A 51,752-nucleotide genomic window follows, 5' to 3' on the forward strand; every position below is an offset into this window, starting at 1 on the left:
AAAAACAGCAAAGCGTCCTAGGGAACTGCTCACCTGCACTTCCACAAGGGAGGAGGCCGCCCCTCCCAGCTGGAAGAGACGGCCTAACTCGCTCGTTTATGCATTGCAGTCGACCTAGTCAGTACGTGTTGCCTTTGGGGATCTCCTTGGCAATGGGACTGAAAGAGGAAGGTCGAAGCGTCTGGCTTGTGGCAACCCTGGGGCCATTTGGACCAGGTGTGAAGCGGGACTCCTACGGGGCACCTAGACGGACGGTGCAGAGGAGTGTCGACTGATCAGACGCACATCAGTGTCGTCACAGACGAGGCGCTCACGTTTGGGTTGAAAAGTTGGAGCAGGGGCCAGAAAAGTCAGGCTGCTTCTGCAATTTGCTCAGGTGGAGTATCGGCCGTCATGGGCTCCTCCGATCTCGATGCACCTACTTTCGGCAGCCGTGGAGCCCCCGGCAATCAGCTGTCGTGCGCATTGCCTTCTGGGGCAAAAAAGTCGATTGTGGAACCGACGTGCCTTGTGCTGGGACCAATGCGATGCGCAAGTTGTGTTCGGACGGCCAGACCTGACCCAAGGCTTGTGTTGAGATCCTGACAAGATTTGTGTGTTTTTGATCCCGCGACAGAAAAAGGATCCCAAGGTCAGTTGACCCAACAAGGAGGGTCACATGTACGAAGCTTTCAAAAAGCCTGTCGATTGCACCCTGAATACCTGCATGAAGTGGGGCGCAGACGGAACCCTGTCTCCCCATGACCAAGACGGCTTAATGAGGCATCTGTGCTCTACCGATCCGGCCTTGGCTGATAGCGAGGCTTGCAAGCTCTACAAAAACGACAGCTGAACGCACAAGCCATTTGCGCTCTTCTCCCCCTGCTCTTGGCGGGGGGTTTCTTTTTGCCTGTGGTTCAACGCTGAGGTTCCCGTCTTTCCGTGACGCACTGGAATGGCGGCAAACCTTGGCTTACGTCGGCTGCACGCATCAAGAAAGGTGCTCCCGTGAATCCCACCAAACTCCCCATCAATGCAGTGATTCTGCAGAGGAATGGATCAGGCCAGGCTCAAACCACCTACTCCAGCGCAGAACAGCACCAGGTCAAGCAGCACCCAAATAACACTGTTTAAAGGCACGAATGCCCCTGCCGAGCATTGATCTCAACGTCGCCTCGACAATCGCCAGGAGATTGAAGCAAGCCAAATCACCAACACCAGCAGAGCCAGCATCGAAACAACCAAGAGGAAAAAGTGACAATTGGATTGGGCAGATAACCAAAGCTTCTACCCAAGAACCCGATCAAACAGCAACCAGAGCGGGGGTCGAACAGGAGCGAACCCAACCCAGTTTTCGCTCCACCTCCTGAATCATTTGGCCGGCAAGATCCTTACCCGTCGCCGTTTCAATCCCCTCGAGGCCAGGGCTGGAATTCACCTCCAACAGCAAGGGCCCCCGCTCTGAGCGGATGATGTCCACCCCGGCCACATCAAGGCCGAGAGCACGCGTTGCTGCAACAGCCAGCTTGCGCTCTTCAGGCCGGATGCGCACCGCCTGAGCGGAACCGCCCTGGTGAATGTTGGAGCGGAAGTCGCCCACAGCAGCCGTTCGCTCAATGGCCGACACCACCTTGTTACCAATCACGAAACAACGCAGGTCCTTGCCGCCAGCTTCCTTGATGAATTCCTGAACCAGCAGGTTGGCGTTCAGGCTCTTCATGGCATTGATCACACTCTCTGCAGCCTTCTGGGTTTCGGCCAAAACCACGCCACGTCCCTGAGCCCCCTCCAGAAGCTTGAGGATCAACGGTGCACCGCCCACCATCTTGATCAGATCTTTGGTGTCGAGCGGAGAACTGGCAAAACCGGTGACCGGCATGCTCAGCCCATGACGCACAAACAGCTGTGACGCCAGAAGCTTGTCGCGGGATCGTTTGATCGGCTCAGCGGCATTGAGAACACGAATACCCATCGACTCAAACTGACGCGTGATCGCGCATCCGTAGAAGGTGACGCTCGGACGGATGCGAGGAATCACCGCATCGATTCGCTCGAGCACATTGCCGCCCCGGTAATGCATCTCGGGGTTTTGCGGATCGAGCCGCATGTAGCACTGCTTGACGTTGAGAAATTCCATCCGGTGACCGCGCTCCTCACCCGCCTCAAGCAATCGGCGGTTGCTGTAGAGCTCTGGATCAGAAGCCAACAGTGCAATGCGGAGCCCCGTGCGTTCGGTGCGCAAGGCCGCATACATCGCTTCCAGCTGGGCCGGTTCAACATCACCCAGCTGATGGCTCCCCTCAGGATCCACAAGCACGCGACCCACCATCGCCTCACGCCCAAGCAGCATCCGGTAACCCATCGCATCCCGGTTGGTGAGGGTGAGTTCAATCGGCCAACGCTGCTCGCCGAGTACCAACTCTTCCCGAATCACATAGCGGTTTTCCGAGATGCCGCTGGTGTTGCGCACGCTGCGTTGCTCCAGCACCGGCGCCTCATGGCGCACCACCACACTGCGGTCGTTCTGGAGCGGATGCACCTCAAAACTGATCCACAGCTCACCATCCCTCTGGAAGGGGACGATGTTGAAGGCATGCAACGAAGACGTCGCCGCGCCGGAATCGACGCGTGCCTTAATCGCCGGCAATCCAAGCCCTGGCAGGGAGCACCACTCCTCACTGCCGACGATGAGTTTGTTGGTCAAGGCCGCTGTGGGTCCTTATCGAGAGAGCGCGAAATCCTAGATCAGCTGAAGACACCTCAAGTCAACCCACCAGCACCATCGGTCCATCCCTCAGATGAGGGAGTGTTCAAGGCTGCGCCCTCCCTCAAAGGAGGGAGCCAGAACGAACAACCTCACCTACGTTTCCATCAACAACCAGACCGCCTGCAAAAGGAAGGGGTCGAATTCAGCGGCGATTGGAGGGCTTGGAGTGACTATGTTTCGACGACAAATGCAACAGGTTGGATGCCTTGTCTTGCTCTTCCACCTTGGTGAGCTTTTTCACCAGAGTCCAGGTGTCTTGCGCAGACATTTCCCCATCTTTCTCCCATTTGATGCTCGACAATTCAGCAGGAGACATCAAGAGAACACGTGGCTTTTCAACTTAAGGAACGTGATATCGATGTGGCCGTTGCCACCAAGTGATGTCACTTAAGACAATCGGAAGTTAGTTTGCCTTGATACAACGTCCTTCAAAGAGACAATAAAAAAGCCTCAGCCGCATGGGCTGAAGCCAGGTGATGGGGATAAATGAAACATACCGGCCCTGCACCCACAATCAAGAGCTGAGGACACCACATCTGGTGGCTGGCGCGGCCTTGCCGAGGCAATGAACACCAATGAGCTCCAGCTGCCAAACCGAAAAGGTCAGTGCGAACCGAACCAGGAGCAACAGGTGCCAAGACGGATCGTCAACAACGCCAGAACGCCAACCGCTGCAGCCACAAACGACACTCCCATCAGCTGCTGACGGCGCTTCTCACTTCTGGCCCCGACCGATTGGCTGCCGTTCAACAGAAAAATCCAGACGCGCCAACTTAAGCGTTTTCAGTAACTTGCGCTACCAAGACAGGCGTTCTGCCGGCGATGCTGCGGCGGCTGCGTGCGCGCCCTGAGATGACGGTGACGGCGACAGGGCCTTTCATACAGATCGGCGCTGTTTTTCCACGAGCGCGGGTAGGGCCAGCTGCGTTTGACCGCAGGCGAATTGGTTGTTCTGCAACACCACCAGGCGTGGAGCCACAGGGCGGTCATGCCACAGATCAAACCAGTCATGGCTGCATGATGAAACCCATCGGGGCGGCGTCAAGCGCAGGCCAGCAACCTAAGCAACGCTGAGTCATCCCCCCGCAGCTCTGCGTGAATGAGTGATACGGCCTGTTGCCAAGTTGCCTTGGGCCGATGCAGAACGGGTGCATCGGATCAGCAGCCATGGCAAAGCGTCGCTTTCTCGAAAAGCAACCGCTCACCGAAGCGGAAGGACTGACCGCCCTGATCATGATGGGGGTGGGTCTCACCCTGGGTGGCATCAGCGTGACCATCCTGATGGCGCTGAATGCCTCAGCCGCAGGGTCTTGGCAGGAACTCTGGCTTTCAGGTCAACTGAATTTCTGAGCTCAGGACAGCCAAGGCCAACGGATCCCGAACGCCTCCAGGGGATCCATCACGAGCTTGTTGAGGGCCCGGCCCAACAGCACCTGAGGTTCTTCCGGACGGATCGGCCGCACCGGATGTTCTGGGCGGGTCTCAGCATTCGCCCCTCTCACCACCCCACTGCGCATCAAGGCGTTGGCCGCCTCAAGACCGCAGACGTAGGCCCGTTCCTGGCACAGGCCCTTGGCACCGTGCTCGCGTTCGCCCATCCGCACCCAGTCGCCAGCGCAGACAACAGTCGGAAGTGCCGTCTGCAGCGGTGGCCGCTGGCTGAAACTGCCGGGGGAGAACAACGACACCGAGCTCGGGTAACGCCGCACCTCAAACTCCAGCACCTGGGCAAGCCGGAAGGCCGGCACCGCCTGGGGCAACAGCTCCCTCAGCAGGGTGTCGACGATCTCCTGATCACTCAAGGCTGCGATTGCCGTGGCGTTGTAGAAGTCGCTGGCCACCACGGATCCCTGGGGCTCGCTGCCGCCCCAGAGCGCATCAAGATCCGCGTCCTGCAGCTGGTCGAGCATGAAAAATGTGGCGCCCGCACCCTGTAAAGCGTCGAAGCGCGAGAAGACATTGGCGGGATCGGCGACCGCAATGGTGCGATCCAGCCACAACCGCACCGACACCACATCAATCGCCCCCAAACCGCCAGCAGCCGCCAGCTCCGGCAGCACATCACTGCAACGCGGCGACTCCGCCATCAGGGCATGCATGCCCTTGGCACCCACCGCCAGCACAACCGCATCAACGTCATCAACAACGCTGGAGCGGCCTGTTGCTTTGCAGCAGACCTCCACCGAGCGAATCGCTTCGCCTGGCTGATCAAGATTCAGGCGCGTGGCCAACGTGCCTCCCAGAACAGTGAGCAGACCAGAAGCGAGCAAGCGTTCCGCCAGGGGAGCGATCAGCTGCTCGGCGATGCTGCCAGTGCGAATCCAGCGCACATCAAAGGAATCCTGATGCGCCAGGGCGTAGTAATAGAGCAGCTCCATGGTGACGGCTGCCGACAATTCCTCCGGTGGCTTGAACAGACCCACCAAAAGAATCGGACGCAAGAATTCGTCGATCATCCGCTCCGTGATTCCCAGTTGGCGGAACAGGGTCAACGCATCGATGGCGTCGTAGCGCCGGAAGGTCTCCTCGTTGCGGTTCAGATCAAGCATCGCCACCAAAAGGCCGGCAATGCTCAGGCGATCGGCAACAGGCAGGCGCTTGAAGTTCTTGATCGTTGCCATGGCCTGCCCCAGGGGGCTGGGCAACTGCAACCCGTCACCGAACACCGGGGCCGTGGCCTCCAGACCTGCGGGAGACCAGAAGGCGCTGGTGGTGAATTGAGTGAACACATCAGTGAGCCCAAGCTCATCGGTCAGCGCATTGATGTTGGGGTAATCCCTCCAAAAGCCCCGGGTGCCCGATTCGAAGGGTTTGCCGCTGGCGGTGCGCATCTGTGTCCTCCCCGTGGGATCCGGCATCCCGTCAACCAGGGTGACGCGAACACCGGCTTCACAGAGGGCTTTGGCTGCACCCCAGCCAGCCCAGCCAGCACCGATCACCACCACATGGGAGGCATCACCGTTAGCGGCCTTGGAAAGCTCAGGCATCGACCAAACAGAGACGCTGGGAGAGGCCTCACATCATGCAGCCATGGCACAAAAAAGGTCGCCATCGCCATAGAGAAGAGGGAATGAATAGCGTCGATCGGACACGAAACCGTTTTATGGCTTCAGATTCAGCCGTCCGCTGGCCTGTTTTTCTGCCATTGGTGCTGTTCTTTGGTGGCATCGGTGCCGCAGCAGCGATGACCCAGTTGCTGGGATCGTTCTGAGATTCAGGGCGCGATCAGACCAGATTCAAAGCCTCAAGCACTTGAGCTCGAATCCCGCCGAGACGAAACCAAGCTTGAACGGCATCGGCTTTGCAGGTGTAAGGCCGCCAGTCATCTTCATCAATCCGCCGTTGAATGTGGCGCATCACCCGTTCAGCGACGACACGATCGCTGGATGCCTGCAGAACGATCTGCCGGTCCTTTAGCTCAAACGTGTCACTCATTCTTTGGGGGCTTGATCAGCTCACCGGTCTGCAACGACACCACTGCGAAGCTGCCCACAAAAACCACCGCCACCAGTGCGAGGAAGGCCGCTGTGAGATTGCTGATCTCAAGCTGCCCGAGCATGAAGGCAAACAAGGTCGTCATCAAAAGCAGCAAAGGCTTTTGAAGTTAAACGGACTCGTCGTTGTTCAGATTGCCAAGAACCACTCCTGCCATCGACAAACCAATTGCAAGCATCACCACGGCTTCGATCATGCGGCTGTGGTGGAGATGCTCGGCGTCTTGAGCAGAACCGCCGCAGCGGTTGCCGTAACCGTCGCCTGTCCAGAGGAAGCGGATTGCGCCTGGGGCTGCCAGGTGGATGCTGCTGAGCAACGGGTGGGATTCTTCAACCAAGAACTTCGACCCATCAACCTTCAATCAGCTGAAGTAAGCATTGCGGCTGAAGCTCAGAAGATCTGTCTGATTGGCGACCGACGCCAAAAGTGAGCTGTTTCTTGATCAAGCACTAATGGCGTCAGGAGTTGCTGCCGACAAGCGATCACGAATCTGAACAGCAGCCTGGCAATAGGCCGCCCATCCCCCCATGCGCCTCGGATCGGCACGGCCACGGTCATCGACGGCATTCAACACACAAACACCCTCCACTTCTGCTTTTTCAAACGCCGCCAACAAGGGGATTTCCGCCTGCATCACATCCACATCAAAACCCTCCAAAATTTGGCGTGCTTCCTGCGCAAGCCGTTGTTTTCGGCTGTCCACCTTCACCAACAATGCGGCATGCATGGTGTCCATCTGCCTGAGGATTGAGGAGAGTTCAACAGTGAGCTCAACCGATCTCGCCTGCGGCGTAGTGGGCAGCAAAACAAGATCTGCTCCGGCCGAAAGATTCTTGAGTTCATCTTCGTGGCTGCTGGCCTGCCCGTCGGTGATGATCACTTGGGCATGGCGGGTGGCCTTTGCTGCAGCCTCCACAGGCACAACCTCAAATGGAAGCATCCCCCGGGCTGCGTAGGCGGTTGCCGAGCGGTTGCGATCCGCATCAACAACACACACCGACAGGGCCTGCTGGGCCCAGACACAAGCCAAATGAATGCTGGTGCAGGTTTTTGCCACACCACCCTTCTGGCCAAAGACAGTCAAAAACATGGCTGAGGTTCAGATGCGCGGAATGATCGCGTCGTTGGGGAAGAACTCTTCAAACACACAGATGCGGTCGGCCCAACGGGCCTCCACTTCCAAATGCATCAGGCGATTGCGCACCCACATCAAGGTGTCCACATCAATCGGTTTATGGAACTTGTGCTGCTGTGCCTTCACCCAATCATCCTTGCTCTGAGAGCTGTTCATGACCGCGAAAACTGACCTGCCCACACCGTACGGATGGCGTCCTTCGGCGCCATGAGCTTCACACTGAGTAAGCATCAAGGATCACTCAATCGCAGCCGAACTGTTCAGCAGAACAACGAATTTATGGAAGCTTTGAGTCCAAGCCAGAGCGATAAGGGCCTGAACCTCATGATCGGTAGCCGATCCATCATTCCGACCATTCAAGCGGCGACAGAATCGATTCAATTCACCTTCAGCCGTGATGACCCAGAAAGCACCTCAACTCAAGCCACGCCCGGTGCACACACCACCCAAACGCGCTTGAAGCACTTAAAGGGCCTGAATCAACCCATCGGAGCTGAACAGATCTCCTGTTCTGTAACAGCACGAACGACACGTGAATTGACTCCACCCCTATAAAAGATCTGTAGCAACTGCTACGCAATCACGTTCACCTCGTCTTCGGCGAGGCGCAGTTCGACTCAGGCCATGGAACGGGGACCTGAGCTTGCTTCGAGGAACCCATCATGACCCTGACCTATCGCGGCCAGAAGTACAACCAGAACAACGCTGCTGCTTCTAACGCTCAGCGTCCGGTTCTTGTTTATCGCGGTCAGAAAGTCGCCCGCTGACAAGCACGACGACCTCTTACAAGCCCCGCCTCGGCGGGGCTTTTTTATGGCTCATTTGCCTTCAGGATCGGGCTGTTTTGCCTTCCAACGTTCAAACCAAACGGCGACGGCGAGGGACACACCCACAGCAAAGCCAGCACCAATCAGCACCACACCAACTTCCACCGGCATCAACACCACCTGTTACTGCCCCAGATCATCGGACAAGAGCGTTACTGAACCAACGACTGATACGCCTCATTGACGCGTCGAAACGCCTCAGCAGAACCACCGAGATCGGGATGGTGCTGCTTCACCAGTCTTCGATGCGCCTGCTTGATCTCCGCGAGGGACGCGTTGGCCTCCAAGCCCAACACCCTTAAAGCGGCACGGCGTGGATCACGGGCGTGGCCATCGTCCTGACGATCCGTTTGACGTTGGTCCGTTCGGGTGCGGCGACCCTGCCGCCTGGAACCTGATTGGTCCTGACGCTGACGCAACTGCTCCACCACACGCTGTGGATCCTCATCCAGCCATTCACTGGCGCGAACCCCAAACAAGGCAAACGCCGCCAGAACGGCCGTTGTTTGCTTGTTCGGCTTGGCTCCCACCGCCGCCATGAGATCGGTTCCCAGCCCCCGAACCAACCGATCCAACCGCTGTTCCAGGGTTAAGTGGGCAGGAAAACCACTGCGGTTGAGCTGCTCAATCAACAGCTCCAATCCGCGCTGACGCAGTGCCGTCCATCCCGGCTGCCGAGCGAGGGCCTGTCCCCAAGCCCGCACCTGTTGGCTGCTGATGCGCGGTGGAGCTTGTGCCGATGGCTCAGTCCAGGGGCGATGGGATCTGGGCTCCGTACGAATGCGTTGGCGTTGCTGACGTTGCAGTCGCTCCAACTCACGGTTGAGCCGCAACACCTCGCGACGCAAGGCGTCGTTCTCCGCCAGCAACGCCTCAACATTGCTGGTGACCCGTTGTTCAGGGCGTCCGCCTGACCACTGACGCGGATCAAAGCCCAAAGCGTGTCTCCCGCCTCACCATGGCAACAACTCACCATTGGCATGCCAGAAGCTGCCGCTGGTGGCCATGGTCAAGCCATCGATCCGGGCCAACAGCCCCTTCACCGACTGCTCGGGGGGGATCCCGCTGGGATTGAAGCGAATCATGCGAGTTCGCACCAATCCGGGATGCAAGATCGCCACGGCGATGCCCCGCGGTTCCAGATCAATCGCCAACGACTTTCCGGCCATGTTGAGCGCCACCTTCGACATCCGATAGCCATAGGAGCCTCCCGAACTGTTGTCGTCGATGGACCCCATGCGGCTGGTCATCAGCACCAACTTGGCTCCGTTGGGCATCTGATCCACCAACGCCCTGGCCAGCAGCAAAGGAGCAAGGGCGTTCACCTCAAACTGGCGGCGAATCCCGGAGGGATCCAAATCCATCAGGCCCATCGACTGCAAAATCCCGGCATTGAGGATGACGCCATCGAGGTGCAAACCATCCAGTCGCTGCACCAGGTCATCAATGGCTTGGCTGTCGCTCAACTCAAGGCCGGCTTCCACCCGCACCCCTAGGCACTCCAGTTCATCACTGGTTTGACGGCAAACGGCCACCACGTCATCGCCACGGGCCTTGAGCTGCCTGCAGTATTCCAAGCCGATCCCACGGTTTGCGCCGGTGACCAGAAACGTCGCCATCGGGAGGTTTCAGCAACCGCCATCCTGCCGGCTCTTGCGTCGATCCCCTGACGCGATCACGCCGGAAAATCCCCTTCGACGCCGTACTGGTGCAAACACTGTTTCACCGTGAGCACGGAGACCGTGCTGCCGGTCTCTGCATCCACCAGCAGATAAGGGCAGCCTCGGAGCACGCAGCGTCGCCGTGCGTCGATGTAGGCATCAAAAGCGTTGGCATGGGAACACTCCTCCACCCAACCTTCACTGCTGAGATACCGCGTGAGGATCATGCCCACAGGCCCCTGGGCCACCGGTTATGGCTCAGGACATTTCACATCCAAGAAAGAGCCTTGAAGTCTTCGGGATCGCAACGGCTCGGGAAACGCCGAAGCAAGCCAGATCAATGGGGTTCAGCTGATCCCTGCACAACGGTGACCACCTGGTTCCAGGTGGCATGCACCACGCGATAGGTCTTCAACGTGGCGCGCGATTTGGTGCGGGCATTCACAAAGGCTTTGAACTCCGTTTTGAAGCAGATCTCCTGGATCCACTGCCCTCCTGTATCAAGCCTCTCGATGCAATACATCAGAGATCTAGCGGTTAAAAACATCACAACCGCAAAACATTTGCTGAGCACAAAATCGAAAGGTGCTGTTCGGGATCAATCAAAAAAAGCCCCCGCGCTTGGCGGAGGCTCGGGTGGTGTGAGGAGTCGACGATTTTGCAACTGCCGACCCTCATTTCATAGCTCGATTTCAGATCAGCAGCGGCCCCGGCCACAAAGCTTTATCCACTACAGATAAAGAACACTGGCGCGACAACGCCGGAGCGCATCACGCACAGCCTCCAGCCTCGTTTCGTCCGGCCGATGCAGTCCGGCAGGCACCACCATCTCGTCGTTCGCATCCAGATGAACCCGTGCCGAGAACCAGGTGCCAGGTCCTGGCACAGACGCACGGCAGATCGGATCCTGGTTTGCATCCAAACGTCGCTCGATCAACCAACCCTCCACCCGATCCAAGGGCTGAAACGACGTGGAGGCAGAGGCGACGGACGCCATCAGGTTGAGCAGCAACAAACGCAGGGCCTGGATCACAAGGCTGGGGCAAGCGAAGCGCACCCATCGTCACAGAGAACACCGGTTCAACCGCGCCGTTGCGTTAGGAGGGCTGCGTCGCGGAGCCGTCGATGCCGTTATTTCGCTGTGAAGGGTGTTCCATGCGCATCGAGCGCTCGATGGCGGCGTACTGGCGCAACAAGGGGAAATTGCTGTGCTCATCGTGTCTCGACCGTCAGGAGATGCCTCTGAAAACGGCCGAGGGCGGCCGAAAGCAAGGTTCTTCCGAATTCCGTGCCAACAGCAACAAAAGCTGACGCCAGCTGTGTGAATGATGCTCAGGTCGTTCCCTCCCCCCGATCCATGGGTTTCCTCGCCGTCGCCGGATGCGTGCTCCTGGCCTCCGCCATGTCTGCTGCACTCACCACCAAGCCTTCCAAAGCCTGAGCGTTCAAAACGCAAGCAAAAGCTGAACAAAAACCGGGCCAGGCCCGGTTTTTTTTTATGGCGCTGAGCTGGTAGCCATGGATCTTTTCTCCTGCAAAAGAGATTTAGAACTGCAAATCAGATGTGCATGGCGCCCCCTCACGGCTGTAGATCCTTGATCCACTGAGCAAATCCCATGGAGAGCATCAGTCGCATCTGTGCCACCTCAAAGGGCACAACCATTGATGCCATCGGCCAGGGCCGCTATCGCGTCTGCAATCGACATGCGGTGTGCTCTGACGTTGAAGGTCTCTGGCAGGCCTATGAAATTCTGCGGCGGCAGGAACAATCCTTAAGTTGATCGTTGCGGCCAAGAATAAGTATCAACACTTACAGCGCTTGAGTGTTCAGCACGTAACACTTGGTGAACCCCGGTGAGGGGTAATGCGTCGACTCCGGGAGGGCCTAGGGAACCCTCCTTTTTTATGCAGTTTTTCAGAAACCCAGCGTTCCTGCACTGTCCTCCCCGAACTCCAGGTAAAGGCAGCGGGCATCCTCAGCCCGGCCGCAATCAATCAGGTGTTGAACCCGTTCGCGCCACCACTGCGACACACCAGAACTCAACTCTTTGCTGGGCAGACCTCCGAAGGATTCACTCACAGCAATCATTCGTGCTGAGCAAACGCTAAGCAGCCCGATTAACAACGCGAATTGGCCTGTTACGTGCTGTTAGCAGCTGTTGTTACCCAACAGTCATCTTCTGCCAAATCAGCAACACCGATCATTTGTAGCGGTTCACACTCCGCAGAGCATCAAAGCCGCAAACAGTGAAATTGCGGATGAAACCTAGGGTTCCGATCGATTTCACCTCGACATAGGCACAGGGCTCGTGGCTGCCGGCGAAGGTCATCGGCACGCCTGTCTCCAGAAGCGTCATCACATAGGCCTCCGGCTTGCCCGTCTGGTTGGCCAACTCAGACGAAAGCTCCTGCAACAACGCCGATCCGTCTTTCAGTGCTTGAAGCGACGTGCGCACATTGATCAGAGGCATCGGCTCAAGAATGCTGGGAGAAGCTTGGCACTCTCGGGCCAGGAGCGCCAAGACCTGGATGTTGATCCAATTGAAATATTTCCACAAACAAAGAACATCAACCTGAACAATTCGAAGAAAGAAAGGCTCATAAATTTCGCACAAAAGTGATCAGATCAATGATCCTTCTTCACTTCTTTGGCCTTGGAGACGTTCTGCGTCGCTTTGAACTCGAGCAGATCACAGGTCTCACAATCATGGGATTCAGGCCACTGAGCCTGGATGAATTGATGCACTGGTCGCAAAACATGGCCGACCAGCACCACTGGGATGGGGAGGCAATTCGTCACGACGTGATGAGCACCTGGCTCGATCAAGCCGAAGACATCACCCGCTGGAGGCATCGGCTGGATCAAGCCCCTGCTGAGGTTGAACTGTTGGCTGGCATTGGCGATCAGCACACCTGGCGTGATCATTGGGAAGGCTTGCTGCGCCAAACACCGCGTGCCGGCTGGTCATAACAAGCGGAGTGCAATGACAGGCTGTCCCCCGATCAGCGGACGAGAAGCAGACATCGCCGCTGTGATGCTGACCCCGCGTCACGTGTGGGCCAACAGCGCGATCGATCTTGAACAACTGCGTTCCGGATTTGCCTGTGCTCTTCACATGCACCAACCAACGGTGCCGGCGGGGGCGAACAACAGCTTGATCTCCCATCTTCAGTACATGCTCGATCACCCCAACGAGGGTGACAACCACAACGCAGAGCCATTCGCCCACTGCTATCGGCGTCTTGCCGACCTGCTGCCTGAACTGATCAACGAAGGCTCCAACCCAAGAATCATGCTCGACTATTCGGGCAATCTGCTCTGGGGAATCGAGCAGATGGGGCGCGGCGACATTGGCGATGCACTCCACTACCTCGCCTGTGACCCTTTGATGCAGGGACACGTGGAGTGGCTTGGAACCTTCTGGAGCCATGCCGTGGCTCCATCCACACCCATCCCAGACCTGAAACTGCAAATCAGCGCCTGGCAACAGCAGTTCGCGGCCTGTTTTGGCAGCGCTGCCCTGGAGCGAGTGAAGGGGTTCTCACCGCCGGAGATGGCTTTACCCAACCATCCCGACACCCTGTTCGAATTCATCAAAGCCCTCAAAGAAGCTGGATATCAGTGGCTTCTGGTGCAGGAACACAGCGTTGAACGCATGGACGGCAGTCCACTGCCGCGCAGCCAATGCTTCATTCCCAATCAACTTCTCGCCAGGAACAGTCGAGGCGAGGAGATCAGCATGACGGCACTGATTAAAACCCAGGGGTCTGACACCAAGCTTGTGGGCCAGATGCAGCCTTATTACGAGGCATTGGGTTGCGAACGGCAACGTCTTGGTGACGTTGCGCTGCCATCTCTGGTGAGCCAGATCGCCGACGGAGAAAACGGTGGGGTGATGATGAATGAATTCCCAGAGGCGTTCCGGCAGGCCAATCGCCACATCCGTGACAACCCCAACGGCACCGTGGCCATCAACGGCAGTGAATACCTTGAGGCCCTGGAGCGCAAGGGAGTGAATCGCCACCACTTCCCCACCATCCAGGCGGTACAACAACACCGCCTTTGGCAAGAGCTTGATAACAACGCCTCAGCCGAAGCGATGGAAGAGACCATCAGCAAACTGAGGGCTGACGACACCAGCTTCAGCATGGAGGGTGCGTCCTGGACCAACGACCTGAGCTGGGTTGAGGGTTACGCCAATGTGCTGGCCCCGATGAATCAACTCAGCGCTCAGTTTCATGCGCTGTTCGACCGCTCAGTCGCCGCTGACCCCACCACCACCGGGACCCGGGCTTATCAGGAAGCGTTGCTGCATGTGCTGCTGCTGGAAACCAGTTGTTTTCGCTACTGGGGTCAAGGAACCTGGACCGACTATGCCCAGGAGATCCATCGCCGGGGAGAGGAGCTGTTGAATCAGAGAACGGCAACGGCTCCAACCAGCTGAGAGACGCTTTACAGAGCGTTACATTCGTGTAACGTGATGAGAGCTGGACGCACCTGATGGGTGATTACACAACCGCAATCATCGCCATGGTGGGCATTGGCATCGTGTTGACGGCTGCTGTGGTGTTTGCCCTGATGCGTCCCAGTGACATGCCACCCATCGACGAGAACCGCAATTGAGCATGGGAATCGTTACCGAACTGATGATCGCTGCCACGGAGATCGGAATTGCCCTGCTGGTGGCTGTTTCCCTGCCCGTCGCTGAATCCCAGAACTGATTTCGAGTCAGCCGATACCTTTTAGGCGAAATTCCATATAAATCGAAGCGGCATCGCCCTCTCGATCGAGCTCCTGCAGGTCGCTACATCGCGCTTGCATCCAGTACACCGTTTCCCTCCAAACTTCCAGGTGATAACGGCGCTCGAGATTTTGTCCAGAACCGTCCAAAGCTCTACCTGCATCACCAACAAAATCTAAGCAATGCAGAACGGCATCGCCTTCGATGTCAACATTTAGCGACCAGCGCTTGCTTCACATCACGATGGCAAGAACAAGGGTCAATGTTCTTTCATACAGACCAAGTACGGAACAGCACACAGCAGGGATAAAACGTACCTGTTGTTACGACAACGCAGGATCGAGTCAATACTTTGAGCTGATCCTGCCGACGTCACCATGGAGCCCATCGCTCTGACACTTGGCCAACAATTCGACATTGAACAGCGCAGTCGCGATATCAATTCAATGACTGACGTGAAACAGCTTCAGGAGATCAGCAAAGATCTGCTTCTGGCTTGGCAGCAGGAGATTGCCCGCTCACGGGCAGCAGCCAGCCCACACAAGAAATAACGCTTCGTTACAGTTGGTTGACCTGCTTGGAAGTCATGAACCTGAGCTTGCCTCAGCAGTTCGAAGCTGAAGCGATCAAGCGGTCCATCAACGAAACCGACGATCTTGACCAGTTGAAAGCTCTGGCACGGGAACTCGCAGATCTCTATGTGCGTCAGAGAGCTGCAACGGCCTGGGTGATCGCCGAGAAATAAGCATCACACTTTGCTGTCGTTTCGCCAGCGTCGTTCCAAGCGCTGACGTGCTTCGTCAACGGTTTGCCCACGGGAAAGAGCTGTTTTGTCGCGATAGGGGCGCGTGATCGACCAAAACTTGAGGGCAGACGCCAGCGCCACCACCAACCATGCGAGCACAATCCAACCCGGATTCGTCATCGTTGCCCAGCAATGCGCTCCATGATGGCGAACGGGACGCGAGTCTTGCCTGCATGTCCCCTCAGCAGCGCAACCGTGGATCCTGAGGTGCGCCAGTTCGTGATCAGCCAGTTGGTGGTGATCGCCTTACCAGTTGGAACCCTGTTCGGCATGTGGCTTCGGATGCTGAACTGGGGCGGTCGTTCCCGCAGAGACCAGTGACCTTCCTTGCCGGCCTACTGGCCCCCGTGTTGATGCTCTTCCATCTTTCTGGCCCCGTCCCTGCGGATCTCGGCGTGAGCAACGGGGCGTTGCGCGACTGCCCGACAACAGCTCACTGTTCCAGCGAAACCTGGGCGAGCTCCGACCCGATGGCGGACTTCAGCAAGCTGAGTGGGTTGGTGCAGGAGTCGCCGCGGACGGTTGTGATTGATCAAACCGATACCTACCTGCATGCCGAGGCCAGCAGCGCTTTCTTTGGCTTTGTGGATGACCTGGAGCTGTTCGCTGATCGCGACAACAACCGGATCCAGGCACGGTCCGAGTCGCGTCTCGGCGACTCGGATCTTGGTGTGAACGCCGCACGATTGGCGGCGCTGCGGTCGGGGCTGGAGAGCTGAAGGCCGCTTAAACCTTGGCGCGACGCAGTTTGCTCAGATCGATGATCATTTCCTTGATGCCAACCACGAATCCGATGGCGGCCAAGGCCACGATGCTCAAGATGATCACCGTGTCGAGCAGCGAACGTGGATCGATCCAATCAGGCATGGCATGAACCGTGGGCTGATCTCGTATTAGCCAGAGCCGGATAAAATCCCAGCACGTAGCGCGAACGTTCAACACAAATCGTCAGACATGCACGACATCATTTGCCCTCACTGCAATACCGCCTTCAAGGTGGATGAGGCCGGGTATGCCGACATCCTCAAACAGGTGAGGGATCGTGAATTTGAACAGCAACTGAACAAGCGACTGGCCCTCGCCGAACAGGACAAACGCAATGCCATCGAGTTGGCCGTTGCCAAAAAAGACAGGGAAATGCAAACGCTTGAGGCCCAACTCAAGCAAAGTGCAATCCATCAGGAACTGGCGATTAAAGATGCCGTGAACAAAGCGGAGAAGCAGCGTGATCGCATTGCCGCTGAGCTCCAGCAAATTCGTGAGCAGCAGGCCACAGAACTACGCCTGGCTGAAACCAAATTCGCCAAAGAAATGCAGGCGATGACGCTGCAAAAAGACAGTGAAGTGAGGGATTTGCAGGCGAAGCTCCAGGCTGGAGCCATGCAGCGCCAGCTGGCCGTGAATGAAGCGGTCAGTTCCGTGGAGAAGCAACGCGATGCACTTCAAAGCGGCTTGAAGGAAGCGGAACTGAAGCATCAACTGGAATCTCAATCACTGAAAGATCGCTACGAAGCCCAGCTCAGTGATCGGGATCAGGCCATTGAACGCTTGCGCGACATGAAGGCGCGGCTTTCCACCAAAATGGTGGGAGAAACCCTCGAGCAACACTGCGAAACCGAATTCAACAGGATTCGTGCAGCGGCTTTCCCCAAGGCCTATTTCGAAAAAGACAACGACGCGCGCAGTGGAAGCAAGGGTGACTACATCTTCCGCGACCAGGACGACCACAACAACGAAATCATCTCGATCATGTTTGAGATGAAAAATGAGGCTGATACAACGGCCACCAAAAAGAAAAACGAAGACTTTCTCAAAGAGCTAGATAAAGACAGAAACGAAAAAAATTGCGAGTATGCGGTGCTCGTCTCCCTGCTGGAGCCTGAAAATGAGCTTTACAATTCAGGCATTGTTGATGTGTCTCATCGCTTCCCGAAGACCTACATCATTCGCCCACAATTCTTTATTCCATTCATTACATTGCTCCGCAATGCAGCCATGAAGTCTCTGGAATACAAAGCTGAACTGGCTCTGGTGAAGGCACAGAACATTGATGTCACCAATTTCGAGAACGACCTCGAAACCTTCAAAACAGCCTTCTCACGCAACTACGACCTCGCCTCCAGACGCTTCCAAACGGCAATCGATGAAATCGATAAGTCGATCGATCACCTCCAAAAAACCAAGGATGCCCTGATGGGTGCTGATCGAAACCTGAGGCTTGCCAATGACAAGGCACAGGATGTGACCGTTAAAAAGTTGACCCGACGCAATCCAACGATGGCAGCCAAGTTTGCTGACTTGAACAACGCTCCTGATCAGAAATCGGCCTGAGCCATGCCCTCCAGTCCACGCAACCGAATTGGCGAGGTTTACGGCAAACTCACCGTGGTGCGCGCATCCGAACGGCGAACCAAAGCAGGAAACGCTTTTTGGTGGTGCCGCTGCAGCTGCGGGGCCGAGCGGGAAGTTCCCAGCGACAAGTTGTCGCTGAACACGGCTCGCCGCAAGCCCACCGTGAATGCCTGTGAAACCTGTTCCCGCGAACTTCAAATTGAAGGGGTTTATCGCAAAAACGATCGGGAGGAAAAACAACGCCGCCAAGCAGCGCTGGAAGCGAGATCACAGCTGAAGGGTCAAGTGCCTGATCGCTGGCTTTCCCTGCCGCTCACCGATGCTCACGCACGAGAACTGGGACAAAAACTCTTTTTCCGCGGCACAACTTGCCTGCGTGGACACCTCGCGCCCTACCGCATCAACGGCGGTTGTCAGGCTTGCTCCGGTCAGACCCCATCCGCGGCAAATTCGCCATCAACCAAGCCCAAAGGGTCATAACAGCGGCACCAAAGGCCATCATCGCCAGGAGCTTGGCTTCCATTCAGAGGAAATCGAAATCGTCTTCCGAATCACCGGAAAATGCATTCATCACGAGGGCAGCAAAGGGCACAAATACGGCTGCCATCACAAGTATTTCCACAGGCTTAAGAGCGGCTGTCTGAACTTAAAGGGTTTGACTTTACAAAAAGTCATCAGCACTACCGTCCCGCTGGAGTGAGTTCAAATACTCATTTCTGATCCAGGCATAGGCATTTCACTCCGTTGTCAGCCCAGACGACCGAATCAGACTGAACTGAGTCGGACAACGACGATGCCAAAGGTGCTGAAGGCGGCCTCACAGACGATTCGCAATCTGCTCAAGCCGGCAACTCAACACAGCTTCTCCGAAGACCGGCTGCGCAACGACCGGCAGAGCTACATCGCGATGACGCGGGCACTGGTCGATGCCCAGCTCAAATGGCGTGATGCGGAGCTCAGCTCACGCCTCTGGAAAGACGTGGCCGACCGTGGCATGGATCGCGGCCGCCTGCTTCACCTTATCTACAGCGTTGACGCTCATCACGATGATGTAGCGCTGCAGAACGCCGATACGGCCTATCTGCAGCTGGTTGATCCCAGCGATCCCTGAGGCGGAACAGCTTTAGAGCTCAAACAGAGTGCCCAGCAGCATGGCGGGATGGGTTGACTCCCCTGCCGTGCTGCGTTCGAGCTGAACGGCCATCACGCAGTGGGCCATAAATCGAACGGCCGAAAGAACAGCCAGACCAATGCACAGGGGGCAGTGCGTGAGGGTCAAGACAGGGGCCTGCCGGAGTGATGGACCCATCCCAAAGCAGAAGCCGGGACGCGCCACGATCTCTTCAACAAGCGTCATGCAAGAGACCCATCCCACCCCGGGCAGGTGGTGGGGGATGGGGTAGAGGGCGGCTGGTAAAGTTGTTGTTTATTGCTCTCTTTCGGGGAACGGATGAGTCAGGTCACAGTCGGCGAAAACGAAGGTATTGAATCCGCGTTGCGTCGCTTCAAGCGCTCCGTCGCCAAAGCCGGCATCTTTTCTGATCTGCGTCGGATCCGTCACCACGAGACCCCCGTTGAGAAATACAAGCGCAAGCTGAAGCAGCGTTCACGCAACCGTCGTCGCTGAGCTCGCACGACACGTCAGCTGCAAACGGGCCCTCGGGCCCGTTTTTTTGTGCCCATCCGTCGCCCTCTTCACGGTGAGCTCTGGTTTTCGCCAGACTTCATAAATGCTTAAGAAGACCAAGACCAGCCAATGGTGTTGATCAATCCTTTTTGCCCGATCAGTGCGGCAAAAATCGCTGGCTTGAAGACCACCGTGGTCTTGCTGTTGGTGTTGTTGATGAAGTCGAAATTGCTGCGAATCAAGATGTCCCTCCTGGGATCTGTTCTTGGATTCGCCATGTTGGTGAGCTTCTTACTCACCACAGGTCTCCTCACTGTGATCACTGGCGGAGCCGTTGCTTACGCCGCCATGCAAAACCGGAGCAACTGAGCCATGCGCAATCGTCTTCCTTTTTTGAGCGGACTTGCATTGGCAACCCTCGGAGTTTCAGGTCTTGCCGGCGGTGGTTTGCTTTGGAATTTTCAGGGCCGCACTCTGGGGCTTGGCAGCACGGTTACGGCATTGGTTCTGCTGGGAATCAGCTTTGTTCTGCTTCGGCCAGAACCACGACTTTCACCCGTTGAAGTCCCTGAAGCCAGCCAGCCGCTCAAATTCAAGGCACCACAAGCATCCTTCCTCGGCCTGATGCTGGCAATCCTCGGCACCTTCGGCATGGCAGGTTCCGGGTTGCTGTGGAATTTTCAGGGTTTGGCCTTTGGACTCACCGGCACCCTCACGGCCGCCGTTGCTCTTTTGCTGAGTCTGGTTTTTCTGTGGCCCCTCGGCACCTTCAAGGCCAAAACATCTCTCAAGACCGAGCCGGTGGAGACCATCGAAGCTGTTTCGGAGAGCGCATCTCCCGCACAAACAACAGCAGAGGCCATTGCCGAATTGCTGGCAGCCGAACAGCAGCAGCGCCCAGAGCTGACGTTGGTGAATTTCGCTCCGTTGAACCTGCTGCCGGGACAAAGAGTGCCCACAAAGTCTCGTCGCGCAGGCAGTTCACTTGGTCGTTATCGCTCAATGGCGAGCGACCTGTTCAAGAGCTGAAGTCTCTCCAGAGATTGCGAATCTGTCGGTGCCAGGGGGTGATGTTGAGATCAGGGCGCTGAACATTTGATCTGGGTTCATCAACATTGAATCCAGCCTCTTCCATCTCCCGTCTCAGCCGACGGGTGATTGGGATGAGCGCGATTGAAAGCACCAAGGCTGCGAGAAGCAGAAAGGGGAGCAACGACACCAGCCAAATGGTGGCAATCACGGTGATTGCACCTGCCATGACCGTCTTCAGCCATCGCGGCAGGGTTCTGCTCTGTTGACCTGGAAGTTGCTTCATGGCTCAGGACAGTCCGTTCGCTCTTGAGAAAATCCGCTGGAGTTCACATTGAAATGCTGTGGCAGTGAGGGGTTCCCCCAAGCGCCTGCGTTGGTTGCGCCGGAGCACAGCTCCAATCCAACAAACCTGCAGAACAATCAACAGCGAAGCAATGATCAGAACCGGAGATTCAAGATCATTCCACTGCATCTGAGTTCAGTAACTGGATTGGGGCAGGGTGAAGCCCGACTGCATATGACCAACATCAAGCATCACGTAGGTGAGCCAAATCAGCACTGCTGCAACACCAGCCCCTGCTGCAACCTTTGCCAGAGAACGGCCAATCATCTCGAGCAGGCTGACCTCTTTCATCGCGTTGATCCAACTTCGATGATTCTGACGCGTCTTTCGCCCATACCGTCGCCAGCCATAAAAAAGCCCCGCGATGGCGGGGCTTTTGAATCTGATCACGCTGGTGTTCAGCGGCTGGCCACGGCTTCTTCCAGAACAGCGGCTTCGCCAGCGGCGAAATCCGTGTCTTCCGCAGCGGAATACTGCATGTCGGGCTCAAGGCGGCGGGCGATGAGCTCGTCAATGGAAAAGACACCTGGGCCACAGGCGAGAACGGCCACGGCAGCCGCGAAATAAAGGCCAAGAAGCTCCAGCAGATAGATGTTGAAGCCCGCTGTGACGATGGCGTGATAAATGGCGACGGAGATGGTCCCGGCGACTGCCAAGGCTCCCATCCGCGTCAGCAAGCCAGTAATCAACAGCCAGCTGCCGATCACCTCCGAGAACGCTGCGACGTAGGAGAGAAGGATCGGGAAGGGCAGATGCAGAGGGCGCACGAATGCATCTGCAAAATTCTCGATATTGGCGAGCTTTTCGTAACCGTGGTGAATCAGCAGCGCGCCGGTGAACACCCGAAGCAAGAGCAGACCTAGATCGCCAGCAATGGGGCGGGTCAGAATGGCGCGAATCACCACAGAACACGTCGACTACACACAACTTAAATAAGTTGCGCGCAGCAACGCGGCTTCGCGCCAGGGCGGAGCAAGGAATGGGTACTTCTACTCAGTCGTCGTAGACCAGGCACTCGGGCTCATCGGGGTTCTGCTCGCAGAACAGCTCAAGGGGTGAGGGGTCATGGGGATCATCAGGAAATTCCTTCTTGTGATCCAACAGCCACTGCAGCTCCTCCGTGAGATGACGCACCTTGCCTTCGTTGTGCTCAGACAGGGCCTTAAGGAACTCCTCCTGGTCCTTCTGAATGTGCTCGTCAATCGTTTTCATGACTGAAAATGTCATCTGGCTGACATTCGGTTGTTAGCGAAGACCACCCCGATCGATCAGTCGGTAGATCTACCTTTGTGGCCGAAACCACACAACAGATCCGCTCCGGGCCCCATCACGTCCTGTGACACGACAGTGGCCATTGGACGATGGCCGCAGGAAAGTCGGGTTGACTGATGTTGAGTGGATGCAATTTTCCGAACGCAGCGTTCTGACGGGGCTGCTTGTCTTCGCCGTAGGCGTTGTGGTGGGAATCGGAATTGGCTCAGCCAGTACTGTTGCTGCCCTGACCCAAGGCGCACCTGACGTTCTGCAGAGTTGGTCGGGGGTGGTTGCCCTGCCGTGAAGGTTGACGGGACAGCCTTTCCCACCTATTAGAAGCGCAGATCGGGTGAGTCGCGCGATGCTGTCAGATGAGCGGCAGATTTTTAGCCGTGACAAAAAGCCACTGCGCCAATTCCTGAAACGGCTTCAACGCTTTTTGTTCGGATAATCAACGCGTTCCAACACTGATATTCCCTGCGCCAATCAACTGTTCAAGCCGTGCAGTGAGTTTCCGTTCGGTTCGATCAAATTGCTCCTGATTGCCGGCCACGTAGGCAAGCTCTTCACTGGTGATCACCTGGTGGGTGACGGCATCAAGGTAGATCTGAACCAGGGACATCCACAGCGGCATCAACCGACGGCCATCCTGGCAACACTGGAACGCAAACGGTGAATCAGGCCACGCGGAACTGAGCTATGGATCGAGAGACCATTCAGAGCCTGATCAAGCAATGCAGCTTGGGGCTGTTCGATCTGGCCTGTGCCGTCAGCGGACACCCAAGCTGGGATCTCAATCTGCCTGTGGGAGTGATCGATGCACGACGCTCCAAACCAAAGCTGATGGTGAGTGCCATCGGCACGATCAACTCAACCCTGAAGGCCTCATCCACCATTGCCCACCCGTTGATGGTGCGCCTGTTCGAACGGTTCGAAGACGTGGGTCTGGAACAGGCGTTGACGGAAATGAAGAGTGGAGAGGATGGGGAGGCGTTCTGCGAGGTCTGGCAGGCATACAGGGATGAACGCCGTTGTGGTGATGCCCCGATGTGGAGCATCGAAGACGCCACAGCCTTTGTGGTGCAGTCCCGCGAGGCTCACGCTGATCGTGAAGTGGCCTGCGTTGCCATTCTCCCGGGGGATCCCCACCGCATCATCACCTTTTCAGTTCCCATCGCCTTCCTGACACGAGATTGAGTGTGTCCGAACTGCTGATGCAAATCGCCCTGCTGGGCATCGCCATTGGCGCCAATGCCCTCTCGGCTCTGGCGGGAGGGGGAGCAGGATTGGTGCAACTGCCCGCCCTCATCCTTCTGGGCCTTCCTTTCTCCATGGCATTGGCCACCCACAAGGTGGCCAGTGTTGCGCTGGGGCTGGGAGCGAGTGGGCGTCATTGGCGTGCCAGCAGTCTTGATCTGAAACGCTCAGCGCTGGTGTTGGCGGCCGGTCTTCCAGGTGTGTTTGTGGGAGCCAGCATGGTTCTTGCGCTGCCCGATCAAGTGGCCACAGCGAGCCTTGGGCTGCTGACCCTTGGGCTGGGGGTTTATTCGGCTCGGAAACCGGATCTGGGGACGACAGACCAGCCCTACCCGCTGACAGCCCGCACCGTTGGGCTTGGCAGTTGCGGGCTGTTCATCATTGGCGTTCTCAACGGTTCCCTCACCTCAGGCACGGGGTTGTTCGTCACCCTGTGGCTGGTGCGCTGGTTTGGGCTGAGCTACGCCAGAGCCGTTGCTCACACCCTGGTGCTGGTGGGCCTGGGGTGGAATGGCACCGGGGCGCTGGTGCTGGGTTTGAGCGGCGAAATCCGTTGGGACTGGCTTCCACCGCTGGTGCTGGGTTCACTGATCGGAGGCTTCCTGGGGGCCCACTATTCCCTGGTGAAAGGAAGCCGCCTGGTCAAACAAGCGTTCGAGATCTTGGCGCTGCTGATGGGCGGATCACTCCTGATCCGCAGCGTCTGAATCGGCATCTGCAAGGAAACGCCCCGAAAAGCGCGTGGCCAACACCACTGTTGCGGCCCCGTAGGCGATGAACGTCACCGCCTGACCAGAGCTGGCCGTTTCGTAAACCTCACCTGTCAGCAGCATCCAGTCCATCAAGGACGCCACCGTTCCCCAGATCACCACCCAGACGGACACGTAGGCAACACCGCGGAAGGTCCGATTCACAAGGCCATGGGTTGAGTGAACCCGACGCTAGGGGAAGTCGCTCGAACGAGGAAGGCCTGCGGCTCCCGTAATGTCGCTGATTGAACCGGTTGAGGGGATGCCGAAGAAACGCCGCAAGCTCAACAAAGAGATGGAAGCGGAGATGGCCGCTGCCAAGCGCAAGATTGAGCTGGTGGGCGCGCTGATCAACGACATCCGCGATGAAGACATCCAGGGTGAGTACTTCGGCGCCTTCACGCAGATCCGCAGCGCCGTGGTGAATCTGATCGCGAAGTACACAACGGACGGATTCTGCGAAGAGACCGAGGGTCTTCTAGCGCTGTACAAGGGCTTGATTGAGCAGTTTGAAGAGGAGTACGAGCTCTGAACAGGCACGAACGCAGCACAGCGTTTAGGTTCAGCTGCCTTCGTGCCTTGCCATGGCTCTTCGAGAGACCAAACCCCAGGTGTCACCGCTGCGCCTCAAGATCACGGTGTTGATCGCCGGCTTCGGGCCCCTGGTCGCCATCGGCCTCTGGCTTCAGTCCAAGGGGTTTTTCAACTGACGCCATGCATCGATTCCTCGCCACGGCTGGACTTCTCGGCCTCGGCCTGGCTCCCAGCGTGAGCTGGGCCGAGACCATGACAGCTCAGGTGGGCGCCGACTTCTGATTACAACACCCATGCCTCATCCTCCGCTGGACGCAGAACAGATCCGTGCCCTGTTCACCAAGCCTTACGGCACACCCGGCCCCACAGCTGCGCAGTGGAAAGCCGTCTATGCCAGTGACGTGCATTTCACCGATCCAACCCAGGAACGGCAGGGCATTGACGCCTACATCCTTGCCCAGGACGGTCTGATGCAGCGCTGTGATGACGTGTTCCTGGAAACGGAATCGGTGGTGGTGAACGGTGAAACAGCCTTTGTTGAATGGCGCATGGGCCTCAAGATCAAAGGGATTGAGTTCATCTATCCCGGGGCGACCCGGCTCCGCTTCAATCCAGATGGAAAGATCGGGGACCACCGCGATTATTTCGATTTCGTCGGCCCCACGTTTGCTCCAGTGCCCGTAATTGGTGGACTGGTGCGTTGGCTCTACAAACGCTTCGTTGCCTGAACCACGGCCCCAGGGCCATCTGTTAATCGGCCCCCCGGGCAGCGGCAAGTCCACCCTCGCGGCGATCCTCGCTCCGCTGCTCCCTGCACGGGTGATCGCCAATGACGTGCTAAGGGAACAACTGTGGGGAGAGGCGAATGTGCAGGGTCCTTGGTCTGAATTGGAACCGCATCTGCATGGCGCCATCGACCGCGCCATCGCCGATGGCGACAACGTGCTGGTGGATGCTACCCATGCGCAACTCAACTGGCGCCAAGGGTTGATGCAGCGAAGCATGGGGGGCCAGCACCTGCCATGGACCGGCTGGTGGTTGCAGACACCGTTGAATCAGTGCCTGGTCTGGAACCGCAGCCGCCAACGGTGCGTTCCAGAGGCCGTGATTCGTGCGATGCACATGAGCCTGAACAGCCCCCCCAACAGGCCCGACCTCAGCGAAGGATTCACAAGCTTGATCCGCCTCAATCCCGCCGGCCCCCAGCTCAGCGATCAGATCAACCGGGCCCTCCAAACCATCCTTGATGCCTTGCCATGAAGAAAGGTGAGCAGGTCATGCACCCCCTTGGGAGTCCCATCAACGTGATCCCAACGGCACAAGTGTCATGACACTCGGCGAACTCTTTCTCGAAGCCATGTCCACCGGCGTGATCACCAACGGTGAAATGGCGTGGGTGACAGCCCGCCAAGATCAATTCACACGAACTGAGGAGGCTGTCGCCCAACGGCTGGGCCGTTTGGTCGACGAAGGCACGATTCAACTGGGTTGTCGCATGCCCATGGCCTAATTGCGGGCAGGGCTCTGATGAGTCGCATCTCCTGCCGCTATACCGGCGATCTGCACTGTTCAGCCGAACATGAGCCCTCCGGTGTGTCGTTAAGCACCGATGCTCCGCCTGATCATGACGGGCGTGGAGAAAGCTTTTCACCAACAGATTTATTGGCCACTGCTCTAGGCACTTGCATCTTGACCGTGATGGGAATCACGGCCAAACGCCGTAACTGGTCTGTCACCGATGCAGAAGCATCTGTTGAGAAGATCATGAGCCAAACGGGGCCCCGCAAGATCGAAACTCTTCGGATATGGATCACCCTGCCCCAAGGCTTATCGGAGGAACAGATTGAGTTGTTCAGGCGTGTTGTGAATGACTGCCCGGTGAAACGCAATTTGGAGCCATCCATGACGATTGATTTGATCTGGAGCTAATCATCCGCTTTTCTCGCAGGGCAGATTTAAATCAGAAGCAAGAAGAACAAGAGGAGGCACGGTGAGGCTTCACTTCATACCGATTCATGTCTTCCGAGAGACCCCATCGGTGACGTTCTTTGATGCAGGGGTTCCTGGAAGCAATGGTACCGACGTGGTCGCCCACCATGGCGCTGCCACGTCACCCCCTGACCAAGATGCTTCAGAGCAGTACTACGTGCACCGTCATCAGGTGGACAACAACCTTGTCCTTGAAGGTTCTCGGACCTTCACGTTGCTCAATCCAGCCTGGGATCATCCCCATCACATCATTCATTTGATCCGAGCGATGGGTGCTCTACAAATCCCTATCGGCACCTATCACCGCTCCGTGTCCAGCAACGAAGGAAGTCTGGTTCTCAACCAGTCCATGCGGGATCACGGATTTGATTACAGAACGGAATTCATTCCCGTAAGGCTTGAAGAACGCGAGGATCTGCTCAAGGCAAAGGCAACAGTTCCATGGATCTGGAGCTGGAAAGATGGGCACATCTGTAGAGACCACGACGCTTAGTGATGGTGCTTGCGTCGCCGCGAATGACGACGCGTCCGCTTCACCAAACGGCCGCTGACGGAGCGGCTTTCAGCACACTCGAGCTGATTCCAACGCCATCCCAGCCAGGACAGCACCACGACGATGGCAAGGGCGATCAACCAACCCACGGGGACAACGGCTTAAGAGAACAACGCAGGAACCAAAGCTGCTGGAGCCCAGTCCTCTCCCATCGTTAATGCAACAGGTGGCCATGCAGTCCAGCCAGGCCTGAACCGACTCAATGCGTTGTACAGCGGCCAACGCAGCGCTGTCGCTGCTTCCCTGCTCAGCCGTGAAGGGAGCAGGTTTCAACGCTGACCGTCTTGGTCAAGGCTGAACTCAAGCAACGCTGCCGTGAGCAAGGTCTTCATCGACTGCAGGGCCTCCTGCTCTCTGGGATCCGGCCCCCCGGGCCATTTCTCAAGATGAAAGCTCACCGAGCGGTGGAGCAGGCGAACAGCTTCAAGGTCCAGATCGAACTGGAGGGTGGGGCGAGGCTCACTCATGGCTCCATTCTCCCCAACACCACGTTGACAACCAAAAGGACTGCGAGTAGTACATAATTACCAATAAGACGCGTATGGGCATCGTCAACGCTCCGCCACCAAGCGCCTGGCCACCGATGGGATCAGGGCAACTCCGACCGAGCCGGTCCCTCATGGTGTGCCTCACCTGCCAGCACTTTCAACACACCCTTGCTGAGGCGGGGGTCACCCAGCCAGCCTGCGCACACCACCAACAGCGCATCCCCCAAGGAGCACACCTCACACACCGCTGCCATCAATGGATGCAACGGCTGGAGAAGCAGATCGGCTGGTGCCCTGAAGGGGCCTGATGCGCCGCCCAACCTTCACAGCCAACACAGCAACAAAAAGCCCCCTCCGAGGAGGGGGCTTTCCGATTCAGTTGATCTGAATCGTTTTTGCTGTTCCAAAGGGAACAGGTTGATTCCAGATCAACCGATGGCAGGAGCCTGCAGAGCCACAGGAGTGGACTCAGCGGCAGCCAGGTCGAGGGGGAAGTTGTGAGCGTTGCGCTCGTGCTGCACTTCCATGCCGAGGTTGGCGCGGTTCAGCACATCAGCCCAGGTGTTCAGGACGCGGCCCTGACTATCCAGGATGGACTGGTTGAAGTTGAAGCCGTTCAGGTTGAAGGCCATGGTGCTGATGCCCATGGACGTGAACCAGATGCCGACAACAGGCCAGGCGCCCAGGAAGAAGTGAAGGCTACGGCTGTTGTTGAAGGAGGCGTATTGGAAGATCAGGCGACCGAAATAACCGTGGGCAGCCACGATGTTGTAGGTCTCTTCCTCTTGGCCGAACTTGTAGCCGTAGTTCTGGGACTCGGCCTCGGTGGTTTCACGCACCAGGGAGGAGGTCACCAGGGAGCCGTGCATGGCGGAGAACAGGCTGCCGCCGAAAACACCTGCGACGCCCAGCATGTGGAAGGGGTGCATCAGGATGTTGTGCTCAGCCTGGAACACCAACATGAAGTTGAAGGTGCCAGAAATGCCCAGGGGCATGCCATCAGAGAAGGAACCCTGACCGAAGGGGTACACCAGGAAAACAGCCATCGCTGCAGACAGCGGAGCGCTGTAAGCGACGCAGATCCAGGGGCGCATGCCCAGGCGGTAGGAGAGTTCCCACTGACGACCCATGTAGGCGGAAATGCCGATCAGGAAGTGGAAGCAGACCAGCTGATAAGGGCCGCCGTTGTACAGCCACTCATCGAGGGAAGCAGCTTCCCAGATGGGGTAGAAGTGCAGGCCAATGGCGTTGGAAGACGGAATAACAGCACCGGAGATGATGTTGTTGCCGTAGATCAAGGAGCCAGCGACGGGCTCACGGATGCCATCGATATCAACCGGGGGAGCGGCGATAAAAGCAATGGTGAAGCAGATGGTGGCCGCCAGGAGGCAGGGAATCATCAGCACGCCGAACCAACCCACATAGATGCGGTTGTTGGTGTCGGTCACCCACTGACAAAAGGCTTCCCAATTGCTCTGGCGTCCGCTGCGAATTGCGGTGGACATGGAAGAAAAGAAGACGGATGAACCTCTCCCTCAAAAAAGGGACAGGTGGATCAAGTGTATGGACGGAACGTTCCGTTACATGACAACTCAACAATCAGAATCAGGTCTCAAAAAAACTTCATTAAGCGCTTTACTAAGCATTCATGAAGTTGTATGGAGTAGCCACTCGCGGGATTGCTGAACGAAGCCATTCCAGTTCACCCGTTCCTCCTCTGCAGCCCGAGCCACCAACAACGGTGCCTGCTGCTTCAACGCCACAAGATCAAGCTCGTCAACGCCGGCATTGATCGCCAGCCAATCCGCCATGGAGCGTCCCACCACACGGGTGAGGTAAGCCGCACTGAGGGCCTGCATTGAACCGGCGATCAGCCAGCTCCCCCCATCCAGCTTGGCCAGCCCAAGCAAGGTCTGTCCGGTCCACTCCACCACGCCCTGGGCGAGGGCCACCCGAGCCAGCTGCGCCGCCGCCTCCCTCAGCACATCCGGCTGCAGCGATGTTCCCCAGATCTCTCCCATCTCCTTGATCATCAAACCGTTCGCCACCGCCACGGCCAGAAGATCAAGACTGGCGATGGGGGAGGCCATCACAGACCCGGCCACCACCCACTGGGTGCGCTGCTGAATCTGCAGAAAGCGTTCGCGCCGAAGCGATTCGAGGTCACGCTGCCAACGGCGATGCAAGTCCGCCAGGAGTCGCGGACGCGTCTCCACTGCAGCCTGTTTCAGCGAACGGCGCAACGGTGCCAGGGCAGTGCGCAACTGCATCGAAGACTCCTGAACCAGGATCAGCTCACGCCAGCGCTCGGGAAGATCGTCTCGAACAGCAGCGACAGCATCGGTGGATGCGTCCTTCGCATCGGTCGACACAAGCACCCAGGCCGGCTGATCATCCGGCACCTGCTGCAGCCAGAGCAGATCCGAGGCCAGGAGGGGCGCCTGCAGGCTGAACAGGATCAGATCCTGATCCAGCAGGCCGCCGGGCCAGGAACGGCTGCCTTCGTCGGTGGTCAGGGGATGGCAGAGCGACAGCGTCACCGGCGCCGGGCCAGCAAGAGAGCTGCTGAGGTCTGCCTCATTCGGTCCCTTAGAGCCCCCCAAGGCGACCATCGCCATGCGCACAGGACCGCAGCGGTCCAGCACCCGTTTCAGTTCAGCGCGACGGGCCAGATCGGCAGAGGGTTGCTGCTCGAAACGTGCGAATTGATCCAGCACCTCTTGGCACCGAGCCAGCCAGCCAGCCAGCGATACCGGTGCTGTGAAGCGCGGCTGACTTGGCTTGCGGCCAAGCCAGATCACAACGCCACCGGCGGCCAGCAGACCCAGCCCCCCGCCGGGAACATGCATCACATCACTGATCAGCCACTGTCCAGCAAGCAGACCAGCTCCAGCCAGAGCCAACGGCCGCAGCAACGACGACGGTGGCACCACCAGTTCTGGCCATGAAGCCGGGAGTTTCAACAGAACGGCTGCTGTAGCAGTGGCCCTTCTTAGCTCAACCCACCACCTGACACCAGAACTTCAGGCCAGAAACACGAGTTCTCCATAAGTTGGGAACAGGCCGGAGTCAGCCGTGACACACAGTCATCCCAATGCGATGGTCGACAACCGCCGGGGGGTGCGCAGGGTTCTGATGGTGGCCCTGGGCCTGAACATCAGCATGTCGCTGCTGAAGCTTCTGGTGGGGGCCATGAGTGGTTCCCTGGCGGTGATCGCCGATGGCATGCACAGCGCCACCGATGCGTTGTCCAGCCTCACGGGACTGGTCACCAACAAACTGTCCGATCCGCGCCCCGACAGGGATCACCCCTACGGCCACCGCAAATACGAGGCGGTGGGAGCACTGGGCATCGCTGGTTTCATCCTGTTCACAGCCCTTGAGATCCTGCTGCGTTCGGGGGAAAGGCTGCTCGAGGGCCTGCCACCGATCCGGGTGACCAGCCAGGAGCTGGTGCTGCTCACGCTGGTGCTGGGGTTCAACCTCCTGCTGGCGGGATATGAGCTGCGGGAAGGTCGGCGACTGAACAGCAACCTGCTCAAAGCGGATGCTCAACATGCGGCGAGCGACGTTTGGACCACCGTGGTGGTGCTGGTGGGCATGGCCGGGGCGGTGTGGCTGCAGGTGAGCTGGCTCGACGTTGCGCTGGCCATCCCCATGGCACTCCTGCTGATCCGTGTGTGCTGGCAGGTGCTGCGCGGAACCTTGCCCTGGCTGGTGGACCACATGGCGGTTGCACCTGAAGCCATCTATGCCGAAGCGATGGCCACCGCCGGCGTCTTGAACTGCCACGACATCGCCAGCCGGGGCGTTCTGGGCCAGCAGGTGTTCATCGAAATGCATATGGTTGTCGACGCAGACGACCTCACCAAGGCGCACCGGATCACCGAACAGGTGGAAGAGCGCTTGGACGAAAGTTTCGGGCCGGTGCGGTGCACCATCCATCTGGAACCCAAGGACTACGTGGAGGACGGGATCACCTACACCGGCGCCCATGGCTGAGGTCGACACCACAACCCATGCGCTCGCTGGACTGACCGAGCGTCAGCAGCGAGGGCTGATTGAGGTGCTCGATGAAGTCCGTCGTGCCGAGGGCTGGTCGTGGCAACTGCCGGTGTTGCTGCGGGAGCGCTGCTGGCTGCGGCTGTCTCGAACTCCCCTGACCGAGCTGCATCGTTGGCTCCCTCCGGATGGGCGCGATGAAGCTCCGGAATTGATGCATTACCGGCGGTTGCTGCAGCAGGGGATGGATCCACTGTTGGCCCAACAGAGCTGCTGGCGGGAGTTCGGCATCGAGGACTGCCAAAGGGCGCTGCAGGACTACTGGAACAGTCGTGACACAGCCATCCACGGCTGGACAGCGGAGCGGTACCGACAACTGGTGAGCAGCTATCGCGAACGGATTGAACGGGGGATCACGGTGGTTCCGATGCTGGTGCTGGCTCGGAAGAACAGCGTTGAATGCCACCAGCTGCTCTGGATCACCGAAAACACCCCGGTGATGCGTCACACTTGCGCCTGATTCCAGGCCATGGGCCATGAGTGATTCCTACAGCGATCCCCAACAACAGGCGGGACAGGGAGACGGCGGCCGAGATGGTCAGCGCAGTCGTGGCAACCGTGGTGGCGGCCGTGAGGGCGGAGGCTTCCGGATTCGTCTGAGTGACAACGAAATGCGCTCAGCCCGGGCCCTGCAGGAGGCCTTCAATCTCCGCTCGACCGTGGCTGTGCTGGGTTTCGCGGTCCGCAGCCTTGGCCAAATGCTGGAGGACGGCCAACTCGACGCTCTGATCGAACAGCAGAAAAATCAGCCTGCCCGAGGTGGCCGGCGTGATGGTGGTGGTCGTGATGGTGGTGGTCGTGGCCGCCGCTTTGACGATGAGCGTGGTGGCCGCGGGTCCCGTCCGAATCCCTTTGCCCGGCCAGCCAAACCTCAACCGGAGGCTGCAGCTGAACCGGTTGCCGAGCCGGAGGCCGAACCAGTGGTGGAGCCGTTGGTGGAGTCAGAAGCAACCGCCAGCGACGACACCAATACCGCAGAAACCGAGGCCTGATTGATGAGCCGGCCAAGGGTTCTTTCCGGGGTGCAACCGACCGGAGCACTGCACCTCGGCAATTGGCTGGGTGCCATCCGCAATTGGGTTGATCTGCAGGAGACCCACGACACATTTGTATGTGTTGTGGATCTCCATGCCATCACCGTTCCCCATGACCCCAGCCGCCTGGCTGAGGACACCCGTTCCACAGCAGCGCTCTACCTGGCCTGTGGCATGGACCCCAAACGCTGTTCGGTGTTTGTGCAGAGCCAGGTGGCAGCCCACAGCGAACTGTGCTGGTTGCTGAATTGCGTCACGCCGCTCAACTGGCTGGAGCGGATGATTCAGTTCAAGGAGAAAGCGGTGAAACAGGGGGACAACGTCTCCGTGGGCCTGCTGGACTATCCGGTGTTGATGGCCGCCGACATCCTTCTCTACGACGCTGACCTGGTGCCCGTCGGCGAGGACCAGAAGCAGCACCTGGAGCTGGCGCGCGACATCGCCCAGCAGCGCATCAATGCCCGTTTCGGCAGCAAGGACACGCCGGTGCTCAAAGTGCCCAAACCGCTGATCCTCAAGGAGGGGGCACGGGTGATGAGTCTGACGGATGGTCGCAGCAAGATGAGCAAGAGCGATCCCAACGAGGGGAGTCGCATCACGCTTCTGGACCCTCCGGAGCTGATCACCAAAAAGATCAAACGCGCCAAGACCGATCCAGAGCGTGGCCTCGAATTCGGCAACCCCGATCGACCGGAAACCGACAACCTGCTTGGGCTCTACGCAATCCTGAGCGGCAAGGGGCGGGAGCAGGCCGCCACTGAATGCGCCGAGATGGGTTGGGGACAGTTCAAGCCGCTGCTGGCCGAAGCCACCGTGAGCGCGCTGGAACCCATCCAGGCCCGCTACCGGGAGCTGATGCAGGACCCCACAGAGCTCGATCAGGTGCTGAGAACAGGCCGTGAGAAGGCCGAAACCGTGGCCAACGCAACGCTTGAACGGGTTCGGGATGCCTTGGGTTTCGCCCGGCCAGCCTGATCAGCAACAAAGAGAAGCATTAGCTGCTCTGATCAATGCGACGGCCATGGGCTCAAGCCATGGCCCCTGAGGCTTGAGGGAGACAACGTCAGCCGCAGAGGCGAGTCTCGCAAGACTCTCAGCCTTCTCTCAGCTGCATATACACAGCACAGACAACGCGTCAACCCCTCAGGCGCCGATCTCGCGTCCAGACCTCGTGGGCCAGCACTGTGATCGTCCACCCGATTGTTCTGCGTGCATCGCCTTTTTTCTGCGTTCAGCCCAGCCACACGTTGGAGCCGGCCTGTCGTCGGTGCAGCCCTGACCGCAGGATTGGTGCTGTCCGCAGGAGCCAAACAGCCGCTCCAGAACGCAGTAGCGCCCGCAGAACAGGCTGAGCAAAGCGCTACCAGCAGCCGCGCCACCATGTCCTCTGGCACGGAGGGTGGTCGTTACGAGCTGACACCTGAGCGACGCGCCCTGCTCAACACCATTCGCTACGCCGAGGGCACCTGGAAAGACGGCGAAGACAAGGGATACCGGATCATGTATGGCGGCGGGCAGTTTCAGGACCTCTCACATCATCCCGAGCGGGTGATCGTCAAGCGCTACACCAGCGCCGCAGCGGGGGCCTATCAATTCCTGCCCAAGACCTGGAAGGGCGTGGCGAAGGAGCTCAAGCTGTCCAGCTTCGAGCCCAGGCACCAGGACCAAGCCGCTCTGCACCTTGTTGAGCGTCGCGGTGCTCTCAAGGAAATTGACCGGAAAGGGCTGACCAGAAACGCCATGGCGAAGCTGGCTCCCGAATGGGCATCCTTCCCCACCTGGACCGGCCGTTCCGCCTACGGTCAACCGGTGAAGAGCCCTCAGGACCTGGCGAGCTTCTACAGCAGCAACCTGCGCCAGCTGCGCAATCAGCTCGGGGCCTGAGGCGAACGGTTCGACCCCAACCTCGCGGCCAGGGCCCACACCTCCGTGACCAAGCCATGCCACGGGTTCATCACCTCCATCGAGACCGCCATGGGCTGCGTTGATGCACCCACAAGGGAGCGTGTTGCAGCAATGGCCTTCTTGCCGTCCTGCAGCCGCTCCTGCATGCGTCGGCGCTCCTGCAACGGCATCACCTCCTCCGGACAGGCCTGCAGAAGCTCCTCACCGCGCTGAAACCAATGCTCGAAGTCATCGAGCAGGGATGCCAGCAACTCATCCAACAGCGCGCCAGCTTCCTGATTGGTTGACTCACCCACCTGATGTCCTCGGGTCTCGCCCATAGGATGGCGGGCCCTGAACCTGAACCGGTGAGCAGCGCTGCAGCAACCACCCCAGCCCCTTCAGCACCGGTGGTTCTGCCCAAGACCAGCGAAAGCGATCAACTGCTGAAGATTCGCCACTCCATGAGCCATGTGATGGCCATGGCTGTGCAGCAGTTGTTTCCCAAGGCGCGCGTCACCATCGGCCCCTGGACGGAAACAGGTTTCTATTACGACTTCGACAATCCCGATCCCTTCACCGAGGCCGACCTGAAGGCCATCAAGAAAGGGATGATCAAGATCATCAACAAGAAGCTGCCTCTCGAACGCGTCGAGGTGAGCCGCAACGAGGCCGAGGGAAAAATCAAAGCCCAGAACGAGCCCTACAAGCTCGAGATTCTTGAAGGATTGCAGGAGCCGATCACCCTTTACACCCTTGGTGAGGACTGGTGGGACCTCTGTGCTGGCCCCCACGTGGATCACACCGGCCAACTCAATGCCAAGGCCTTCGAGCTGGAAAGCGTGGCAGGCGCTTACTGGCGAGGCGATGAAACCAAAGCGCAGCTGCAACGCATCTACGGCACGGCCTGGGAAACCCCGGAACAGCTGGCGGAGCACAAGCGTCGCAAGGAAGAAGCGCTTCGCCGCGACCATCGCCGCATCGGCAAAGACCTCGACCTCTTCTCGATCGAGGATGAGGCCGGGGCTGGTCTGGTGTTCTGGCACCCCCGCGGTGCTCGCATGCGCCTGTTGATCGAGGAGTTCTGGCGCCAGGCCCACTTCGAGGGCGGATACGAGCTCCTTTACACCCCCCACGTGGCGGACATCAGCCTCTGGAAGACCTCAGGCCACCTCGACTTCTACGCCGAGAGCATGTTCGGCCCGATGGAGGTGGACGAACGGGAGTATCAGCTCAAGCCGATGAACTGCCCGTTCCACGTGCTCACCTACGCCAGCAAACTGCGCAGCTACCGGGAACTGCCGATCCGCTGGGCGGAGCTTGGAACGGTGTATCGCTACGAGCGGCCCGGTGTGATGCACGGTCTGATGCGGGTGCGGGGCTTCACCCAGGACGATGCCCACGTGTTCTGCTTGCCGGAGCAGATCAGCGACGAAATCCTGAAGATCCTCGATCTCACCGAACGGATTCTCTCCGCCTTCGATTTCAGCAATTACGAGATCAACCTCTCCACCCGCCCCGAGAAGTCCATCGGCGATGACGCCGTCTGGGACCTGGCTACCAAGGGACTGATTGAAGCCCTGGAGCGCAAGGGTTGGGCCTACAAAATCGATGAGGGAGGCGGTGCGTTCTACGGCCCGAAAATCGACCTCAAGATCGAAGACGCCATCGGCCGGATGTGGCAGTGCTCCACGATCCAACTGGATTTCAATCTGCCGGAACGGTTCGAGCTCGACTACATCGCCGCCGACGGCAGCAAGCAGCGGCCGATCATGATCCACCGCGCCATCTTCGGTTCGCTGGAGCGGTTCTTCGGGATCATGACCGAGAACTACGCCGGCGATTACCCCTTCTGGCTGGCCCCCGAGCAGGTGCGTCTACTGCCGGTCACCGACGAGGTGCAGCCCTACGCCGAACAGGTGTTGGACCAACTCACCAAAGCTGGTGTTCGCGCCACGATCGACCGCAGCGGTGAGCGCCTCGGCAAGCTGATCCGCACCGGCGAACAGATGAAGATCCCCGTGCTGGCGGTCATCGGTGCCAAGGAAGCGGAGCAGAACGCCGTGAGCCTTCGCAGCCGACGGGACGGTGACCTCGGGGTCACAGCGGTGGCCGACCTTCTCAGTGCTGCCCAGATGGCCAACAGCGAGCGCGCCGCGGGCCTGGAGCTGAACCGATGACGGATACCCCTGTGCAGCACCTGGCCGATCTCGCGCGTCTGCGGGGAGCGCCGGAGTTGCCTCCCCAGATCAGAAACGAGCTGCGAGGAGAACTCGATCAGGCGATGGCCCAGGCCAGCTGGTTCACCATCGGAGTCATGGCCCCGTCCAGGGAGCAGGCCCTCACAGCGCTGCGCAGCCTCGAGCAAAGCCAACAGTGGGAGCCACTGGAGCTCGTCGACAGCCCCGAGGAGCAGGGCCCTGTTTTCCTGAAAGCCAATCAGAAGGGGGGCACGATCCGCATTCGGATCGAACACGGCCTTGGCGAAGGAATTCTGATTAGTGGCCACGGTGACGACGACACCACGCCAAGCACCACCTGGGGACCGCTCCCACTGGACTTCTTTTCCTGAGCCAACCACGCTGGTAGGAGTTGCCGCAGCCCTGGATGGCCACCAGCACACTCCTGGCGGGGGACATGGGAGGCACCAAGACTCTGCTTGCTCTCTACGGGAGTGAGGCGGGCCAGCTGCGCCTGCTGCATCAGGAACGATTCCGCTCGGGAGAATGGCCATCCCTTGAGCCGATGCTCGAGGCCTTCCTCAACAATCGCCCCGCCGATCTCCCGGCTCCAGCGCATGCCTGCATCGCCGTTGCCGGTCCGGTGCGACACAGGGAGGCCAGGATCACCAACCTGCCCTGGCGGCTGCGGGAGGCCGACCTGGCGCGGGCTGCGGGCATGGAACAGCTCGAGCTGGTGAATGATTTCGGCGTGCTGATTTACGGGCTGCCCCATTTCGACAGCCATCAGCAGGTGATCCTTCAGAAGGGCCACCAAGACAAGGGCCCCCTGGCCATTCTTGGGGCAGGCACCGGTCTCGGCATGGCGCGAGGCCTGCAGAGCGAACAGGGACTGGTGGCCCTGGCGAGCGAAGGAGGGCACCGCGAATTTGCTCCGCGCAACGAAGCGGAATGGGAGCTGGCCTCCTGGCTCAAACAAGACCTCGGCGTCAGCCGCCTTTCGATCGAACGCATCGTGAGTGGCACCGGCCTGGGGCATGTGGCCCACTGGCTGCTTCAGAAACCCGATGCCGCCATGCACCCCCTGCGCAGCGTGGCTGAGGCTTGGCGGCGCAACAGCTCCAACGATCTTCCCGCTCAGGTGAGCGTTGCCGCTGAAGGGGGTGATCCCTTGATGCAACGCGCCCTACAGCTTTGGCTGGAGGCCTATGGCTCAGCGGCAGGCGATCTTGCCCTTCAGGAACTCTGCACAGGAGGCCTCTGGGTTGGCGGGGGGACCGCGTCAAAACAACTGAAAGGACTGCAATCCGCCAGCTTTCTCAATGCGATGCGCGACAAGGGACGCTTCCGCGAACTGATCGAAGGGATGCAGGTCACAGCGGTGATCGATCCCGATGCCGGACTGTTCAGTGCAGCCTGTCGCGCCCGGATGCTGGCGGAGTCAGGTGGGACACTGGCCTGAGCAGAGGATCAGCGATGGCGCAGCCGCGCATCGGTCAGAAAGTGGTCGTGGACGTCCCGGCAACCACCGCCAATCTCGGCCCTGGATTTGACTGCCTCGGTGCAGCCCTTGATCTGAACAACCGCTTCGCGATGCGGCGGATCGAAGGGGGCGGTGAACGATTTGAGCTGATTATTGAGGGAACGGAGGGCAGTCACCTCCGGGGTGGGCCGGAGAACCTCGTTTACCGAGCGGCCCAACGGGTGTGGAAAGCGGCTGGGCTGGAACCCGTCGCCCTTGAGGCACGGGTGCGTCTTGCCGTGCCGCCGGCACGGGGGCTGGGCAGCAGTGCCACGGCGATCGTGGCGGGATTGATGGGAGCCAATGCTCTCGTCGGTGAGCCTCTCTCCAAGGAGAAGCTGCTGGAGCTGGCCATCGATATCGAAGGTCACCCGGACAACGTTGTGCCCTCCCTTCTGGGGGGCCTCTGCATGACCGCCAAGGCCGCCTCTCAGCGCTGGCGCGTGGTGCGTTGCGAATGGACGCCGAGCGTGAAGGCCGTCGTGGCGATTCCATCGATTCGCCTGAGCACAAGCGAAGCCCGCCGGGCCATGCCCAAGGCCATCCCCGTTGGCGACGCTGTGGTCAACCTGGGTGCTCTGACACTGCTGCTGCAAGGGCTGCGCACCGGCAATGGTGATCTGATCTCCGACGGCATGCACGATCGCTTGCACGAGCCTTACCGCTGGCGCCTGATCAAAGGCGGCGACCAGGTCAAACAGGCCGCCATGGACGCGGGAGCCTGGGGTTGCGCCATCAGCGGAGCTGGACCAAGCGTTCTGGCTCTGTGCGAGGAAGACAAAGGCCCAGCCGTCAGCCGAGCCATGGTCAAAGCCTGGGAAGCTGCCGGGGTCGCCAGCCGCGCGCCGGTGCTGAATTTGCAGACCTCAGGCAGCCACTGGCAACCGGCCGACGATGAGTAGATCCACCTAAACAGGGCATTCAGCCCTGTTAGCTTTGTTAAAGATTGCGGACACGGAATGGATGCTGGGTTAGCAGAGCTTGCTGTCTCGGGCAGTCCCTTCCCTTGGTTGTCGCTGATTGTGCTGTTGCCGGCGGCAGCAGCTCTGGTGCTGCCACTGGTTCCGAGCAGCGAAGAGAAGCCATCCCCCGCGCCCAAGATCATCACCCTGGTCGTCCTTCTGGTCGATCTTCTTTTGATGATGGGGGTGTTTGCCACCCGCTTCGACCCCAGCACTGAAGGGCTGCAGCTGGTGGAGCGGGTGAGCTGGCTCCCAGCACTCGGCCTCGAATGGTCCCTTGGTGTGGATGGTCTTTCAGCACCTCTTGTGGTGCTCAGCGGCCTGGTCACGTTCCTGTCTGTGGCGGCCAGCTGGTCGGTTCAGCGCAAATCACGGCTGTACTTCGCCCTGATGCTTGTTCAGGCCTCGGCCCAGGGCCTGGTGTTTCTGTCGCAGGACTTCCTGCTCTTCTTCCTGGCCTGGGAGCTGGAACTGGTTCCCGTCTACCTGCTGATTGCCATCTGGGGCGGACAGAACCGCCAGTACGCCGCCACCAAATTCATCCTTTACACGGCCCTGGCCTCTCTACTGATCCTGATCAGCGGCCTGGCACTGGCCCTCTCCGGTGACACGTTCACCTTCAACATCACTGAACTGGCGGCCCGTTCTCCCGGCGGCAGCTTCGGCCTGTTGTGTTACGTGGGTTTCTTGATTGGCTTCGGCGTGAAACTGCCGATGTTCCCTCTCCACACCTGGCTGCCCGATGCCCACGGTGAGGCCAACGCTCCGGTGTCGATGCTGCTGGCCGGGGTGCTTCTCAAGATGGGCGGCTACGCCCTACTGCGCTTCAACGTGCAGATGCTTCCTGAAGCTCACGCCACCCTGGCGCCAGCCCTGGTGATCCTCGGGATCGTGAACATCGTTTACGGCGCGCTCAACGCCTTCGCCCAGGACAACGTGAAACGCAGGATTGCCTGCAGTTCCGTGAGCCACATGGGCTTTGTGCTGGTGGGGATCGGTGCCGTTGATGCCCTGGGAATCAGCGGAGCCATGCTCCAGATGGTGAGCCATGGCCTGATCGCAGCCGCGATGTTCTTCGTGACGGGCGTGTTCTACGAGCGAACCAAGACCCTCTCGATCCCCAACATGGGCGGTCTGGCCAAGGCGCTGCCCATCACGTTTGCCTTCTTCCTGGCCAGCTCCCTGGCGTCGCTGGCGCTGCCGGGCATGAGTGGCTTCATCAGTGAAATCACCGTGTTCCTTGGCATCACCAGCCAGGAAGCCTTCACGTCAGTGTTCCGATCGATCACCGTTCTGCTGGCCGCCATCGGACTGGTGCTCACACCTATTTATTTGCTCTCCATGTGCCGACGGGTGTTCTTCGGCCCCAGGATTCCGGCTCTGGCCAGCGTCGCTGACATGCGCCCCAGGGAGCTGGTGATTGGACTGAGCCTGCTGGTGCCAACCCTGGTGATCGGCATCTGGCCCCGCATTGCCATGGACCTCTACGAAGCTTCCACCAACGCTCTGGCCCTGCAGTTCATTGCCAGCTGAGATGTCGACTGTTTCCCCCCTCCTGCGCGGCCAAGGGCTTCCCGAGTTCCGGGCCATTTCCCCTGAGCTCGTCAGCACAGACATCCCGGTTTTGCTCGCACAGCTGGATCAGGACTTCACTGCGCTCGAGCAGGCTCTTGAGACAGCCCTCGCCGGCCCCTCGAAGCTGTCCTGGGATCGGGTGATGCAACCGCTGCAGGCCATCGGCGAACGGCTGCGTTGGAGCTGGGGTGTGGTGTCACACCTCAATGGCGTCTGCAATTCCCCTGAGCTGCGCGATGCCCATGCCGCCCAGCAACCGGATGTTGTGCGCCTCAGCAACCGGCTTGGCCAAAGCCAGATTCTTCATCGGGCCTTGATGGCCCTCCAAAGCGATCCCTCCGAACCGCTCAACCCAACCCAGGAGCGGATCCTGAAATCCGAGCTGCTCTCGATGCAGCAGCGCGGTGTTGGCCTCAGTGGCGATGAGAAGGCAGCCTTCAACAGCACCAGTGAACGCCTGGCCGCTCTCTCCACCCAGTTCGGCAACCACGTGCTCGATGCCACGCAGCAGTGGACCCTGAAACTCAGCCAGCCCCACGAGGTGGAAGGCCTGCCGCAACGGGCCTTGGAGGCACTGGCCGCCGCAGCGCGTGAAGCAGGGGATGCTGATGCATCTGCGGAGTCCGGCCCGTGGCTGCTGGGACTGGACATGCCCCGCTATCTGCCCTTTCTCACCCACGCCAACAACCGATCCCTGCGAGAGAAGGCCTATCGCGCCCATGTGGGGCGGGCCAGTGAAGGCGAACTCGACAACCGGGCACTGATCGAGGAGATCCTGACCCTGAGGCGCGAGCAAGCCTCCCGCCTGGGCTATGCCCATTGGGCTGACCTCAGCCTCAGCGCCAAGATGGCTGACGATGTTCCGGCGGTGGAAGCACTGCTGGAAGAACTGCGCGCTGCGGCATACCCAGCAGCTGAGCAAGAACTGCAGGATCTCCAAGCCATCGCTAGGGAGCACAAGGCCCCCGAAGCCGATGAGCTGGCCCCTTGGGACATCGCCTACTGGTCGGAGAAGTTGCGCCAATCCCGGTTCGATCTGGACCAAGAGGCGCTGCGTCCCTGGTTCCCGCTGCCGCAGGTGCTCGAAGGCCTGTTCAGCCTTTGTACGCGTCTGTTCGACGTCGAGATCGTTGCCGCCGACGGCGAGGCACCGACCTGGAACGACGATGTGCGCTTCTTCCGGGTGAAGCGCTCCGATGGCACACCGATTGCCGGCTTCTACCTCGACCCTTACAGCAGGCCCGCCAGCAAACGCGGCGGAGCCTGGATGGATGAATGCCTGGGCCTGAGCAAGAAACCTGATGGCTCTGTGGTGCTGCCGGTGGCCTACCTAGTCTGCAACCAGACCCCACCTGTGGGCGATACGCCCAGCCTGATGAGCTTTGAGGAAGTGGAGACCCTCTTCCATGAATTCGGCCATGGGCTCCAGCACATGCTCACCACCGTTGAGGAACCGGAAGCCGCCGGCATCAGCAACGTGGAATGGGATGCCGTGGAACTCCCCAGCCAGTTCATGGAGAACTGGTGCCTTGATCACGCCACCTTGATGGGCATGGCGCGCCACTGGCAAACCGGTGAACCCCTGCCTGAATCGGAATTCAACAAGCTGCGCAGCAGCCGCACCTTCAATGCAGGCCTCGCCACCCTGCGGCAGGTTCACTTTGCCTTGAGTGACCTTCGTCTCCACAGCCAGTGGACCCCGGAACTTGGCGTCAGCCCAGACGGACTGCGCCGTGAGATCGCGGCCACCACCACGGTGATGGATCCCATCCCGGAGGATCAGTTCCTCTGTGCCTTCGGCCACATCTTCGCGGGGGGCTACTCCGCCGGGTACTACTCCTACAAGTGGGCTGAGGTGCTCAGCGCAGATGCCTTCTCCGCTTTTGAGGAGGTGGGTCTGGATCAGGAGGATCAGGTGCGTGCAACGGGAGCCCGCTTCCGCGACACCGTGCTCAGCCTCGGTGGCAGCCGATCTCCAGCAGAGGTGTTTGAAGCCTTCCGAGGCCGTCCTGCCAGCACCGAAGCCCTGATTCGCCATTCCGGCCTGGTGGCCGCGGCCTGAGCTCAGGCGCGCAAGCTGCTGCAGAGCCGTCGAATCGCGGCGGGGTGGCTGATCAGTTGCTGATGGGTCCAGACCGGAATTTCCTCACACCGGCCCAAGGGCAGAACGGCCCTCCAGCCGGGGTAGACCATCAGATCCCAGCGGCAAAAGAAACTGGAGCACTCGACCCCAGCCAGGGCATCGGGTTGGCGATTCAGCTCGCGCAGCAGGCGACTTCCCACTTTCATGTCTGCCGCACCGGCCAGGAGCGGACGAGGAATCATCTGTGCAGCCAGGGTGCCCTGCTGCGGGCTGCCCACGCTGAGGAAGCGCCGGGTGCGCTGCACCCCCCCCAGTTCCTGCAGCCAGATCCTGCCGATCACGCCCCCCATCGAAAAACCCAGAAGATCAACCCTGGTGTCAGCACCAAAGCGCTGCTGGATGTGCTGATCCAGGCGAGAGGCCAGCTGCCGCAGGGGAATCCAACCCAGACCATGGGGCAGATGCGGCGCCAGCAGCGGGCGATCGGGCTGGTCCAACCCCTGAATTAATCGATGAAACAGGCGGGGCGTGTCCCAGAGACCATGGACCAGCACCAACGGGATGCTCACAGGGCTGATCTGCCGCCATGGCGGGAGCGTTCCACGAACACGCGGCCGTTAAATCCTGGAACCGGTGCAGCACATTTGGTCAATCGCAGCCAGACCGGGATGGGCCCGTACAACGTTTCCAGCCGATCCAGCATCTGCTCGCTGAAGTGCTCGATCGTGAGGCAACGAACCTGCCGGGACAAGCCTTGCAGGGCCTGAATGGCCACGCCGTAGTCCAGGCTCCGGCTCAGGTCGTCGGCCACGGCAGCAGCCTTCAGATCGAGCTGAACACTGAAATCAAGGCTGAACCATTGGCCATCCCGACGTTCCTGTTCCAACACCCCGACGTGGGCCCACAACCGCAGGTCCCTCACACCGATGCAATCCATCAGAGCGGCCGATCGATGTGGGTGAAGACGCGGCTGCCGTTGGCGTAGTCGGCAGCGATGTGGCCCTCGCCGCGCAACCGATAGCGGTAGGTCACCAACCCTTCCAGACCAACGGGTCCGCGGGGCGGCAGGGTCTGGGTGCTGATGCCCACCTCAGCGCCGAATCCGTAACGGAACCCATCGGCGAAGCGGCTGGAGCAGTTGTGATAGACGCCTGCGCTATCCACCGCCGCAAGGAAACGATCAGCCGCCTGGGCATCTTCCGTCAGGATCACTTCGGTGTGACGCGAGCCATAGGAGCGGATGTGATCGGTGGCTGCCTCGAGATCGTCCACCAGCTTCACCGCCAGGATCAGATCCAGATACTCCGTGCTCCAGTCCTCCTCCGTGGCCGCTTCCGCCACACCAAGGGCCACGCTCTCGGCATCGCCCCGCAGCTGCACCCCGGCAGCAGCGAAGGCCGGCAGCGCCGCGGCGAGAAAAGGCTGCGCAATCGAGCGGTGCACCAGCAAGGTCTCAATGGCGTTGCAGGCGGCGGGGTACTGGCTCTTGCTGTCCACCGCCACCCGAACGGCTTTGTCGACGTCGGCCGCCTCATCCACGTAGAGGTGGCACACCCCATCGGCATGGCCCAGCACCGGAATGCGGGTGTTGTCCTGGATGAAGCGCACCAGTTCGTTGCTTCCCCTGGGAATGATCAAGTCCACGAGGCCATCGAGACGCAACAAGGCCAGGCTTTCTTGACGGGTAGTGAGCAGAGCCAGGGCATCGGCAGACACCGGACTGGCCGCCAGGCCTGCCTGCAGGGCCTCCATCACAGCCTCATTGGTGCAGCGAGCCTCACTGCCCCCTTTCAACAGAGCACCGTTGCCCGAACGGATCGCCAGCGAGGCGATCTGCATCACCGCATCCGGCCTGGCTTCAAAGATCACACCCACCACCCCGAGCGGAACGGAGACCCGTTCCAGCACCAGGCCCTGATCCAGCTCCCGATGCAACTGACGACAACCCAGCGGGTCACTGAGGCTGGCCACCTTGCGGACGCCATCAATGGCCGCCGCCAACTTGGTGTCATCAAGCTTCAGCCGCGCCATCAAAGCCGGCGCCAACCCCTCGGCTGCAGAGCGTTGGAGGTCTTCACGGTTGGCCGCGAGGATGCTTTCCGCACGGTCGGTCAGCGCGTCCGCCATCGCCTGAAGCGCCTGAGCTCTCTGACCGTCATCGGTCTGCCCCAGATCAACAGCAGCACGGCGAACAGCCGCGGCACGCTGCAGCAACGCAGCAGAAGGCTCTGGAACGCTGGACATCAAGGCAATCAATCTGGAGCCATTATCCCGTTCAGCCGCTGCAGAGCGAGTCGCGCAGCCCCCAGGCGTCCAGCGCCGTTCCCCAGACAGGCGGCTTCGATCCGCAACCCCTCCCTTGAGACGGCCTGAACCCGCGACTCCACCTCGCGGCGCACCGCTGGCAGAAAGTGGCGGGCAGCACCGGCCAGACCGCCACCCAGCAACACCAACTGCGGCGTGAACACGTACACCAGCGAAGCAACGCCACAGCCCAGGCGCTCGCCGTAACGGCTCCAAACCTCCAGGGCCTCCGGATCACCAGCATCGGCCTCTGCACTGAGCTCGCGGGGATCGCGATCACACAAGCGCCGCAGGCCGGTGATGCTGGCGAACTGCTCCAGGGAGCCACGGTTACCGCTGTTGCAGGCCGGACCATCGGGCTGAACCCCGATCAGACCGGGTTCCGCTGCAGCGCCGTTGTGGCCCGTGAACAGCTCACCCCTTAGAAGCACCCCCCCTCCCACACCGGTTCCGAGGGTCAGCAGCACCACATCATCAACACCACGGGCGGCGCCCAGCCAGGCCTCACCGACCACCGCACAGTTGCCATCGTTGGCAAGGGTGACCCGGCGGTTGAGCCTGGACTCCAGCCAATCCGACAGCGGCACGTCCTCCCAGCCGGGCAGGTTGATGCAAACCCGGGCCACCCGAGCCGCCGCATCCATGGGACCGGGGAGGCCAATGCCGACCGCCTCAGCCGCATGCTCAGGATCAATCTGTTCAATGGCGTCACACAGGGCCATCGTCACGGCGCCAGGTACGGCGGGCTGCGGTGTGGGGCATTGCGCCTCAGCCAGCACCGTTCCATCAGCACGAATCCGGGCCAGCTTGATCGCCGTGCCCCCGAGATCCACTCCAATCACCTGCGCGGTAGGCATGGCTCAGAACCGGAAGAACACCTGCAACTGGCTCTGCCAGGTGCCATTGGCATCCATGGCCGCGGAAACTGACGTGGTCGGTGTCAGCCGATAGGAGACCGTTCCTTGTGGAGGAACTTCAACATCGGTTGTGTTCGGTGCCATCAGTAAGGAGAGGTTGAGTTTGTCAGTCAGCGCCAAACCAAACTCAGTCACCACTGTCAATGTCGGCGAAACGTTGCCGGAGGTGCGCTCCTTATCTGATTTCACCTCGGGGTTGACGTAGGTGGGGAAGATCGCCACCTGAAGCCGTTGCCCCATGGCATCGGTCAACGTGCCCAGCACCGGTGACAGCAGCGACTGACTCAGCATCGTGGCCAACGCGGCTCCCCCATTACTGCCTAAAGAAGCCAGGGAATTGCCACCGATCAAACCCAACAGCTGTTGCTCGCTCATCGGGGGTGAGCTTCGTAAAACAAGATTGTTTCTGTCACCCAGACGGTTGGCCGGGCCAGTGGCCTGGACCATGACCTTCACCAGTCGAAGCTGGCCAACCGCGGCGTGAGCGCTGCCAGTGCCATTTGAAGCAAAGAGGTTGGTGCTGGTGAGCTGATCGCTGTTGCCAGCGGTAACGGTGTCGGAGACCCTGGCTTGCATAGCGACATCTACGTAGGGAATAAGTCCCAACGAGGGCGTGAACACCGCAACGTTCTCCTCCTGCGGATCCAAACGGAGGGGAGCGAGAGGAGGAATCCAGATCCTGCCGGCATTAAGCCGGATCACCCCTCTTGCCTGCAGAGAGGGGTCGACAGGGCCATTCAGTGTCACCACACCCCCCCCTTGAAAACTGATCGAGGGCATCAGCACCCTGGTGTCCGGCCCGAGGGCTAGCCGAAGGTTCTCAAGGCGGATGGCGGACAGCGTTGGCATGAACCGTTGCGGCTGATCCGGAGCTTGGATGGATCGGTTGGGACCCATCAGAACCAGGGGTTCCTGGAAGTCCCACTCCTCCTCCAAAAGTGTGTTCAACGCCTGAGGACCGAGCTGCACCGCCGCTGAGGAGCCCTCCACTCCGGTGGGAACCGGGGCCTGAATTCCGCCCCGCCGCAACCGTCCGAAGAAGCCGGACTGGGGCCGAAGCGTGCCCCGCGACAGGTCCAGATGTCCGGAGAGGACGGGTTGCAGCAAAGCTCCAGAAACCTGCAGTTCGCCATCGGCCTGGAACTGCACGATCGGCTGTCGAATCTGAGCTTGGCTGAGTTGCAGGGTGAGCGGTGAAGACCCGTTCTGGGGGGTGAACAAGCCAAGGCTTCCTGAACCGCGCAGCAAGCCGCCGCGGCCCACTTCAGCCTCCAGGCGTTGCACCAAGACGCGATCGAAATCGAACAGGATCGAGGCGTTGATCCGACTCAGCTCCTGTTCACCGATGCTGAGATCTCCATTGCTGACCACCACAAAGCCATTGGCTTGCGGTTGGTTCAACGGCCCGCGCAGCAACAGCCGCAGATTGGTGCTGCCCTGCTTCACGGCCAGGGAATCCCCAGCGAGAAGCGTCAACACGCCAAGGGCATCCCCATGGCTTTCCAGCCTCAGGTTCAAATCCGAATCGGGGTTGAAGGGCACCGTGCCGGACACGATGACGGCTTCCTTGCTCTCGCCTCCCTTCAGGGCCAGGTTCAAGCGGATCAACTCACGCTCAACGACAACCGATCGCTGCTCCAACTGCAGGGGCTGGCCCGCCAGGCTGGCGGAGTCGAGCAGCAGATCGGAAACCAGCAGGGGGGCCGTTCCGCTGAGGTTGTAGCGGCCGCGGATGCCAACACTGCCGCGGAGCTGCGGCGGCACAGGAGCCAACAACGCCAGCAGAGAGAGCGGAACCTGCAGCAGGGAGAGGTCACCGGATCCACCGAGCAACGGGCCGCGAAGCGTGGCGACCATCGGTTCAAGCTGGAGTGCCTTGGCCTGGTCATCCCCTTCAATCCAAAGGTGGGCCTTGGCGATCAGATCGGCGTTCAGGCGCTTTGGATCAGGACCGTCGATCGTTCCCGACAGATTGACCCGCCCCTCCAGACGCTCCAGCTCAGGGCCCTTGCGGGGGTGAGCCAGGGCATAGGCCTCAATCGCCCGGCGCGATGCCGCCAGAGCTTGCAACTGACCATCAAGCGACCCACCAAAGGTGTTGATGAACAGGGTTCCGAGATCCTCGGCACGGCCGGGGGCCAGGCCCGGTTCGGGATCGCTCCCTCTCAACTGACGGGCCAGAAGCGTCAGCCAGGTCACATCCAGGCCTTCGGCCTCGATGCCGCTGTGCATCCAGCCACCCAGATCGCCACGGGCCTTCAGCCGAATGCTGCCCTGCAATGGCGTCAGTGCTGCATTGGCCTGAAAACGGCCATCCCCGAGGGACCCCTCCAGCTCGAGGCTCTGCACGGCAACCCCCGCCATCGAGCCGTCCGCAATGACGGCAGACCCACGGATCGCGAGGGGGCCCGTGGCAAGGCTCCCTGCACCCGAGAGCTGACCTGCCACCGCTTTGGGCTGGTTGACCGGCGGCACGATGAAACGAAGTCCATCGATGTTGAGGTCCGCTGCACGCCAGTGGTAGCGGCGTTGCTCTCCAGCCGGAGCCAGCTCGCGCAAGCGCAACTGCCCCTCACCCCGGCGCAAGAGCACGGTCTTGGGCCAAGCATCGGCATCGAGTTCAGCCACGAGCGAGCCGGGCACGACAGGCTGCTGGGCCGCCATCGCCAGACGAGCACCACGGCCCAGTTCACCGTTGAGGCTGCCTTGCCAGCGTTCGGGAACCTGCAAGGCACCAACGCGGGGTTGATTCAGCGTCAGGCTGATGTCGGGCTGAAGCCCCGACAGGGGACCCTTCACGCGACCCCGCGCCGCCACCTGCCCGCCCAGCGGCGTGCCGATCAAGGGGGTGAAACGGCTCAGGCTGAAAGGTTGGAGTTCAAAGCCGCTCTGAAGCTCACCGGTTTGCAACCGCCCCTGGGCCAGTTGAAGAGGAAGGCGCGCTTCCGCCCGCAACAGCGGACTGGTGAAGTGATCCAGCACCAGGGCGGAGTCCTGCGAGGACCATCGGGTCTGAAACGACCACTCGTCCAGAAACGGGTTGGACGCCTGGCCAAGCTTCAGGCTCAGCTCCGGTGACGCCAACCCACCAATGACGTCGACGCTTCCAAGGAGCGGAGCGGTTTGGCCCAGTCCGGCCTGCAGGGTCGGCAGCGCAGACCAGAAGCGGGGATCGATCTGCAGCTCCGTGCTGCGCAGATCTAATCGGGATCCAATCGTCCCGGCTAGCCCGAAGCGCAGTCCCGGGGCACTGAGGCGGAGCCTGTCCACGGCAACAGACGGTTGCTGGTCTTGCAACCAGGGGGTGCGCCACTGAGCGTCCAGCGTCAGGACTGTGTTGAGCCCTGTGGCCTCAGGCAGCTGGATCTCACCATCTGTACTCCACCGGGGCTCCCCCCAGGGGCCCTGGATCCTGAGCTTCAACCGGTCCTGGCTTGCAGAGCTGAGGTCTGTACGGCGAACGTCAGCCTGGAGATCAAAGCTCTTGTTCAAGGCAACGGACCCTGAGGCCCGAGCCTCAAAGGCTCCGTAACGCAGTGTTGCGGGCTGCAAGGTGAGTTGATCGCCCTTGCAAGCGACCCTGAGGCGATTGCTGTTCAGCGCAGCAAGTTCGAGACGCTTGAGGCTGAGCCCACCTCGACAGTTCAACGACCCACCGGCCCAGCCGATCTGAACATCTCCCTCCAAGGTTCCAGAGGCATCCAGATCCTGAGCGGGGGCGATGACGGCCCCCAACGGTTTCAGGTTGAGCCGATCCAGCCGCGTTCGAAGCCTGAAGCGAGGGCGATCCCAATGCCCTTGTGCATCGAGCCGCAGCACCCCTTCTGCGTCGAGCCAGCGAAGTTCCGATGCGGTACTGAAAAAAGCCTCCCCGAGCCGCACTGCGCCCCGACTGCGGAGTTCAAGGGTCTGCTGCTGAGGACCGAAACGGAGCAATGCAGGATCGGCCAACCGGTACTGCACGCCAAGTCGCGGCAGGGTGCCGTCGCCGCTCAGGGGCCCAAAGGTCCAGTACCCACCAGCCTCATTGGCCTGCAACTGACCACGCAGCCTGTGCACCGTGATCTGCAGAACCGGTTGCAGACGCCGAAGACTCGCCAAGGGAGCAAGGCCCACCTCCAGCCCCGCCAGGCTCAGTTCAGAACGATCCGCCGCCGACGGCAAGATTCGACTCGGCCCGATGGCGATCCCCAGGCCCAAGGGGCGAAGTCCTTCGTAAGGGCCAAGATCCACGTCGTGGCCCAGAGGACCCGACAACGTGCGCTCCAAGCTGGGGCGCACCCGGCTCAGGATGCCTTCGGCAGCGCGGTCAAGGGCGATCAAGCCTGCTGCTCCAGCCCCGACCAGAACAAAACTTCCCGCAACCAACCAGGTCCTGCGCCGCGTTTTCCCCATCAGACGCGGCGGTCTCCCCGGAATCTCGCGCAATATAAGGAGACTGTTTTCAGTCCACCAGACCCCATGGCCTTCGATCAGCTGCTGCTTACTGCCGCTCCCTGGCTGGGTTGGTCTGGGCTTGGGCTCGGAGCGCTAACGGCAGTTGCCTTTCTCGCCAAGTGGGGCATTCGGTTTCGACTGGTCGGCGTGAGCAGCTTCACCCTGCTTCTGGCCGTGAGTTGCTGGGCATTCGGCGTGAGCTACACACCGCCAGTGGTGGTGGAGGGTGCAGTGCGGGCACCGATCGTGTTCGATAACGGCAACGACCTGGTGGTCGCCCAGGTTCCTGCCGACCTGGCCCTAACAACAGTTCAAGCCACCCTTGAGCAATTGGAGGGCAACCTGCGCGGCTCAGGTCGCTCCAGCAGCACCGTGCTGGTGCGGTTGCGGGGCATCCAGCCGGAGGGCGATGGGCTGGGACGCCCCGTCATCCTGGGCGAGGTGAGCAAGACCTTGCGTTGATGCCGAACTTCAACGATGCGATCGAGGAGCTCCCCCAGTCGTTTCGCAGGGAACAACAGGAACTGGATCGGGCCGGTATCAAGCGCTGGTCCAGCATTCGCGATCTAACGGATCTGCAACTGAGCCAACTCGCCCGCAGTGGCCAGGCTTCGGCCCGAAACCTCAAGCGGCTGCGGGGCATGGCCGATTTGGTCTGCCGCTTGGATTTGCCTCCCCAGGACGCCGCGCTGCTGATGCATGCGGGCATCGCCACGCCCGCCGCTCTGGCGGCATGCACCCCTGAACGTCTCGTGCGCCAGACCGGAAGGCTGGAGCGCAGCCTTGGAACCAAACGGCCTGCCGTGGTGGATCTGCGGGTGGCCGGCGATTGGATCCGCCGCGCCAGGCAACTGGCGAACTGACCCCAGCCACCCTGCCTTGACATCCAAACCTGCGTATGAACCTGTTATGGACTTGAAACTCCTACGCACAGCTTTGATCGCTCTGGCGCTCCTGGGCTCACCATTGCTCGTGGTTGCCGCTGACTCGGACTTGCTCAACAGCGTCAAACGCAATCCTGAAAAAGCAAAGGCCATGTGCCGTTCGTTCCGGCAAATGAACGCCAACGGCCGATCGGCATTCTCCAAGCCCTACATCAACCAGGTCGCCGCCAGCGAGAAGCTGAGTTTTCAGGATGCGGAAATCCTCATGACCTACATCGTGGGGATGCATTGCGCCGATGTCCGCTGAGACCAGCGGAAT

76 protein-coding genes and 1 pseudogene (1 of these 77 running past the window's edge) are annotated in these 51,752 nt (G+C 59.8%); 42 read left to right on the forward strand and 35 right to left on the reverse strand.

Going from position 1 to position 51,752, the window contains the following annotated elements:
• Positions 1–1,282: 1,282 nt before the first annotated feature.
• From rimK to DXY04_RS11915, 3 genes and pseudogenes are all read right to left on the reverse strand, one after another.
• Positions 1,283–2,233 carry a 30S ribosomal protein S6--L-glutamate ligase gene (gene rimK, locus DXY04_RS01040; RefSeq protein ID WP_371634501.1) on the reverse strand — a complete coding sequence of 317 codons (951 nt, stop codon included), beginning with the start codon at positions 2,231–2,233 and terminating at the stop codon, positions 1,283–1,285.
• A gap of 57 nt (positions 2,234–2,290) precedes the next feature.
• Positions 2,291–2,683 (reverse strand): annotated as a pseudogene (locus DXY04_RS12610) (ATP-dependent zinc protease); the annotation flags it as partial.
• 205 nt (positions 2,684–2,888) lie between these two features.
• Positions 2,889–3,062, reverse strand: a complete 174-nt coding sequence (locus DXY04_RS11915) for a hypothetical protein (RefSeq protein ID WP_170951293.1) — start codon at positions 3,060–3,062, stop codon at positions 2,889–2,891.
• 851 nt (positions 3,063–3,913) lie between these two features.
• On the opposite strand from DXY04_RS11915, the gene DXY04_RS01045 reads away from it, so the two are divergent.
• Positions 3,914–4,096, forward strand: coding sequence for a hypothetical protein (locus DXY04_RS01045; RefSeq protein ID WP_170950632.1), 183 nt, complete (start codon positions 3,914–3,916; stop codon positions 4,094–4,096).
• A 2-nt stretch (positions 4,097–4,098) separates the two neighbouring features.
• Here DXY04_RS01045 and DXY04_RS01050 read toward each other — a convergent pair whose 3' ends face one another.
• From DXY04_RS01050 to DXY04_RS01070, 6 genes are all read right to left on the reverse strand, one after another.
• Positions 4,099–5,733: an FAD-dependent oxidoreductase gene (locus tag DXY04_RS01050; protein ID WP_115160633.1), complete on the reverse strand. Its 1,635-nt coding sequence runs from the start codon at positions 5,731–5,733 to the stop codon at positions 4,099–4,101.
• Between the two features lie 238 nt (positions 5,734–5,971).
• Positions 5,972–6,181 (reverse strand): hypothetical protein, encoded by a 210-nt coding sequence (locus tag DXY04_RS01055; protein WP_115160634.1) that lies wholly within the window; start codon positions 6,179–6,181, stop codon positions 5,972–5,974.
• Positions 6,174–6,326 (reverse strand): hypothetical protein, encoded by a 153-nt coding sequence (locus DXY04_RS11925; protein ID WP_170951295.1) that lies wholly within the window; start codon positions 6,324–6,326, stop codon positions 6,174–6,176. Before DXY04_RS11925 ends, DXY04_RS01055 begins: the two co-directional genes overlap by 8 nt.
• A gap of 24 nt (positions 6,327–6,350) precedes the next feature.
• On the reverse strand, positions 6,351–6,578 hold the full coding sequence (locus DXY04_RS01060) for a hypothetical protein (RefSeq protein WP_136975349.1): 228 nt from the start codon (positions 6,576–6,578) through the stop codon (positions 6,351–6,353).
• A gap of 105 nt (positions 6,579–6,683) precedes the next feature.
• Positions 6,684–7,331 carry a ParA family protein gene (locus tag DXY04_RS01065; RefSeq protein WP_115160636.1) on the reverse strand — a complete coding sequence of 216 codons (648 nt, stop codon included), beginning with the start codon at positions 7,329–7,331 and terminating at the stop codon, positions 6,684–6,686.
• Between the two features lie 9 nt (positions 7,332–7,340).
• Positions 7,341–7,532 carry a hypothetical protein gene (locus tag DXY04_RS01070; protein ID WP_244278532.1) on the reverse strand — a complete coding sequence of 64 codons (192 nt, stop codon included), beginning with the start codon at positions 7,530–7,532 and terminating at the stop codon, positions 7,341–7,343.
• 33 nt (positions 7,533–7,565) lie between these two features.
• Here DXY04_RS01070 and DXY04_RS11930 point away from each other — a divergent pair, with 33 nt between their 5' ends.
• On the forward strand, positions 7,566–7,931 hold the full coding sequence (locus tag DXY04_RS11930; RefSeq protein ID WP_170951290.1) for a hypothetical protein: 366 nt from the start codon (positions 7,566–7,568) through the stop codon (positions 7,929–7,931).
• 107 nt (positions 7,932–8,038) lie between these two features.
• The gene (locus tag DXY04_RS01080; RefSeq protein WP_115160639.1) at positions 8,039–8,143 is read left to right on the forward strand and encodes a DUF4278 domain-containing protein; all 105 of its coding nucleotides are present in this window, start codon (positions 8,039–8,041) and stop codon (positions 8,141–8,143) included.
• A gap of 212 nt (positions 8,144–8,355) precedes the next feature.
• Here the strand turns inward: DXY04_RS01080 and DXY04_RS01085 are convergent, their stop codons facing one another.
• From DXY04_RS01085 to DXY04_RS01105, 5 genes are all read right to left on the reverse strand, one after another.
• A complete protein-coding gene (locus DXY04_RS01085) occupies positions 8,356–9,141 on the reverse strand; it encodes a J domain-containing protein (protein ID WP_115160640.1) in 786 nt (261 codons plus the stop codon).
• Between the two features lie 15 nt (positions 9,142–9,156).
• Positions 9,157–9,822, reverse strand: a complete 666-nt coding sequence (locus DXY04_RS01090; RefSeq protein WP_115160641.1) for an SDR family oxidoreductase — start codon at positions 9,820–9,822, stop codon at positions 9,157–9,159.
• A 56-nt stretch (positions 9,823–9,878) separates the two neighbouring features.
• Positions 9,879–10,091: a hypothetical protein gene (locus DXY04_RS01095; RefSeq protein ID WP_114989190.1), complete on the reverse strand. Its 213-nt coding sequence runs from the start codon at positions 10,089–10,091 to the stop codon at positions 9,879–9,881.
• Positions 10,092–10,201: 110 nt separating this feature from the next.
• Complete coding sequence (locus DXY04_RS01100; protein WP_114988977.1) at positions 10,202–10,387, reverse strand: hypothetical protein; 186 nt, start codon at positions 10,385–10,387, stop codon at positions 10,202–10,204.
• 207 nt (positions 10,388–10,594) lie between these two features.
• On the reverse strand, positions 10,595–10,921 hold the full coding sequence (locus DXY04_RS01105; protein ID WP_244278533.1) for a hypothetical protein: 327 nt from the start codon (positions 10,919–10,921) through the stop codon (positions 10,595–10,597).
• 98 nt (positions 10,922–11,019) lie between these two features.
• Here DXY04_RS01105 and DXY04_RS01110 point away from each other — a divergent pair, with 98 nt between their 5' ends.
• Together DXY04_RS01110 and DXY04_RS11935 are read left to right on the forward strand one after the other, a co-directional pair.
• A complete protein-coding gene (locus DXY04_RS01110) occupies positions 11,020–11,175 on the forward strand; it encodes a hypothetical protein (protein WP_244278534.1) in 156 nt (51 codons plus the stop codon).
• A 305-nt stretch (positions 11,176–11,480) separates the two neighbouring features.
• Positions 11,481–11,645, forward strand: coding sequence for a hypothetical protein (locus DXY04_RS11935; RefSeq protein ID WP_170951296.1), 165 nt, complete (start codon positions 11,481–11,483; stop codon positions 11,643–11,645).
• Positions 11,646–11,779: 134 nt separating this feature from the next.
• Here the strand turns inward: DXY04_RS11935 and DXY04_RS11940 are convergent, their stop codons facing one another.
• Both DXY04_RS11940 and DXY04_RS01115 read right to left on the reverse strand, forming a co-directional pair.
• Complete coding sequence (locus tag DXY04_RS11940) at positions 11,780–11,944, reverse strand: hypothetical protein (protein WP_170951297.1); 165 nt, start codon at positions 11,942–11,944, stop codon at positions 11,780–11,782.
• 121 nt (positions 11,945–12,065) lie between these two features.
• Positions 12,066–12,335 carry a phenylpyruvate tautomerase MIF-related protein gene (locus DXY04_RS01115; protein ID WP_256377330.1) on the reverse strand — a complete coding sequence of 90 codons (270 nt, stop codon included), beginning with the start codon at positions 12,333–12,335 and terminating at the stop codon, positions 12,066–12,068.
• 158 nt (positions 12,336–12,493) lie between these two features.
• Here DXY04_RS01115 and DXY04_RS01120 point away from each other — a divergent pair, with 158 nt between their 5' ends.
• The 4 genes from DXY04_RS01120 to DXY04_RS11945 all read left to right on the forward strand — a co-directional run bounded on the left by DXY04_RS01120 (position 12,494) and on the right by DXY04_RS11945 (position 15,351).
• Complete coding sequence (locus DXY04_RS01120; RefSeq protein ID WP_115160643.1) at positions 12,494–12,835, forward strand: hypothetical protein; 342 nt, start codon at positions 12,494–12,496, stop codon at positions 12,833–12,835.
• Between the two features lie 13 nt (positions 12,836–12,848).
• Positions 12,849–14,309, forward strand: coding sequence for a glycosyl hydrolase family 57 (locus tag DXY04_RS01125; RefSeq protein WP_115160644.1), 1,461 nt, complete (start codon positions 12,849–12,851; stop codon positions 14,307–14,309).
• A gap of 56 nt (positions 14,310–14,365) precedes the next feature.
• Positions 14,366–14,488: a hypothetical protein gene (locus DXY04_RS12500; RefSeq protein WP_255441949.1), complete on the forward strand. Its 123-nt coding sequence runs from the start codon at positions 14,366–14,368 to the stop codon at positions 14,486–14,488.
• Positions 14,489–15,192: 704 nt separating this feature from the next.
• On the forward strand, positions 15,193–15,351 hold the full coding sequence (locus tag DXY04_RS11945) for a hypothetical protein (RefSeq protein ID WP_170950585.1): 159 nt from the start codon (positions 15,193–15,195) through the stop codon (positions 15,349–15,351).
• A gap of 3 nt (positions 15,352–15,354) precedes the next feature.
• Here the strand turns inward: DXY04_RS11945 and DXY04_RS11950 are convergent, their stop codons facing one another.
• Complete coding sequence (locus DXY04_RS11950) at positions 15,355–15,531, reverse strand: hypothetical protein (protein ID WP_170951298.1); 177 nt, start codon at positions 15,529–15,531, stop codon at positions 15,355–15,357.
• A 45-nt stretch (positions 15,532–15,576) separates the two neighbouring features.
• On the opposite strand from DXY04_RS11950, the gene DXY04_RS11955 reads away from it, so the two are divergent.
• Both DXY04_RS11955 and DXY04_RS01135 read left to right on the forward strand, forming a co-directional pair.
• Positions 15,577–15,732, forward strand: a complete 156-nt coding sequence (locus DXY04_RS11955; protein ID WP_170951291.1) for a hypothetical protein — start codon at positions 15,577–15,579, stop codon at positions 15,730–15,732.
• A complete protein-coding gene (locus DXY04_RS01135) occupies positions 15,729–16,130 on the forward strand; it encodes a DUF1499 domain-containing protein (RefSeq protein ID WP_115160646.1) in 402 nt (133 codons plus the stop codon). The genes DXY04_RS11955 and DXY04_RS01135 overlap by 4 nt, the downstream gene beginning before the upstream one ends.
• 7 nt (positions 16,131–16,137) lie before the next feature.
• Here the strand turns inward: DXY04_RS01135 and DXY04_RS11960 are convergent, their stop codons facing one another.
• Positions 16,138–16,278, reverse strand: coding sequence for a hypothetical protein (locus DXY04_RS11960; RefSeq protein WP_170950583.1), 141 nt, complete (start codon positions 16,276–16,278; stop codon positions 16,138–16,140).
• An 87-nt stretch (positions 16,279–16,365) separates the two neighbouring features.
• Here DXY04_RS11960 and DXY04_RS01140 point away from each other — a divergent pair, with 87 nt between their 5' ends.
• The 3 genes from DXY04_RS01140 to DXY04_RS01150 all read left to right on the forward strand — a co-directional run bounded on the left by DXY04_RS01140 (position 16,366) and on the right by DXY04_RS01150 (position 18,874).
• The gene (locus tag DXY04_RS01140) at positions 16,366–17,742 is read left to right on the forward strand and encodes a DUF2130 domain-containing protein (RefSeq protein WP_115160647.1); all 1,377 of its coding nucleotides are present in this window, start codon (positions 16,366–16,368) and stop codon (positions 17,740–17,742) included.
• Positions 17,743–17,745: 3 nt separating this feature from the next.
• The gene (locus DXY04_RS12340) at positions 17,746–18,243 is read left to right on the forward strand and encodes an early protein (E6) (protein WP_115082102.1); all 498 of its coding nucleotides are present in this window, start codon (positions 17,746–17,748) and stop codon (positions 18,241–18,243) included.
• A 313-nt stretch (positions 18,244–18,556) separates the two neighbouring features.
• A complete protein-coding gene (locus tag DXY04_RS01150) occupies positions 18,557–18,874 on the forward strand; it encodes a hypothetical protein (protein ID WP_115160648.1) in 318 nt (105 codons plus the stop codon).
• A 12-nt stretch (positions 18,875–18,886) separates the two neighbouring features.
• On the opposite strand, the gene DXY04_RS01155 is transcribed toward DXY04_RS01150, so the two are convergent.
• A complete protein-coding gene (locus DXY04_RS01155) occupies positions 18,887–19,120 on the reverse strand; it encodes a hypothetical protein (protein WP_006851686.1) in 234 nt (77 codons plus the stop codon).
• Between the two features lie 93 nt (positions 19,121–19,213).
• On the opposite strand from DXY04_RS01155, the gene rpsU reads away from it, so the two are divergent.
• The 3 genes from rpsU to DXY04_RS01170 all read left to right on the forward strand — a co-directional run bounded on the left by rpsU (position 19,214) and on the right by DXY04_RS01170 (position 20,419).
• Entirely contained in the window at positions 19,214–19,390 is a 177-nt protein-coding gene (gene rpsU, locus DXY04_RS01160) for a 30S ribosomal protein S21 (RefSeq protein WP_009790002.1), read from the forward strand.
• A 129-nt stretch (positions 19,391–19,519) separates the two neighbouring features.
• Entirely contained in the window at positions 19,520–19,759 is a 240-nt protein-coding gene (locus DXY04_RS12400; protein WP_114988968.1) for a hypothetical protein, read from the forward strand.
• Positions 19,760–19,798: 39 nt separating this feature from the next.
• Complete coding sequence (locus DXY04_RS01170; RefSeq protein WP_244278535.1) at positions 19,799–20,419, forward strand: hypothetical protein; 621 nt, start codon at positions 19,799–19,801, stop codon at positions 20,417–20,419.
• Positions 20,420–20,900: 481 nt separating this feature from the next.
• Here DXY04_RS01170 and DXY04_RS12350 read toward each other — a convergent pair whose 3' ends face one another.
• The 3 genes from DXY04_RS12350 to DXY04_RS01190 form a co-directional block, all read right to left on the reverse strand.
• Positions 20,901–21,056 carry a hypothetical protein gene (locus DXY04_RS12350; protein WP_006850963.1) on the reverse strand — a complete coding sequence of 52 codons (156 nt, stop codon included), beginning with the start codon at positions 21,054–21,056 and terminating at the stop codon, positions 20,901–20,903.
• Between the two features lie 107 nt (positions 21,057–21,163).
• Positions 21,164–21,667 (reverse strand): DoxX family protein, encoded by a 504-nt coding sequence (locus tag DXY04_RS01185; protein ID WP_115160719.1) that lies wholly within the window; start codon positions 21,665–21,667, stop codon positions 21,164–21,166.
• A gap of 91 nt (positions 21,668–21,758) precedes the next feature.
• Entirely contained in the window at positions 21,759–21,977 is a 219-nt protein-coding gene (locus DXY04_RS01190; RefSeq protein ID WP_006852050.1) for a CP12 domain-containing protein, read from the reverse strand.
• A 187-nt stretch (positions 21,978–22,164) separates the two neighbouring features.
• Here DXY04_RS01190 and DXY04_RS11975 point away from each other — a divergent pair, with 187 nt between their 5' ends.
• Positions 22,165–22,323 carry a hypothetical protein gene (locus DXY04_RS11975; RefSeq protein WP_170951300.1) on the forward strand — a complete coding sequence of 53 codons (159 nt, stop codon included), beginning with the start codon at positions 22,165–22,167 and terminating at the stop codon, positions 22,321–22,323.
• A 147-nt stretch (positions 22,324–22,470) separates the two neighbouring features.
• Here the strand turns inward: DXY04_RS11975 and DXY04_RS01195 are convergent, their stop codons facing one another.
• Entirely contained in the window at positions 22,471–22,653 is a 183-nt protein-coding gene (locus DXY04_RS01195) for a hypothetical protein (RefSeq protein ID WP_115160720.1), read from the reverse strand.
• 65 nt (positions 22,654–22,718) lie between these two features.
• Here DXY04_RS01195 and DXY04_RS01200 point away from each other — a divergent pair, with 65 nt between their 5' ends.
• Together DXY04_RS01200 and DXY04_RS01205 are read left to right on the forward strand one after the other, a co-directional pair.
• A complete protein-coding gene (locus tag DXY04_RS01200) occupies positions 22,719–23,216 on the forward strand; it encodes a hypothetical protein (RefSeq protein ID WP_115132452.1) in 498 nt (165 codons plus the stop codon).
• Positions 23,217–23,233: 17 nt separating this feature from the next.
• Positions 23,234–23,983 (forward strand): sulfite exporter TauE/SafE family protein, encoded by a 750-nt coding sequence (locus tag DXY04_RS01205; protein WP_115160721.1) that lies wholly within the window; start codon positions 23,234–23,236, stop codon positions 23,981–23,983.
• Here the strand turns inward: DXY04_RS01205 and DXY04_RS01210 are convergent.
• On the reverse strand, positions 23,960–24,190 hold the full coding sequence (locus DXY04_RS01210) for a hypothetical protein (protein ID WP_115160651.1): 231 nt from the start codon (positions 24,188–24,190) through the stop codon (positions 23,960–23,962). The genes DXY04_RS01205 and DXY04_RS01210 overlap by 24 nt on opposite strands.
• A 97-nt stretch (positions 24,191–24,287) precedes the next feature.
• On the opposite strand from DXY04_RS01210, the gene DXY04_RS01215 reads away from it, so the two are divergent.
• The 7 genes from DXY04_RS01215 to DXY04_RS01240 all read left to right on the forward strand — a co-directional run bounded on the left by DXY04_RS01215 (position 24,288) and on the right by DXY04_RS01240 (position 27,041).
• A complete protein-coding gene (locus DXY04_RS01215; protein ID WP_115160722.1) occupies positions 24,288–24,557 on the forward strand; it encodes a hypothetical protein in 270 nt (89 codons plus the stop codon).
• Positions 24,558–24,609: 52 nt separating this feature from the next.
• Positions 24,610–24,735 (forward strand): hypothetical protein, encoded by a 126-nt coding sequence (locus DXY04_RS12505; protein ID WP_006850359.1) that lies wholly within the window; start codon positions 24,610–24,612, stop codon positions 24,733–24,735.
• 117 nt (positions 24,736–24,852) lie between these two features.
• The gene (locus DXY04_RS01220; protein WP_115160652.1) at positions 24,853–25,287 is read left to right on the forward strand and encodes a nuclear transport factor 2 family protein; all 435 of its coding nucleotides are present in this window, start codon (positions 24,853–24,855) and stop codon (positions 25,285–25,287) included.
• On the forward strand, positions 25,280–25,819 hold the full coding sequence (locus tag DXY04_RS01225) for an ATP-binding protein (RefSeq protein ID WP_115160653.1): 540 nt from the start codon (positions 25,280–25,282) through the stop codon (positions 25,817–25,819). The genes DXY04_RS01220 and DXY04_RS01225 overlap by 8 nt, the downstream gene beginning before the upstream one ends.
• A 67-nt stretch (positions 25,820–25,886) precedes the next feature.
• Positions 25,887–26,069 carry a hypothetical protein gene (locus DXY04_RS01230; protein ID WP_115160654.1) on the forward strand — a complete coding sequence of 61 codons (183 nt, stop codon included), beginning with the start codon at positions 25,887–25,889 and terminating at the stop codon, positions 26,067–26,069.
• A 17-nt stretch (positions 26,070–26,086) separates the two neighbouring features.
• Positions 26,087–26,488, forward strand: coding sequence for an OsmC family protein (locus tag DXY04_RS01235; RefSeq protein WP_115160655.1), 402 nt, complete (start codon positions 26,087–26,089; stop codon positions 26,486–26,488).
• 109 nt (positions 26,489–26,597) lie between these two features.
• On the forward strand, positions 26,598–27,041 hold the full coding sequence (locus DXY04_RS01240; RefSeq protein WP_371634497.1) for a hemagglutinin: 444 nt from the start codon (positions 26,598–26,600) through the stop codon (positions 27,039–27,041).
• Here the strand turns inward: DXY04_RS01240 and DXY04_RS11980 are convergent.
• The 5 genes from DXY04_RS11980 to DXY04_RS01265 form a co-directional block, all read right to left on the reverse strand.
• Complete coding sequence (locus tag DXY04_RS11980) at positions 27,038–27,190, reverse strand: hypothetical protein (RefSeq protein WP_170951301.1); 153 nt, start codon at positions 27,188–27,190, stop codon at positions 27,038–27,040. The two genes, DXY04_RS01240 and DXY04_RS11980, sit on opposite strands and share 4 nt — an antisense overlap.
• Before the next feature lie 180 nt (positions 27,191–27,370).
• Positions 27,371–27,568 carry a hypothetical protein gene (locus tag DXY04_RS01250; protein WP_006851951.1) on the reverse strand — a complete coding sequence of 66 codons (198 nt, stop codon included), beginning with the start codon at positions 27,566–27,568 and terminating at the stop codon, positions 27,371–27,373.
• 122 nt (positions 27,569–27,690) lie between these two features.
• Positions 27,691–27,909 (reverse strand): hypothetical protein, encoded by a 219-nt coding sequence (locus DXY04_RS11985; protein ID WP_170951302.1) that lies wholly within the window; start codon positions 27,907–27,909, stop codon positions 27,691–27,693.
• A gap of 108 nt (positions 27,910–28,017) precedes the next feature.
• A complete protein-coding gene (psbA, locus tag DXY04_RS01260) occupies positions 28,018–29,094 on the reverse strand; it encodes a photosystem II q(b) protein (protein ID WP_006850794.1) in 1,077 nt (358 codons plus the stop codon).
• A 141-nt stretch (positions 29,095–29,235) separates the two neighbouring features.
• Positions 29,236–30,552, reverse strand: a complete 1,317-nt coding sequence (locus tag DXY04_RS01265; protein WP_115160659.1) for a YcjF family protein — start codon at positions 30,550–30,552, stop codon at positions 29,236–29,238.
• Between the two features lie 136 nt (positions 30,553–30,688).
• Here DXY04_RS01265 and DXY04_RS01270 point away from each other — a divergent pair, with 136 nt between their 5' ends.
• The 5 genes from DXY04_RS01270 to DXY04_RS01290 all read left to right on the forward strand — a co-directional run bounded on the left by DXY04_RS01270 (position 30,689) and on the right by DXY04_RS01290 (position 34,569).
• Positions 30,689–31,591 carry a cation diffusion facilitator family transporter gene (locus DXY04_RS01270; RefSeq protein ID WP_115082094.1) on the forward strand — a complete coding sequence of 301 codons (903 nt, stop codon included), beginning with the start codon at positions 30,689–30,691 and terminating at the stop codon, positions 31,589–31,591.
• A complete protein-coding gene (locus tag DXY04_RS01275) occupies positions 31,584–32,111 on the forward strand; it encodes a hypothetical protein (RefSeq protein ID WP_115082093.1) in 528 nt (175 codons plus the stop codon). The genes DXY04_RS01270 and DXY04_RS01275 overlap by 8 nt, the downstream gene beginning before the upstream one ends.
• 16 nt (positions 32,112–32,127) lie before the next feature.
• The gene (locus DXY04_RS01280; RefSeq protein ID WP_115160660.1) at positions 32,128–32,643 is read left to right on the forward strand and encodes a hypothetical protein; all 516 of its coding nucleotides are present in this window, start codon (positions 32,128–32,130) and stop codon (positions 32,641–32,643) included.
• Between the two features lie 3 nt (positions 32,644–32,646).
• The gene (gene trpS / locus DXY04_RS01285) at positions 32,647–33,660 is read left to right on the forward strand and encodes a tryptophan--tRNA ligase (protein ID WP_115132445.1); all 1,014 of its coding nucleotides are present in this window, start codon (positions 32,647–32,649) and stop codon (positions 33,658–33,660) included.
• Positions 33,661–33,894: 234 nt separating this feature from the next.
• On the forward strand, positions 33,895–34,569 hold the full coding sequence (locus tag DXY04_RS01290; RefSeq protein ID WP_115160723.1) for a glycoside hydrolase family 104 protein: 675 nt from the start codon (positions 33,895–33,897) through the stop codon (positions 34,567–34,569).
• Here the strand turns inward: DXY04_RS01290 and DXY04_RS01295 are convergent.
• Positions 34,554–34,886 carry a DUF2605 family protein gene (locus tag DXY04_RS01295; RefSeq protein ID WP_371634499.1) on the reverse strand — a complete coding sequence of 111 codons (333 nt, stop codon included), beginning with the start codon at positions 34,884–34,886 and terminating at the stop codon, positions 34,554–34,556. The genes DXY04_RS01290 and DXY04_RS01295 overlap by 16 nt on opposite strands.
• 27 nt (positions 34,887–34,913) lie before the next feature.
• On the opposite strand from DXY04_RS01295, the gene thrS reads away from it, so the two are divergent.
• Genes thrS through DXY04_RS01325 form a run of 6 tightly spaced genes read left to right on the forward strand, consistent with a single transcriptional unit; the run spans position 34,914 to position 42,870 of the window.
• The gene (gene thrS, locus DXY04_RS01300) at positions 34,914–36,749 is read left to right on the forward strand and encodes a threonine--tRNA ligase (protein ID WP_115160662.1); all 1,836 of its coding nucleotides are present in this window, start codon (positions 34,914–34,916) and stop codon (positions 36,747–36,749) included.
• Positions 36,746–37,141, forward strand: coding sequence for a DUF1824 family protein (locus tag DXY04_RS01305; RefSeq protein WP_115132442.1), 396 nt, complete (start codon positions 36,746–36,748; stop codon positions 37,139–37,141). Before thrS ends, DXY04_RS01305 begins: the two co-directional genes overlap by 4 nt.
• Positions 37,142–37,176: 35 nt before the next feature.
• On the forward strand, positions 37,177–38,211 hold the full coding sequence (gene glk, locus DXY04_RS01310; protein WP_115160724.1) for a glucokinase: 1,035 nt from the start codon (positions 37,177–37,179) through the stop codon (positions 38,209–38,211).
• 14 nt (positions 38,212–38,225) lie between these two features.
• Positions 38,226–39,173 (forward strand): homoserine kinase, encoded by a 948-nt coding sequence (gene thrB, locus DXY04_RS01315; RefSeq protein ID WP_114988315.1) that lies wholly within the window; start codon positions 38,226–38,228, stop codon positions 39,171–39,173.
• A 57-nt stretch (positions 39,174–39,230) separates the two neighbouring features.
• Entirely contained in the window at positions 39,231–40,766 is a 1,536-nt protein-coding gene (locus DXY04_RS01320; RefSeq protein ID WP_114988316.1) for an NAD(P)H-quinone oxidoreductase subunit 4, read from the forward strand.
• A gap of 1 nt (position 40,767) precedes the next feature.
• A complete protein-coding gene (locus tag DXY04_RS01325) occupies positions 40,768–42,870 on the forward strand; it encodes a M3 family metallopeptidase (protein ID WP_115160663.1) in 2,103 nt (700 codons plus the stop codon).
• A gap of 2 nt (positions 42,871–42,872) precedes the next feature.
• On the opposite strand, the gene DXY04_RS01330 is transcribed toward DXY04_RS01325, so the two are convergent.
• From DXY04_RS01330 to DXY04_RS01350, 5 genes are read right to left on the reverse strand one after another with little or no spacing between them, the layout of a single operon-like run.
• Positions 42,873–43,460 (reverse strand): triacylglycerol lipase, encoded by a 588-nt coding sequence (locus DXY04_RS01330; RefSeq protein WP_115160664.1) that lies wholly within the window; start codon positions 43,458–43,460, stop codon positions 42,873–42,875.
• Complete coding sequence (locus DXY04_RS01335) at positions 43,457–43,828, reverse strand: dihydroneopterin aldolase (protein ID WP_115160665.1); 372 nt, start codon at positions 43,826–43,828, stop codon at positions 43,457–43,459. The genes DXY04_RS01330 and DXY04_RS01335 overlap by 4 nt, the downstream gene beginning before the upstream one ends.
• Positions 43,828–45,135: a glutamate-5-semialdehyde dehydrogenase gene (locus tag DXY04_RS01340; RefSeq protein ID WP_170951303.1), complete on the reverse strand. Its 1,308-nt coding sequence runs from the start codon at positions 45,133–45,135 to the stop codon at positions 43,828–43,830. The genes DXY04_RS01335 and DXY04_RS01340 overlap by 1 nt, the downstream gene beginning before the upstream one ends.
• An 8-nt stretch (positions 45,136–45,143) precedes the next feature.
• Positions 45,144–46,052, reverse strand: a complete 909-nt coding sequence (locus tag DXY04_RS01345) for an ROK family protein (RefSeq protein WP_115160667.1) — start codon at positions 46,050–46,052, stop codon at positions 45,144–45,146.
• Between the two features lie 3 nt (positions 46,053–46,055).
• Complete coding sequence (locus tag DXY04_RS01350; RefSeq protein ID WP_244278536.1) at positions 46,056–50,507, reverse strand: translocation/assembly module TamB domain-containing protein; 4,452 nt, start codon at positions 50,505–50,507, stop codon at positions 46,056–46,058.
• A gap of 66 nt (positions 50,508–50,573) precedes the next feature.
• Here DXY04_RS01350 and DXY04_RS01355 point away from each other — a divergent pair, with 66 nt between their 5' ends.
• The 4 genes in view from DXY04_RS01355 to DXY04_RS01370 are tightly spaced (at most 46 nt apart) and all read left to right on the forward strand, a layout consistent with a single transcriptional unit that may run on beyond the window.
• On the forward strand, positions 50,574–51,011 hold the full coding sequence (locus tag DXY04_RS01355) for a Ycf51 family protein (protein WP_115160669.1): 438 nt from the start codon (positions 50,574–50,576) through the stop codon (positions 51,009–51,011).
• On the forward strand, positions 51,011–51,412 hold the full coding sequence (locus tag DXY04_RS01360) for a DUF4332 domain-containing protein (RefSeq protein WP_115160670.1): 402 nt from the start codon (positions 51,011–51,013) through the stop codon (positions 51,410–51,412). Before DXY04_RS01355 ends, DXY04_RS01360 begins: the two co-directional genes overlap by 1 nt.
• 46 nt (positions 51,413–51,458) lie before the next feature.
• On the forward strand, positions 51,459–51,740 hold the full coding sequence (locus tag DXY04_RS01365) for a hypothetical protein (RefSeq protein WP_244278537.1): 282 nt from the start codon (positions 51,459–51,461) through the stop codon (positions 51,738–51,740).
• Positions 51,730–51,752, forward strand: partial view of a CocE/NonD family hydrolase gene (locus DXY04_RS01370; protein WP_115160671.1) — the beginning only. 1,582 nt of this gene lie beyond the right edge of the window; the window shows 23 of its 1,605 coding nt (coding positions 1–23); its start codon is at positions 51,730–51,732; its stop codon lies off the right edge, out of view. The genes DXY04_RS01365 and DXY04_RS01370 overlap by 11 nt, the downstream gene beginning before the upstream one ends.

Source organism: Synechococcus sp. UW86 (genome assembly GCF_900474085.1).
In the GTDB taxonomy this organism is placed as follows: domain Bacteria; phylum Cyanobacteriota; class Cyanobacteriia; order PCC-6307; family Cyanobiaceae; genus Parasynechococcus.

Coding starts and splice junctions, on each gene's coding strand:
- thrS (WP_115160662.1), top strand. CDS start 34,914: ATGGCGGGCCCTGAACCTGAACCGGTGAGCAGCGCTGCAGCAACCACC.
- DXY04_RS01120 (WP_115160643.1), top strand. CDS start 12,494: ATGATCCTTCTTCACTTCTTTGGCCTTGGAGACGTTCTGCGTCGCTTT.
- DXY04_RS01125 (WP_115160644.1), top strand. CDS start 12,849: ATGACAGGCTGTCCCCCGATCAGCGGACGAGAAGCAGACATCGCCGCT.
- DXY04_RS01155 (WP_006851686.1), bottom strand. CDS start 19,120: ATGACGCTTGTTGAAGAGATCGTGGCGCGTCCCGGCTTCTGCTTTGGG.
- DXY04_RS01215 (WP_115160722.1), top strand. CDS start 24,288: ATGCCGAAGAAACGCCGCAAGCTCAACAAAGAGATGGAAGCGGAGATG.
- DXY04_RS11915 (WP_170951293.1), bottom strand. CDS start 3,062: ATGTCTCCTGCTGAATTGTCGAGCATCAAATGGGAGAAAGATGGGGAA.
- rpsU (WP_009790002.1), top strand. CDS start 19,214: ATGAGTCAGGTCACAGTCGGCGAAAACGAAGGTATTGAATCCGCGTTG.
- DXY04_RS01360 (WP_115160670.1), top strand. CDS start 51,011: ATGCCGAACTTCAACGATGCGATCGAGGAGCTCCCCCAGTCGTTTCGC.
- DXY04_RS01050 (WP_115160633.1), bottom strand. CDS start 5,733: ATGCCTGAGCTTTCCAAGGCCGCTAACGGTGATGCCTCCCATGTGGTG.
- DXY04_RS01080 (WP_115160639.1), top strand. CDS start 8,039: ATGACCCTGACCTATCGCGGCCAGAAGTACAACCAGAACAACGCTGCT.
- DXY04_RS01335 (WP_115160665.1), bottom strand. CDS start 43,828: ATGGATTGCATCGGTGTGAGGGACCTGCGGTTGTGGGCCCACGTCGGG.
- DXY04_RS01340 (WP_170951303.1), bottom strand. CDS start 45,135: ATGTCCAGCGTTCCAGAGCCTTCTGCTGCGTTGCTGCAGCGTGCCGCG.
- DXY04_RS01325 (WP_115160663.1), top strand. CDS start 40,768: ATGTCGACTGTTTCCCCCCTCCTGCGCGGCCAAGGGCTTCCCGAGTTC.
- DXY04_RS01090 (WP_115160641.1), bottom strand. CDS start 9,822: ATGGCGACGTTTCTGGTCACCGGCGCAAACCGTGGGATCGGCTTGGAA.
- DXY04_RS01100 (WP_114988977.1), bottom strand. CDS start 10,387: ATGTATTGCATCGAGAGGCTTGATACAGGAGGGCAGTGGATCCAGGAG.
- DXY04_RS01045 (WP_170950632.1), top strand. CDS start 3,914: ATGGCAAAGCGTCGCTTTCTCGAAAAGCAACCGCTCACCGAAGCGGAA.
- DXY04_RS01070 (WP_244278532.1), bottom strand. CDS start 7,532: ATGAACAGCTCTCAGAGCAAGGATGATTGGGTGAAGGCACAGCAGCAC.
- DXY04_RS01140 (WP_115160647.1), top strand. CDS start 16,366: ATGCACGACATCATTTGCCCTCACTGCAATACCGCCTTCAAGGTGGAT.
- DXY04_RS12505 (WP_006850359.1), top strand. CDS start 24,610: ATGGCTCTTCGAGAGACCAAACCCCAGGTGTCACCGCTGCGCCTCAAG.
- DXY04_RS01230 (WP_115160654.1), top strand. CDS start 25,887: ATGACACTCGGCGAACTCTTTCTCGAAGCCATGTCCACCGGCGTGATC.
- DXY04_RS12350 (WP_006850963.1), bottom strand. CDS start 21,056: ATGAAAGAGGTCAGCCTGCTCGAGATGATTGGCCGTTCTCTGGCAAAG.
- DXY04_RS11945 (WP_170950585.1), top strand. CDS start 15,193: ATGAACCTGAGCTTGCCTCAGCAGTTCGAAGCTGAAGCGATCAAGCGG.
- DXY04_RS01055 (WP_115160634.1), bottom strand. CDS start 6,181: ATGAGTGACACGTTTGAGCTAAAGGACCGGCAGATCGTTCTGCAGGCA.
- thrB (WP_114988315.1), top strand. CDS start 38,226: ATGGCGCAGCCGCGCATCGGTCAGAAAGTGGTCGTGGACGTCCCGGCA.
- DXY04_RS01095 (WP_114989190.1), bottom strand. CDS start 10,091: ATGATCCTCACGCGGTATCTCAGCAGTGAAGGTTGGGTGGAGGAGTGT.
- DXY04_RS01110 (WP_244278534.1), top strand. CDS start 11,020: ATGCGCATCGAGCGCTCGATGGCGGCGTACTGGCGCAACAAGGGGAAA.
- DXY04_RS01365 (WP_244278537.1), top strand. CDS start 51,459: ATGGACTTGAAACTCCTACGCACAGCTTTGATCGCTCTGGCGCTCCTG.
- glk (WP_115160724.1), top strand. CDS start 37,177: ATGGCCACCAGCACACTCCTGGCGGGGGACATGGGAGGCACCAAGACT.
- DXY04_RS12500 (WP_255441949.1), top strand. CDS start 14,366: ATGGGTGATTACACAACCGCAATCATCGCCATGGTGGGCATTGGCATC.
- rimK (WP_371634501.1), bottom strand. CDS start 2,233: ATGTATGCGGCCTTGCGCACCGAACGCACGGGGCTCCGCATTGCACTG.
- DXY04_RS11975 (WP_170951300.1), top strand. CDS start 22,165: ATGCAATTTTCCGAACGCAGCGTTCTGACGGGGCTGCTTGTCTTCGCC.
- DXY04_RS11930 (WP_170951290.1), top strand. CDS start 7,566: ATGGCGTCCTTCGGCGCCATGAGCTTCACACTGAGTAAGCATCAAGGA.
- DXY04_RS01280 (WP_115160660.1), top strand. CDS start 32,128: ATGAGTGATTCCTACAGCGATCCCCAACAACAGGCGGGACAGGGAGAC.
- DXY04_RS11950 (WP_170951298.1), bottom strand. CDS start 15,531: ATGACGAATCCGGGTTGGATTGTGCTCGCATGGTTGGTGGTGGCGCTG.
- DXY04_RS01115 (WP_256377330.1), bottom strand. CDS start 12,335: ATGCCTCTGATCAATGTGCGCACGTCGCTTCAAGCACTGAAAGACGGA.
- DXY04_RS12400 (WP_114988968.1), top strand. CDS start 19,520: ATGGTGTTGATCAATCCTTTTTGCCCGATCAGTGCGGCAAAAATCGCT.
- DXY04_RS01205 (WP_115160721.1), top strand. CDS start 23,234: ATGCAAATCGCCCTGCTGGGCATCGCCATTGGCGCCAATGCCCTCTCG.
- DXY04_RS01355 (WP_115160669.1), top strand. CDS start 50,574: ATGGCCTTCGATCAGCTGCTGCTTACTGCCGCTCCCTGGCTGGGTTGG.
- psbA (WP_006850794.1), bottom strand. CDS start 29,094: ATGTCCACCGCAATTCGCAGCGGACGCCAGAGCAATTGGGAAGCCTTT.
- DXY04_RS01235 (WP_115160655.1), top strand. CDS start 26,087: ATGAGTCGCATCTCCTGCCGCTATACCGGCGATCTGCACTGTTCAGCC.
- DXY04_RS01350 (WP_244278536.1), bottom strand. CDS start 50,507: ATGGGGAAAACGCGGCGCAGGACCTGGTTGGTTGCGGGAAGTTTTGTT.
- DXY04_RS12340 (WP_115082102.1), top strand. CDS start 17,746: ATGCCCTCCAGTCCACGCAACCGAATTGGCGAGGTTTACGGCAAACTC.
- DXY04_RS01305 (WP_115132442.1), top strand. CDS start 36,746: ATGACGGATACCCCTGTGCAGCACCTGGCCGATCTCGCGCGTCTGCGG.
- DXY04_RS01190 (WP_006852050.1), bottom strand. CDS start 21,977: ATGAAAACGATTGACGAGCACATTCAGAAGGACCAGGAGGAGTTCCTT.
- DXY04_RS11925 (WP_170951295.1), bottom strand. CDS start 6,326: ATGACGACCTTGTTTGCCTTCATGCTCGGGCAGCTTGAGATCAGCAAT.
- DXY04_RS01270 (WP_115082094.1), top strand. CDS start 30,689: ATGGTCGACAACCGCCGGGGGGTGCGCAGGGTTCTGATGGTGGCCCTG.
- DXY04_RS01150 (WP_115160648.1), top strand. CDS start 18,557: ATGCCAAAGGTGCTGAAGGCGGCCTCACAGACGATTCGCAATCTGCTC.
- DXY04_RS01195 (WP_115160720.1), bottom strand. CDS start 22,653: ATGCCGCTGTGGATGTCCCTGGTTCAGATCTACCTTGATGCCGTCACC.
- DXY04_RS01320 (WP_114988316.1), top strand. CDS start 39,231: ATGGATGCTGGGTTAGCAGAGCTTGCTGTCTCGGGCAGTCCCTTCCCT.
- trpS (WP_115132445.1), top strand. CDS start 32,647: ATGAGCCGGCCAAGGGTTCTTTCCGGGGTGCAACCGACCGGAGCACTG.
- DXY04_RS01220 (WP_115160652.1), top strand. CDS start 24,853: ATGCCTCATCCTCCGCTGGACGCAGAACAGATCCGTGCCCTGTTCACC.
- DXY04_RS11960 (WP_170950583.1), bottom strand. CDS start 16,278: ATGCCTGATTGGATCGATCCACGTTCGCTGCTCGACACGGTGATCATC.
- DXY04_RS01200 (WP_115132452.1), top strand. CDS start 22,719: ATGGATCGAGAGACCATTCAGAGCCTGATCAAGCAATGCAGCTTGGGG.
- DXY04_RS01275 (WP_115082093.1), top strand. CDS start 31,584: ATGGCTGAGGTCGACACCACAACCCATGCGCTCGCTGGACTGACCGAG.
- DXY04_RS01250 (WP_006851951.1), bottom strand. CDS start 27,568: ATGAGTGAGCCTCGCCCCACCCTCCAGTTCGATCTGGACCTTGAAGCT.
- DXY04_RS11935 (WP_170951296.1), top strand. CDS start 11,481: ATGGAGAGCATCAGTCGCATCTGTGCCACCTCAAAGGGCACAACCATT.
- DXY04_RS01065 (WP_115160636.1), bottom strand. CDS start 7,331: ATGTTTTTGACTGTCTTTGGCCAGAAGGGTGGTGTGGCAAAAACCTGC.
- DXY04_RS01345 (WP_115160667.1), bottom strand. CDS start 46,052: ATGCCTACCGCGCAGGTGATTGGAGTGGATCTCGGGGGCACGGCGATC.